At 64.1% G+C, this 56,891-nt stretch carries 49 protein-coding genes and 1 pseudogene (2 of these 50 only partly in view); 18 read left to right on the top strand and 32 right to left on the bottom strand.

What is annotated here, in order from left to right; translation table 11 throughout:
* Positions 1-591: the end of a thiamine pyrophosphate-binding protein gene (locus ACX3P0_RS11210; protein ID WP_459088473.1), read on the top strand. The gene continues 1,134 nt to the left of window position 1, outside the view; only the last 591 of its 1,725 coding nucleotides appear in the window; its start codon lies off the left edge, out of view; it ends in the stop codon at positions 589-591.
* A 147-nt stretch (positions 592-738) separates the two neighbouring features.
* On the opposite strand, the gene ACX3P0_RS11205 is transcribed toward ACX3P0_RS11210, so the two are convergent.
* Positions 739-1,473, bottom strand: coding sequence for an aspartate/glutamate racemase family protein (locus tag ACX3P0_RS11205; protein WP_459079240.1), 735 nt, complete (start codon positions 1,471-1,473; stop codon positions 739-741).
* Between the two features lie 11 nt (positions 1,474-1,484).
* Entirely contained in the window at positions 1,485-2,123 is a 639-nt protein-coding gene (locus ACX3P0_RS11200; RefSeq protein ID WP_459079145.1) for a flavin reductase family protein, read from the bottom strand.
* A gap of 137 nt (positions 2,124-2,260) precedes the next feature.
* Between ACX3P0_RS11200 and ACX3P0_RS11195 the strand changes: the two genes are divergently transcribed.
* Positions 2,261-2,938 carry a GntR family transcriptional regulator gene (locus ACX3P0_RS11195; protein ID WP_459079239.1) on the top strand — a complete coding sequence of 226 codons (678 nt, stop codon included), beginning with the start codon at positions 2,261-2,263 and terminating at the stop codon, positions 2,936-2,938.
* Positions 2,939-3,072: 134 nt separating this feature from the next.
* Here the strand turns inward: ACX3P0_RS11195 and ACX3P0_RS11190 are convergent, their stop codons facing one another.
* From ACX3P0_RS11190 to ACX3P0_RS11150, 9 genes are all read right to left on the bottom strand, one after another.
* Positions 3,073-4,083 carry an ABC transporter ATP-binding protein gene (locus ACX3P0_RS11190; protein ID WP_459088471.1) on the bottom strand — a complete coding sequence of 337 codons (1,011 nt, stop codon included), beginning with the start codon at positions 4,081-4,083 and terminating at the stop codon, positions 3,073-3,075.
* Complete coding sequence (locus ACX3P0_RS11185; RefSeq protein ID WP_459088469.1) at positions 4,083-5,069, bottom strand: ABC transporter ATP-binding protein; 987 nt, start codon at positions 5,067-5,069, stop codon at positions 4,083-4,085. Before ACX3P0_RS11185 ends, ACX3P0_RS11190 begins: the two co-directional genes overlap by 1 nt.
* Complete coding sequence (locus ACX3P0_RS11180; RefSeq protein ID WP_459088745.1) at positions 5,062-6,555, bottom strand: amidohydrolase family protein; 1,494 nt, start codon at positions 6,553-6,555, stop codon at positions 5,062-5,064. Before ACX3P0_RS11180 ends, ACX3P0_RS11185 begins: the two co-directional genes overlap by 8 nt.
* Entirely contained in the window at positions 6,555-7,748 is a 1,194-nt protein-coding gene (locus ACX3P0_RS11175) for an amidohydrolase family protein (RefSeq protein WP_459088467.1), read from the bottom strand. The genes ACX3P0_RS11180 and ACX3P0_RS11175 overlap by 1 nt, the downstream gene beginning before the upstream one ends.
* A 6-nt stretch (positions 7,749-7,754) precedes the next feature.
* Complete coding sequence (locus ACX3P0_RS11170) at positions 7,755-8,711, bottom strand: ABC transporter permease (RefSeq protein WP_459079141.1); 957 nt, start codon at positions 8,709-8,711, stop codon at positions 7,755-7,757.
* 22 nt (positions 8,712-8,733) lie between these two features.
* Complete coding sequence (locus tag ACX3P0_RS11165; protein ID WP_459079140.1) at positions 8,734-9,702, bottom strand: ABC transporter permease; 969 nt, start codon at positions 9,700-9,702, stop codon at positions 8,734-8,736.
* Between the two features lie 57 nt (positions 9,703-9,759).
* On the bottom strand, positions 9,760-11,319 hold the full coding sequence (locus tag ACX3P0_RS11160; RefSeq protein WP_459088465.1) for an ABC transporter substrate-binding protein: 1,560 nt from the start codon (positions 11,317-11,319) through the stop codon (positions 9,760-9,762).
* An 83-nt stretch (positions 11,320-11,402) separates the two neighbouring features.
* Positions 11,403-11,639, bottom strand: coding sequence for a hypothetical protein (locus ACX3P0_RS11155; protein ID WP_459088463.1), 237 nt, complete (start codon positions 11,637-11,639; stop codon positions 11,403-11,405).
* A gap of 414 nt (positions 11,640-12,053) precedes the next feature.
* On the bottom strand, positions 12,054-12,815 hold the full coding sequence (locus tag ACX3P0_RS11150) for a DeoR/GlpR family DNA-binding transcription regulator (protein WP_459079137.1): 762 nt from the start codon (positions 12,813-12,815) through the stop codon (positions 12,054-12,056).
* A gap of 227 nt (positions 12,816-13,042) precedes the next feature.
* Between ACX3P0_RS11150 and ACX3P0_RS11145 the strand changes: the two genes are divergently transcribed.
* The 8 genes and pseudogenes from ACX3P0_RS11145 (at position 13,043) to ACX3P0_RS11110 (ending at position 23,947) form a co-directional block, all read left to right on the top strand.
* Entirely contained in the window at positions 13,043-14,008 is a 966-nt protein-coding gene (locus ACX3P0_RS11145; protein ID WP_459088461.1) for an ABC transporter substrate-binding protein, read from the top strand.
* Positions 14,009-14,184: 176 nt separating this feature from the next.
* Positions 14,185-15,216, top strand: coding sequence for a quaternary amine ABC transporter ATP-binding protein (locus tag ACX3P0_RS11140; protein ID WP_459079135.1), 1,032 nt, complete (start codon positions 14,185-14,187; stop codon positions 15,214-15,216).
* Position 15,217: 1 nt separating this feature from the next.
* Positions 15,218-17,251 (top strand): ABC transporter permease, encoded by a 2,034-nt coding sequence (locus tag ACX3P0_RS11135; RefSeq protein ID WP_459088459.1) that lies wholly within the window; start codon positions 15,218-15,220, stop codon positions 17,249-17,251.
* Positions 17,251-18,147 (top strand): phosphotransferase, encoded by an 897-nt coding sequence (locus ACX3P0_RS11130; RefSeq protein ID WP_459088457.1) that lies wholly within the window; start codon positions 17,251-17,253, stop codon positions 18,145-18,147. Before ACX3P0_RS11135 ends, ACX3P0_RS11130 begins: the two co-directional genes overlap by 1 nt.
* Positions 18,144-20,597, top strand: coding sequence for a GcvT family protein (locus ACX3P0_RS11125; RefSeq protein WP_459088455.1), 2,454 nt, complete (start codon positions 18,144-18,146; stop codon positions 20,595-20,597). Before ACX3P0_RS11130 ends, ACX3P0_RS11125 begins: the two co-directional genes overlap by 4 nt.
* A pseudogene (locus tag ACX3P0_RS11120) lies at positions 20,594-21,620 on the top strand (NAD(P)/FAD-dependent oxidoreductase); the annotation flags it as partial. The gene ACX3P0_RS11125 and the pseudogene ACX3P0_RS11120, both read left to right, overlap by 4 nt.
* Before the next feature lie 63 nt (positions 21,621-21,683).
* Positions 21,684-23,009 carry a glycine cleavage T C-terminal barrel domain-containing protein gene (locus ACX3P0_RS11115; protein ID WP_459088743.1) on the top strand — a complete coding sequence of 442 codons (1,326 nt, stop codon included), beginning with the start codon at positions 21,684-21,686 and terminating at the stop codon, positions 23,007-23,009.
* A complete protein-coding gene (locus tag ACX3P0_RS11110; protein WP_459088453.1) occupies positions 23,006-23,947 on the top strand; it encodes a phosphotransferase in 942 nt (313 codons plus the stop codon). Before ACX3P0_RS11115 ends, ACX3P0_RS11110 begins: the two co-directional genes overlap by 4 nt.
* Here ACX3P0_RS11110 and ACX3P0_RS11105 read toward each other — a convergent pair.
* The 4 genes from ACX3P0_RS11105 to ACX3P0_RS11090 all read right to left on the bottom strand — a co-directional run bounded on the left by ACX3P0_RS11105 (position 23,944) and on the right by ACX3P0_RS11090 (position 27,828).
* Complete coding sequence (locus tag ACX3P0_RS11105) at positions 23,944-24,756, bottom strand: ABC transporter permease (protein ID WP_459079129.1); 813 nt, start codon at positions 24,754-24,756, stop codon at positions 23,944-23,946. The genes ACX3P0_RS11110 and ACX3P0_RS11105 overlap by 4 nt on opposite strands.
* A complete protein-coding gene (locus ACX3P0_RS11100; protein WP_459088451.1) occupies positions 24,753-25,637 on the bottom strand; it encodes an ABC transporter permease in 885 nt (294 codons plus the stop codon). Before ACX3P0_RS11100 ends, ACX3P0_RS11105 begins: the two co-directional genes overlap by 4 nt.
* Positions 25,634-26,731, bottom strand: a complete 1,098-nt coding sequence (locus tag ACX3P0_RS11095) for an ABC transporter ATP-binding protein (RefSeq protein WP_459088449.1) — start codon at positions 26,729-26,731, stop codon at positions 25,634-25,636. Before ACX3P0_RS11095 ends, ACX3P0_RS11100 begins: the two co-directional genes overlap by 4 nt.
* A 62-nt stretch (positions 26,732-26,793) precedes the next feature.
* Positions 26,794-27,828 (bottom strand): ABC transporter substrate-binding protein, encoded by a 1,035-nt coding sequence (locus ACX3P0_RS11090; protein ID WP_459088447.1) that lies wholly within the window; start codon positions 27,826-27,828, stop codon positions 26,794-26,796.
* A gap of 165 nt (positions 27,829-27,993) precedes the next feature.
* On the opposite strand from ACX3P0_RS11090, the gene ACX3P0_RS11085 reads away from it, so the two are divergent.
* Together ACX3P0_RS11085 and ACX3P0_RS11080 are read left to right on the top strand one after the other, a co-directional pair.
* A complete protein-coding gene (locus ACX3P0_RS11085) occupies positions 27,994-28,755 on the top strand; it encodes a FadR/GntR family transcriptional regulator (RefSeq protein ID WP_459079125.1) in 762 nt (253 codons plus the stop codon).
* 1 nt (position 28,756) lies between these two features.
* Positions 28,757-30,451 (top strand): AMP-binding protein, encoded by a 1,695-nt coding sequence (locus tag ACX3P0_RS11080; RefSeq protein ID WP_459088445.1) that lies wholly within the window; start codon positions 28,757-28,759, stop codon positions 30,449-30,451.
* A 12-nt stretch (positions 30,452-30,463) separates the two neighbouring features.
* On the opposite strand, the gene ACX3P0_RS11075 is transcribed toward ACX3P0_RS11080, so the two are convergent.
* The 3 genes from ACX3P0_RS11075 to ACX3P0_RS11065 are packed head-to-tail and all read right to left on the bottom strand — an operon-like array spanning position 30,464 to position 33,070.
* Positions 30,464-31,273 (bottom strand): enoyl-CoA hydratase/isomerase family protein, encoded by an 810-nt coding sequence (locus ACX3P0_RS11075; protein ID WP_459088443.1) that lies wholly within the window; start codon positions 31,271-31,273, stop codon positions 30,464-30,466.
* A gap of 15 nt (positions 31,274-31,288) precedes the next feature.
* On the bottom strand, positions 31,289-32,281 hold the full coding sequence (locus ACX3P0_RS11070) for an MDR family oxidoreductase (RefSeq protein WP_459088441.1): 993 nt from the start codon (positions 32,279-32,281) through the stop codon (positions 31,289-31,291).
* 18 nt (positions 32,282-32,299) lie between these two features.
* Entirely contained in the window at positions 32,300-33,070 is a 771-nt protein-coding gene (locus tag ACX3P0_RS11065; protein WP_459088439.1) for a FadR/GntR family transcriptional regulator, read from the bottom strand.
* Between the two features lie 127 nt (positions 33,071-33,197).
* Between ACX3P0_RS11065 and ACX3P0_RS11060 the strand changes: the two genes are divergently transcribed.
* Both ACX3P0_RS11060 and ACX3P0_RS11055 read left to right on the top strand, forming a co-directional pair.
* Entirely contained in the window at positions 33,198-34,622 is a 1,425-nt protein-coding gene (locus ACX3P0_RS11060; RefSeq protein ID WP_459088437.1) for an FAD-binding oxidoreductase, read from the top strand.
* On the top strand, positions 34,619-38,113 hold the full coding sequence (locus ACX3P0_RS11055) for an indolepyruvate ferredoxin oxidoreductase family protein (protein ID WP_459088435.1): 3,495 nt from the start codon (positions 34,619-34,621) through the stop codon (positions 38,111-38,113). Before ACX3P0_RS11060 ends, ACX3P0_RS11055 begins: the two co-directional genes overlap by 4 nt.
* Before the next feature lie 194 nt (positions 38,114-38,307).
* Here the strand turns inward: ACX3P0_RS11055 and ACX3P0_RS11050 are convergent, their stop codons facing one another.
* Positions 38,308-38,922, bottom strand: coding sequence for a L,D-transpeptidase (locus tag ACX3P0_RS11050; protein WP_459088433.1), 615 nt, complete (start codon positions 38,920-38,922; stop codon positions 38,308-38,310).
* Between the two features lie 318 nt (positions 38,923-39,240).
* On the opposite strand from ACX3P0_RS11050, the gene cueR reads away from it, so the two are divergent.
* Positions 39,241-39,639 (top strand): Cu(I)-responsive transcriptional regulator, encoded by a 399-nt coding sequence (gene cueR / locus ACX3P0_RS11045; protein ID WP_459079237.1) that lies wholly within the window; start codon positions 39,241-39,243, stop codon positions 39,637-39,639.
* A gap of 100 nt (positions 39,640-39,739) precedes the next feature.
* Positions 39,740-40,240 carry an MmcB family DNA repair protein gene (locus ACX3P0_RS11040; RefSeq protein ID WP_459088431.1) on the top strand — a complete coding sequence of 167 codons (501 nt, stop codon included), beginning with the start codon at positions 39,740-39,742 and terminating at the stop codon, positions 40,238-40,240.
* Between the two features lie 40 nt (positions 40,241-40,280).
* On the opposite strand, the gene ACX3P0_RS11035 is transcribed toward ACX3P0_RS11040, so the two are convergent.
* From ACX3P0_RS11035 to ACX3P0_RS11005, 7 genes are all read right to left on the bottom strand, one after another.
* Positions 40,281-40,844 (bottom strand): ActR/PrrA/RegA family redox response regulator transcription factor, encoded by a 564-nt coding sequence (locus ACX3P0_RS11035; protein WP_459088429.1) that lies wholly within the window; start codon positions 40,842-40,844, stop codon positions 40,281-40,283.
* A gap of 82 nt (positions 40,845-40,926) precedes the next feature.
* A complete protein-coding gene (locus ACX3P0_RS11030; protein ID WP_459079115.1) occupies positions 40,927-42,252 on the bottom strand; it encodes an ActS/PrrB/RegB family redox-sensitive histidine kinase in 1,326 nt (441 codons plus the stop codon).
* A 32-nt stretch (positions 42,253-42,284) separates the two neighbouring features.
* A complete protein-coding gene (gene hrpB, locus ACX3P0_RS11025; protein ID WP_459088427.1) occupies positions 42,285-44,768 on the bottom strand; it encodes an ATP-dependent helicase HrpB in 2,484 nt (827 codons plus the stop codon).
* 81 nt (positions 44,769-44,849) lie between these two features.
* On the bottom strand, positions 44,850-45,395 hold the full coding sequence (locus ACX3P0_RS11020; RefSeq protein ID WP_459088741.1) for a DNA-3-methyladenine glycosylase: 546 nt from the start codon (positions 45,393-45,395) through the stop codon (positions 44,850-44,852).
* Between the two features lie 102 nt (positions 45,396-45,497).
* Complete coding sequence (locus ACX3P0_RS11015; protein WP_459088425.1) at positions 45,498-48,242, bottom strand: sodium:solute symporter family transporter; 2,745 nt, start codon at positions 48,240-48,242, stop codon at positions 45,498-45,500.
* Positions 48,239-48,469: a hypothetical protein gene (locus tag ACX3P0_RS11010; RefSeq protein ID WP_459079111.1), complete on the bottom strand. Its 231-nt coding sequence runs from the start codon at positions 48,467-48,469 to the stop codon at positions 48,239-48,241. The genes ACX3P0_RS11015 and ACX3P0_RS11010 overlap by 4 nt, the downstream gene beginning before the upstream one ends.
* A gap of 11 nt (positions 48,470-48,480) precedes the next feature.
* Positions 48,481-48,888: a response regulator gene (locus tag ACX3P0_RS11005; protein WP_459079110.1), complete on the bottom strand. Its 408-nt coding sequence runs from the start codon at positions 48,886-48,888 to the stop codon at positions 48,481-48,483.
* Between the two features lie 102 nt (positions 48,889-48,990).
* On the opposite strand from ACX3P0_RS11005, the gene ACX3P0_RS11000 reads away from it, so the two are divergent.
* Complete coding sequence (locus tag ACX3P0_RS11000; protein WP_459088423.1) at positions 48,991-49,752, top strand: response regulator transcription factor; 762 nt, start codon at positions 48,991-48,993, stop codon at positions 49,750-49,752.
* Positions 49,752-50,108, top strand: a complete 357-nt coding sequence (locus tag ACX3P0_RS10995) for an Hpt domain-containing protein (RefSeq protein ID WP_459088421.1) — start codon at positions 49,752-49,754, stop codon at positions 50,106-50,108. Before ACX3P0_RS11000 ends, ACX3P0_RS10995 begins: the two co-directional genes overlap by 1 nt.
* Positions 50,109-50,263: 155 nt before the next feature.
* Here the strand turns inward: ACX3P0_RS10995 and ACX3P0_RS10990 are convergent, their stop codons facing one another.
* The 6 genes from ACX3P0_RS10990 to ACX3P0_RS10965 form a co-directional block, all read right to left on the bottom strand.
* Positions 50,264-50,962 (bottom strand): ABC transporter ATP-binding protein, encoded by a 699-nt coding sequence (locus ACX3P0_RS10990; RefSeq protein ID WP_459088417.1) that lies wholly within the window; start codon positions 50,960-50,962, stop codon positions 50,264-50,266.
* Complete coding sequence (locus ACX3P0_RS10985) at positions 50,959-52,821, bottom strand: branched-chain amino acid ABC transporter ATP-binding protein/permease (protein ID WP_459088415.1); 1,863 nt, start codon at positions 52,819-52,821, stop codon at positions 50,959-50,961. Before ACX3P0_RS10985 ends, ACX3P0_RS10990 begins: the two co-directional genes overlap by 4 nt.
* A gap of 13 nt (positions 52,822-52,834) precedes the next feature.
* Positions 52,835-53,710 (bottom strand): branched-chain amino acid ABC transporter permease, encoded by an 876-nt coding sequence (locus ACX3P0_RS10980; RefSeq protein WP_459079105.1) that lies wholly within the window; start codon positions 53,708-53,710, stop codon positions 52,835-52,837.
* Between the two features lie 107 nt (positions 53,711-53,817).
* Complete coding sequence (locus tag ACX3P0_RS10975) at positions 53,818-55,164, bottom strand: substrate-binding protein (RefSeq protein WP_459079104.1); 1,347 nt, start codon at positions 55,162-55,164, stop codon at positions 53,818-53,820.
* A gap of 391 nt (positions 55,165-55,555) precedes the next feature.
* A complete protein-coding gene (locus tag ACX3P0_RS10970) occupies positions 55,556-56,548 on the bottom strand; it encodes an adenosine kinase (protein WP_459088413.1) in 993 nt (330 codons plus the stop codon).
* Positions 56,549-56,635: 87 nt separating this feature from the next.
* Positions 56,636-56,891, bottom strand: partial view of a proline racemase family protein gene (locus ACX3P0_RS10965; RefSeq protein ID WP_459088411.1) — the 3' portion only. 740 nt of this gene lie beyond the right edge of the window; only the last 256 of its 996 coding nucleotides appear in the window; the start codon falls outside the window, past its right edge; the stop codon is at positions 56,636-56,638.

Raw genomic sequence — 56,891 nt, 5'->3', positions numbered from 1 at the left:
GCGCGACTGCTCACCGAGCTGAACAAGGCGCTTCCCGAGGACAGTATCCTGATTGCAGACGGCGGCTTCGCGGCACATTGGGGCGGCCTGCTTTTCGACACCAAGAAGCCGGGTCGCGCCTTCGTCCCGGATCGCGGTTTCGCTTCCATCGGTTACGGCCTGCCGGCCGCCATCGGTGCTCGCGCCGCCTCCGCGACACGCCCGATCTTCAGCATCACCGGCGACGGTGGCTTCAACATGATGCTGGGCGAGTTGGAAACCGCGCGGCGTCTGAAGCTCGATTTCACGATCATCGTCGTCAACAACGCGGCCTCGGGTTACATCAAGGCGCTTCAGCACCTGATGTACGGCGCGGATGGATACCACGCCTCCGACCTGGCCGAGACAAACTATGCGCAGATCGCCAAGGCGATGGGTGTGGTCAGCATACGCGTCGAGCACCCCAACCAGCTCGAAGCGGCGATTGCCGAGGCGCTGGCGGCCAAGGGTCCGGTCATCATGGACGTCGTCGTCACCCGCGATCCGGCCAAGATGCTGCCCGGTGTCGACAACCGTGCCGTCAAGATCAAGAAGGGCGACCGCATCGCCTGACGTACTATTATCGGCGAGAGCCGGGCGACCGCCCGGCTCTCGTGTTTTCGGTTTACGCGCCCGATCAGCCGATATGGCGCTGCGCTGACCGCGTACTGACCGCTACAAGGCGCGTTTCAGCCGCACCTCGTGCGTTCCCGCGCTGGCTTAACGGCCTAGCGATAGCGTGTCCCTTGAAGCGGGCGACTTGACCCGGGGGAAGTCGTAGCCGTTGATCTTCGACGTCCGATAGCCGGCTCCCACCAACGCCTCGGCAAATTTCACCGCGGCGGTCACGCCATCGATAACCGGAACGCCCGTCGATGCGCTCAATCGGTCGCACAGCAACGACATTCCGGCACATCCCAGCACAATCGCTTCGGCGCGGTCCTCCAGCTTTGCCCTGCCGATCTCAAGCATGAGCAGGCGTTCGGCCTCCTCGGGGTTCTGATCCACCCCCAGCACCGGAAGATCAATGGCGCGGACATTGCGGCAATGGCGACCCGCGCCATAGGTGCTGACGAGGTCCTCGATGATCGGAATGGAACGCGGTAATGTGGTAATCACCGAAAATCGCCGGCTGATGGTCATGGCAACCTGCACGGCGGCCTGGCAAATGCCGATCACCGGCCCACGGGCAATTTCTCTGGCGGCATGCAGACCCGGATCGTCGAAACAGGCTATGACACAGGCGTTGACGCCCTGCATCTCGCCCTTGCGAATTTCGGCCAGCATGCCCGGAACGGCCATCGCCTCGTCGGCGCCACCTTCGATGCTCACGGGCGTTCCCAACGGATTCACCGCCGTGACCCGTGTGGTCGCCTGCACGACGCGCAACGCGCTCTGAAGCGCCTGCTCTGTCATGGAGGCCGTGGAATTGGGGTTGATGAGAAGAATGTGCACGATCGGGTCCTTCATGACGGCTTGACGGCGGTGGATTTTTTGAACGCGGAGATTGCCGGAGGCTTCAGGACGAACTGACGGTCCGAGGTGATATAATTGTCGGCGTGGAGACGCGCGATCGGTTGGTAGGTGTCGGCGTTGACATAGCGTCCCTCCGCATCGAGGCAGTCACGGCGCACATGCATGTGGAGGACTTCGCCCAGCACCAGGACGCGACGTGGATAGTCGATCAGCCTCTCGACGCGGCATTCCATCGAACACGGGGACGTAGCGATATATTTGGCGTCGATCTTGCTGCAGGCGATGCCCTCAAGGCCGGCCATCTCCAATTCGTCGATCTCGCTGTCGAAACCCAGGCCGCAAACCAGCATTTGTTGCGACAGCGCCATATCCACCATGTTGACCACGAACTCGCCCGTGCGCCGGATATTGATGGTGGTGTCCTTCTCCTCGCCGTTCAGGCGCGGCTGGATACCCAGGATTACAATCGGCGGTTCATGGGAAAACACGTTGAAGAAGCTCATCGGCGCCGCGTTGCTGTGCCCGGCGGCGGAACGGGTCGTCACCAGCGCGATGGGCCGCGGTCCGATGAAGTTCGTCAGCAGGCGGTACCGGCCATCCGGCGCAAGTTCCGTGAAATCGAACTCCATCGTGTGACTCCCAAGCCGATTTCGTTTGATGTACAATAATTCCATTGATTGTCTACAATTATGTAATCAAAAGCAATGGGGCTCTAGTTGACATTTTTCGCTCTATACCGATTGTCTGCCGCCAGGGGAGACGGAATATGACCGAACGTACAGAGCCATCAACGCAGCAAATTGTTGAGCGCGTTTGGCTTTCCATTGCAGAGCGGCGGCTTCGGCCGGGCGTCCAGCTCAAGGAAGGGCAACTGGCTTCGATCTTCGATGTCAGCCGGGCCCGTATCCGGCAGGCATTGACCGCGCTCGAACGCGATGGGCTGGTTACCATCATCCCGAATCGCGGCGCCTTCGTCTGCGAACCTTCGGTCGATGAAGCGAGGGACGTGTTCTTTATTCGTCGTGCCGTCGAGCGTCGCGTCGTCGAGCGGCTTTGTACCTCGATATCCAAGGCGGACCTCAAACGACTGCACAATCATGTCGCCAGGGAGCGGGTGGCCAACCAGGAAAACGCGACGACCGATATCATCAAGCTGTCGGGCGGCTTTCATCTGCTGCTCTCCGAGATCGTCGGTTCGGATTTTCTCTTTGGAACGATGCGCGATCTCATTTCCCGGACCTCCCTGATCACCGCCGTGTACCGCAACAATAACCGTTTCAACTGCGGGCCCGACGAACACGCCGATATCGTCGAGGCCATTGCCAAGGGCGATGCTGAAAAGGCTATCCGGCTGATGGGGCATCATCTGGAGCATGTGGAATCCGAACTCGACTTGAGTGAGATACGCAACCTGTCTCAGGATTTGCGGGCGGCGCTGGGATAAGCCAGGCTGGATGAACTTCCTTCAATAGCTCCAAAGCACGTCGCGATCTTTCAGATTCGCTTGTCGAGCTTTAGGTCTCTGTTTTCTCGCATGTCTTTACCCCGAAACCGGTTCCCACTTTCGGGAGACATGTTCTAGGCCGGCTGGGTATCGGCCGCCTCGACGGACGGCCTGTCTTCGACCAGATGGCAGGCGATGCGTGTCTTGTTGGCGAGCGTGCGCACCTTTGGGATCTCGGCGGAACAGCGCGCGGTCGCCATCGGGCAACGCGGGTGGAAGGTGCAACCGGACGGCGGATTCAAGGGACTCGGAACCTCGCCCCGTACGATGGCACGATCCCGGTTCGGCTCTTCGATATTCGGGATCGTCTGTAGCAGGAGCTGCGTATAGGGGTGGCGCGGATCGGCGAAGATCTGCTCCGTATCGCCTTCCTCCACTATGCGCCCGAGATACATGACCGCGATGCGGTCGGACATGTGCCGAACGACGCTCATGTCGTGGCTGATGAACAGATAGGTGAGGCCGAGTTCATCCTGAAGGCTGCGCATCAGGTTGAGGACCTGGGCCTGCACTGAAACGTCGAGCGCCGAAGTCGGCTCGTCGCAGACGAGGAATTCGGGTTCGCTGGCGAGCGCCCGCGCGATGGAAATGCGCTGACGCTGGCCGCCGGAAAATTCATGCGGAAACTTTTCGCCGTCGGAAGGCGAAAGCCCGACCGTCCGCAACAGGTCGTCGACCCGCTCGGCGATTTCGGCGGCGGATTTGCGCAGTTTCAATTCACGCAGCGGCTCCGCGACGATGTTCTTCACGCGCCAGCGGGGATTGAGGGACGCATAGGGGTCCTGGAAAATCATCTGTGCCGAGAGGGCCGCGCCGCTTTTGCCGGGCGCGAAGCGAAGCTCGCCGCCTGTGGGCTTGTGAAGCTCGGTCACCAGGCGCGCCACCGTGGACTTGCCGCAGCCGCTTTCGCCGACGAGGCTCAGGCAGCCGCCCATCGGAACGGAAAAGCTGATGTCGTTGACGGCCTGGAGAAACTGGCGCGGCTTGCGTTCCAGGACACGGTTGAGCCATGGCGCCGAAACGTCGAACGTCTTGACGAGGTGTTTGACGGTCAGGGCGGGTTTCTCTTCGGTGTTGGTCGCCATCACAGGGTACCTCCGGCATGGAGCCAGCAGGCGCTCATACCGACGCCTGCTGGTGTGAGTTCGGGCCGTTCGCGCAGGCAGCGCGGGCCTGCCGACTTGCAGCGCGGATTGAATGCGCAGCCCGGCGGGATCGCATCCAGCCTCGGCATCGACCCGTCGATCTGGTTGAGGCGCTTGACGCGGGCGCCAAGTGCCGGGATCGAGGCCATGAGGCCGCGCGTATAGGGATGCGAAGGCGCGCGAAGCACCTGCTCGACCGGGCCGATCTCGATCAGCCGGCCGGCATACATGACCGCCACCCGGTCGGCAGCCTCCGCGATGACACCCATATCGTGCGTAACCAGCATGACGGCGGTATGCTTCTCCTTGCACAGCTTCCTCAGCAGCGAAATGATCTGCGCCTGGATCGACACATCCAGCGCCGTCGTCGGCTCATCGGCGATGACGAGCTTGGGCGAAGCGGCGAGCGCCAGCGCAATGACGACGCGTTGCCGCATTCCGCCTGAGAACTGGTGCGGGTAGTGGTCCACGCGCTCTTGCGGAGAAGGGATGCCGACATCCTCAAGCAGGGCGACCGCCCGCTGCCTGGCCTGCGCCTTGCCGACCTTGAGATGCTGACGGATCGTTTCGCTCAATTGCGCGCCGATCGTGAAAAGGGGGTTCAGTGAGGTCAGCGGGTCCTGGAAGATCGCGCCGATCTCGCTGCCGCGGATCTTTTCCATGTCGCGGTCGGCGAGATTGTCGATGCGCCGCCCCTCGAGCCTGATCTCGCCGCCCGCTATATGCCCCGGATACTCGAGCAAGCCCTGGATCGCCAATCCAGTCATGGATTTTCCGGCGCCCGATTCACCGACTACGCCGAGGATTTCGCCCGAACGAATATCCAGATCGACATCCGAAAGCGCGGTTACCACGCCATGGCGGCCCGGAAATTCCACCCGGAGATTGCGAACCTGGAGGACAGGGTTTCCGGCTGCTTCAAACATTTTCATCGACCTCGATCGGATAGCTCGGGGGGAAGATTTCGGAAACGGGCGGATGGTTCCAGCTGCGCTCGGGATATTTCGCGACGAGGCTGTCGAACTGGTCCTGCGCCATTTGGCGCGCCGCCTTCATGTCGATGCCGGCCACTTCACCGAACAGCATGGAAGCGTGGCCGTCGACGAAGGTGGCGCGCGTGACCTTGCCGGAGCCACCGACGACAAGCGTAGTGATTGGATCTATGGACGGCGCCATCACGGCGTCATCGAGGCCGAATACGGCGATGTCGGCACGTGCCCCCGCCGAGAGATGGCCGAGATCGGTCCGGCCCAGCGCCTTCGCACCCCCAAGCGTCGCGGCATCGAACAGGTCGGCGCAGCGCACCGTGTCCGGCGCACGGTCGTTGATGCGGCAGGCGACCAGGCCGACGAGCAGGTTCATCAGCATGTCGGCGGGCGCGGTATCCGTGCCCATGGCGATGTTGATGCCGCGGGCACGGCAGGCCGAGAACGAGTTGAGCGTGTTTCCGCCGCGCGCCGACACCAGCGGGCAATGCACGATCGAGACGCCGTGCGCCGCATAGAGCGCCAGGTCTTCTTGCGTCGCACTGGTTGCATGGGGTGCAATCAAGCGCTCGGTAAGAAGCCCTGCCTTCGCCAGCCACATCGGGGCGGTGGCGCCGTGCAAGGCGTGCACGGTGTCGACCTCCATCGTTCCCTGCGCCATGTGCAGGCGAATCTTGCAGCCAAGCTCGCGCGCTGCTTCGTCCGTGCGCCGAAGCAGGTCGATGGTGCAGGTTTCCACCCGGTCGGGTGCAAGCATGCCTCTGATCAGGTCGCCATGGCGGCCGTTTTGCCTTTCGATGAAGTCGACAGCCGCCGCCAGGCCCTGCAAACCGCGCTGCTCATCGAATATCGGAACCACCTTCCCCGGCGCTTCCAGCACCATGCCGCCGGCACGATAAGCGGGGCTGAGATAGACCCGCAGGCCGAGTTCGCCGGCGGCGTCCGCCGCCGCCTCGAATTCGGCCGCCGTCTCGCCCCACTCGCGGTAGAACAGCGATGCGATGGGCGCGGCCGTGGTGATGCCGTTGAGAAGAAGCTGGCCGAAGGCGAAGCGCTTCTGGAAGGCAAGCTCCTCCAGTGTGTACATTTCGTAGGGACCGGCCTCGACATAGGAACGCGGCCAGACCCGGCCTTTGGCCCAGCCGGGATGGCTGTCGATGCCCAGGATGGTCGTGTCGAGGTCCGAAAGAGCGTCGAGATCGATGAAGCCGGGACTGATCAGCGACGGCCCGAAATCGACCCGGCGCGCCACTTCGCCCGCAAAGCGGTGCCCAACGAAAAGGATTTCGCCGTTTTCGAACACGACTTCGCCCTTGCGGACGAGGCGGTGCCGGCCGTCGTGGTGACCGAGCACCCAGTCGGCGGTCAATAGCGTACGCCCTGCCTGCCTGGAGCCAAGCGTCAGTTGCTCGATCCCGGTCATCATCATGGCATGTCCACCGTGGCCCGGCCCTGCCGGGCGGTGATACGCCCGCCCTTGACGACCAGCGGGCGCGGGGCGACCTCCACCACCGCATGCGCCAGCGTCTCGCCGGCAAGCAGCGTCAGGTCGGCGTGGCAGCCTTCCTGCAACCCGTAACCCTCGAGCCGCATGACGTCGGCGCCGCCCTGCGAGACGATATGCAGGACATGTTCGAGGTCGCTATCCTTGCGCAGGCCGTTCTTCATGCCGACCACCCTGGCGCGGTCGAGCATATCGGGCTGTCCCCAGGGACCCCAGGTATCGCGGATGCCATCGCAGCCGGCACCGACGCGGATGCCGGCTTGCTTGAGCCGCATGACCGAGGGAACCTCGACGGAAGGCGCGCCGGTCGTGAGGATGGCGACATCGAGTTCGGCAAGCCCGTCGATCAGCCTGCCTACCCGCAGATAGTCGTTCATGCCGAGCGTGAAGGCATGGCTGATGGCGACCATGCCTTGCATGCCATTGGCCCGGATGCGCTCGAATATCAGTTCCATGGTGAACGCGCCAAGATCGCCAAGTTCATGCAGGTGAATGTCGATGGGACGCCGATGCTTCACGGCCAGCCCGAAGAGCGCATCCAGTTGCCCCTTGGGATCGCGATCGATGCCGCATGGGTCGATCCCGCCCAGCACTTCGCAGCCTTGCCGCAGCGCCTCGTCGAGCAACTCCAGCGTACCGGGCATCACCATGACGCCCGATTGCGGAAAGGCGACGATTTCGATGTCGATGATGCCGCGGAGTTTCTCGCGGGTTTCCCACACGCCTTCGACGATCGACAGGCCGTGCGCGGTGTCGATGTCGACATGGCTGCGGATATGCGTCGCGCCATGCGCCGCCAGCCCGATCGCGTGGCGCATGGACTGCCGGTGCGGATCGATGCCGATGGCGCCGCGGTTCTCGCGCTCGAAATCGATGCGCTCGCGCAGCACTGCGGCACGGTTGTTGACGTGCCAGGGCATGCCCCATGTGGTCTTGTCGAGGTGGGTGTGCGCGTCGATGAGGCCCGGTATGGCGATGGCGTTACCGCCATCCTCGACCGGCATGCCCGGTTGCGGCTCGAAGTGGCCGAGGCCGGCGATCCGCCCGTCCCGTATCAGGATATCGCAGGTTTCGCCCGCCATGGGGCGCACGTTGCGCAGGAGAAGATCGGTCATGCCGGGCTACCTCAGTTTCGGGTTGAGTGCGTCACGCAGCCAGTCGCCCAAGACGTTGACGGTCACGACGAGCATGCAAAGCTGGAGCACGGGAAACAGCACGATCCACCATGAGCCTGAAAACAGGAACTGGTTGCCGATGCGGATCAGCGTTCCCAGCGACGGCTGGCTCGGTGGCATCCCGATACCGAGGAACGACAGCGTCGCTTCGGTGAGGATGGCCATGCCGAAATTCAGCGTCGCGGCGACCAGGATGGGGGTCAGCGTGTTCGGCAGTATGTGCCGGGCCATGATCCGGCGGGCGGGCACGCCGATCAGCCTGGCTGCCTGCACATAGTCCTTGCCGCTCTCCACCACGGTCTGGGCGCGCACCGTACGGGCGTACTGAACCCAGGCCGACAGGGCGATCGCCAGCACGAGCACGCCGGAGGCGCCGACGTTGCGCAAGCCGGGCGGAAGCATCTGCCGCACCACGGTCGATACCAGTATGGCGATGAGGATGGTGGGGATCGAGAGCGTTATGTCCCCGAAGCGCATCAGCAGGTTGTCGACAAAGCCGCCAAAATAGCCCGACACAAGACCGGCGCTGATGCCGGCCAGGAGCGACAGGGCGACGGAGGCGACGCCGATGACGATCGAGATGCGCGTGCCATAGAGGATGGCGGAGAGCATGTCGCGGCCTTGCGTGTCGGTGCCGAGCAGGTAGGGCCATTCGCCGCCCTCCTGCCATAGTGGCGGCAATTCCGCCTTCCACATGTCCAACTGCGCGCCGTCATAGGGGTTCTGGGGGGTGATCAGCGGCGCGAACAGCGCCGTCAGGATCAGCAGCGCCAGAAGGGCGGCGCTGAGCATCGCCGACTTGTTGTGCGTGAACGACCACCACAGGTCGCTGTCGCGGACGCGCCTGAAAAACGGGGGCCGTGCCGGCTTCGCGATTGCCGGCTGCGATATCTCGACAGTCATCGGACGTCCATCCTTCGTGAAACTAGCGCGCGGTGCGCAGGCGAGGATCGATGACCGCATAGGCGATATCGACCATCGTGTTCAGCACGACGAAAATGAATGAGATGATGCACAGATATGCCGCCATCACCGGGATATCGATGAAGGTCACCGCCTGAATGAACAGCATGCCCATGCCGGGCCATTGAAAGACGGTTTCCGTGATGAGCGCGAAGGCGATCAGCGAGCCGACGTTCATGGCCGTCATCGTGACCATGGGCATCAGGCAGTTTCGCAGCGCATGGCGAAAATAGATGCGCCAGCGCGGGATGCCTCTCGCCCGGGCGAATTTCACATAGTCGGAACGAAGCACCTCCAGCATTTCCGCGCGGATGAGGCGCATCACCAGCGTGATCTGGTAGAGCGACAGCGAGATCGAAGGCAAGATGAGCGCCGCGCGGCCCGACGGCGTCAGCAGCCCGGTCGACCACCAGCCGAACTTGACGACGTCGCCGCGCCCGAAGGCTGGCAGCCAACCCAGGATCACCGAAAATATCAGGATCAGCAGGATGCCGACGATGAAGCTCGGCAGGGAAACGCCGATTACGGAGACGAATTGAAGGCCCTCCGTGTACCAGTGCCCGCGTTTTATGGCCGTCAGCACGCCGAGCGGAATGCCCAGCACTAGCGAGATCAGCGTGGCGATCAGCACCAGTTCCAGTGTCGCGGGAAAGCGCGCCGCGATCAGCTTCAGCACATCCTGCCCGTTGCGGTAGGAGATGCCGAAATCGCCCTGCGCGGCATTTACGACAAAGCGCGTATACTGGACGGGCAGGCTGTCGTTGAGGCCCAGCCGCTCCCGCAGATTGTCGCGGTCGGCCTGCGTCATCTGCTCGTTGGCCATGAGTTCGACGGGGTCTCCGGCCAGGCGAAAGATCAGGAAGGCCAAAAGCGCGACCGCCAGCATCACGAATATCGCGTTTATCAGCCGCCTGACGATGAAGACCAGCATGGGATACCCCCAATTTCAGCCCGGCCCGGGCGCTGCTGCCCGGACCGAACGTTCTTCCTATTTGGAAATGTGGGTCAACCAATGACGGACCTTGTTGTCCGGCAATTGCGCAATGTGATCGATCCTGTCGGTCATCACCCACGCCATGGGTTGCTGGTGCAGCGGCAGCATGATGATCTCATCCTTGACCATGCCCAGCGCCTTGGTTTCGAGCGCCAGCCGCTTCTCCCGATCCATTTCGGTCGAGGCCTGGACGATCAGCTTGTCGATCTCGGGATAGCTCCAGCCGCCCCAGTTGAAGACGCCGGCATTGTCCGACTTCGTCTCGATCATCTGCAGCAGGATGGAGTAGGTGTCGAGCATCGGCTCGGTCGCCCAGCCGATCATATAGACATCGGCCTTGCCGCTGGTGCGCTTCGGTGCCTGTACTGCCATCGGCGCGATATCGAGTTGAGGCTTGAAGCCGACGCGGCTCAAAAGGTTGACGATCCCCTGACAAAGTTCTTCCTCGTTCACGTAGCCGTCATTCGTACACACCATGGTGAAGGCGAAGTCGGTGGCGCCCGCTTCCGCCAGAAGCTTCTTCGACAGTTCCGGATCGTAGGACAGGGGTTCGTCCAGCGCTGCGGAATAGCCCGGAATCTCGGGGGCGACGATCGTTCCCGCCGTCCGCGACTTGCCGCGCATGATGCGCTGCTGGATCAGTTTGTGGTCCAGCGCATGCGCAAATGCCTGGCGCACGCGCAGGTCGTTGAATTTGTTGTCGTCGCCGTTGACAAGCTTCGGCCTGCGGTTGAAGCCGACCATGACGGTGCGCAGGTCGGTGCGCTCCATGACCTTGAGCCCGGGCTGCGCGGTCAGCCGCGGCAGGTCCTGGGAAGGTGCGTTGTCGGTGAAGTCGATTTCGCCGGACAACAGCGCCGAGACGCGCGTCGCGGGCGAGGTGATCGGCGTGAACTCGATGCGATCGATATTGGTTTGGGACTTGTCCCACCAATTCGGGTTCCTGACGAGCACGGTCTTGCTGTCGGGCACCCGGCTCTCGACGATGAAGGGGCCGGTTCCGTTGGTGTGATAGGTCGCGTAACCCTCGATCTGGGCGCCGACATCCGTCGGCTTGAGCGAGTCGTGTTCGGTCAGCCAGCCCATGTCGAAAATGTGGATGTTCGTCAGGTCGTTGAGCAATAGCGGGTAAGGCCCGGTCAGTTCGATGTCGACCGTGTAGTCGTCGACCTTGGTGGACGATTTGTACGCGGGCAGATTGCCCCTCAGCGGCGAAACCGGATCGCTCACGCGCTTCAGCGAGGCGATGACGTCGTCGGCGTTGAAATCGGCGCCATCGTGGAATTTCACGCCCTTGCGCAGGTGGAAGCGCCACACGCTGTCCGAAACCGTCTCCCACGACGTCGCCAGCGCAGGCTCGATCTGCAGCTTGTCGTCGTAGCGGACGAGACCTTCATAGACATGGTTCAGGAAGGCAAGCGTATAGCTGTCCCCGTAGGAATAAGGGTCGAGCGAGAAAATATCCTTCGACGCGCCCCATTTGAGCGTTTCAGCATGAGAGGGAAAAATGAGGCCCAATGCCACCGCGGCCGCGAGGCCAAGTTGCTTCAACATTTTTAATTGCTCCGCTTCTGGAAGTGTCCGCCTCCTTCAGGAGGTCTCTTCTGATTATCGGTTTACTCGAAAGGTCCCTGGGCCTATTCGGCCATGCGCGTCAGCCAATGGCTCGGCTGGTTGTCGGCGCGGATCACGACAGCCTCGACCTTGAAGCCTTCGTGGTTGAGGAATGCCAGATCCGATGTCGAGCCATAGAAATATGGATCAAGGGAAAAGACGTCGCGCTGCCCGGCCCAGCGCAGTGTCGCGGCATAGGCCGCCGTTGCGAAGATGAGCAGGGAGGCCGCCGTCAAAAGGGCCCTACGCAAGCGTGTCATCAGATCCATCCTCCATGGAACTATCACAACGCCGGTTCACGACGTCCCATCCCTATTCATTGCGAGCCTTTCCCGTTTTGTCAATATGATTGTCGACAAAATAAGCTTGGATTGACGGCATTCGTGGTTGATAATGTCGAAGCTACTCGGGCGTTCCCGGCGCGAGGGGCAACGACTGCGGACGGGCGGAACCGCGAATTCAATGATGTCTGCGAGACGCGACCGTCGAGCGATGGAGCGCATGCCTGTCGCGCACTCCCGGTTCCATTTCACGATGGAAGAAGCCCTGGTTTCAGGCAGCAGGATCATGCCTGGGCTGGATCACGCGCGTGTGCGCTTGCCGTCCTTATGAAGCACAATCGAAAAGCGGTGGGCGTTTTGGGGATACGGTTACTTGGCGCGGATTGGCGCCGATCAGCCAGCGACGACCAGTCGCGTCCCGGCCGCGGCAAGCGCCTCGGCGACATCGGCTGCGGGCGGCAAGTCGGTCGCCAGTTCCGAGAGCCCGCTAAAGCCGCACACGCGCACCAGGCCCTGACGGCCGAATTTGGTGTGATCGGTGACGACCACCGAGCGCTGGCCGCGCGACAGTACCATGCGGGCGAATTCGGCTTCCGCCAGGTCGTGATCCATGACGCCGTTGGCGGCTTCGATCGCGCCGGCTGAAATGATGGCGTGCGTGACGCTGAACCGGCTGACGAAATCGATGGCGGAAACGCCGAAGGCAGCGCCTGAATCGCTGCGCAGTTCGCCACCCGCCATATAGACCTTGTTGCCGTTGACGGTCGCCAGCGTGCGGGCAATGTCGGACGAGTTGGTGACCACGGTGAGCCGCCGGTGGCCAAGCAGCTCGCGGGCGAGGAAACTGGTGGTCGTGCCGGTATCGAGCATGACGGATTCGCCGTCGCGGATGGTCGCGGCGACCATGCGGGCAATCGTCTTCTTCGCCTCGGCATTGTCGCGCATGCGCCGCTCGAAAGGGGCTTCGCCGGTCATCGACGGCAAGCCGATGGCGCCATGCATCTTCACCACGACGCCGTCGTCGGTAAGCGGCTTGACGTCGCGGCGCACCGTTTCCAGCGAAACGCCCAGCCTCTCGGCCAGATCGGCAATGGTAACGGTGCCGTGCTCGCCCAGAAGCCGCAGGATTTCGCCATGCCTCTTCGAGTGGATCATCGGATCGCCGCCGTCGGTAAAGTGTTCGACATGACCGCTTCTATGGCAATTTTACCCATCATTGCAACGTGGGCCACGCCATATGGTCAAATTCCCAAAAAAAACCACAGGACTCCGTTGACAGGCACTAAAACGAGCGTGACACTATCGCACGATGGTATGGCCGGAATGCCGCGAAAGACGGCACGGCTTCAATAGACATCAACGAATGAGCAGGGAGGCTCTCGATGGTTCCGCGCAATCGCATCACCAAGGCCGCACTGGGCGCGCTTGCCCTTTGTACGGCCCTTTCGCTGTCGCCGGCCTGGGCGCAGGACTCTTCCGACCCGATCAAGCTTACCTTGCACGACTGGACCGGACAGCTCATCACCACCCGCATCATGGGCGAGGTACTGAAGAAGGCCGGCAACAACATCGACTATGTGCAGGCCGACTATCTGGCGCAGTTCGCGGGCCTCGAAACCGGCGACCTCGATGTGGCGATGGAAATGTGGGAGACGACGGGCCGCGACGCCATGGATGCCGCGACCGCGACCGGCAAGGTCGAGAATTTCGGCGCGACCGGCATGAAGGCCAAGGAAGAGTGGTGGTTCCCCGAATACATGAAGGAGGTGTGCCCCGGCCTGCCCGACTGGAAAGCCCTCAAGGATCCGAAATGCGCCGAAGCCTTCTCGACCGCCGAAACCGCGCCCAAGGGCCGTTATCTCGGCGGCCCGGTGACATGGGGCGGCTTTGACGACGAGCGCGTGGAAGCACTCGACCTGCCGTTCGAGGTTATCCATGCCGGCACCGACGCGGCGCTTTTTGCCGAACTGGAAAGCGCCTACCAGCGCAAGGCGCCGATTCTTTTGTGGATCTACGCGCCGCATTGGTCGACCGCCAAATACAAGGGCGAATGGGTCGAGTTCCCCGAATACACCAAGGAATGCTACGAAGACCCGAAATGGGGCAGCAACCCCGACATGGCCTATGATTGCGGCAAGCCGCACGGCGAAATCTGGAAAGTCGGCTGGGTCGGCGTGAAGGACAAGTGGCCGGACGCCTACAAGGCCATCAAGGCCTTCACCATCGACAATGACGAAATGGGCCAGATGATCACCAAGGTCGATCTCGACGGCCAGAAGGTCGACGACGTGGTGGCCGAATGGATGGGCGCCAATGAAGCGCGCTGGTCCGGCTGGATCAAGAAGTAGCAGCCATCCAGAACCTGCGGCGCCAGGTGCCGCGGGTTCGTCCTACTTCGACCTTTGCCGACGGCCGGTTTTCCGGGCGGCCAGCTTTCCGGGCGGCCAGCTTTCCGGGCGAGCGACTTTCCGGGCGGGCGGGGTCCGGCGGTTTGCATGCAAACGACCCCATATGTGATTAATCCATGGCTGAACCACAACCAAAACTCGTCTGCCGCAATGTCTGGAAAGTGTTCGGCTCGGGAGCGCGGGAGTTCCTCGACAAGGCCGGGGCGGCGGTAAGCACCGAAGAGCTTTCCCGAAACGGATTGGTCGGCGCGGTTCGCGCCGTGGATTTGGAAGTTCACACGGGCGAGATTTTCGTCATCATGGGGCTTTCCGGCTCCGGAAAGTCGACGCTGGTGCGCTGCCTGTCGCGGCTGGTCGAGCCGACCAGCGGCGAAATCCTGTTCAACGGCGAAAACCTGCTCGAAGCCAACGACGCGCGCATGATCGAACTGCGCCGACATCGGATGGGCATGGTGTTCCAGCACTTCGCGCTGTTGCCGCATCTCAGCGCGCTGGCCAATGTGGCCTTCCCGCTCGAAGTGCAGGGCATCGACAAGCCCACGCGCGAGGCAAGGGCTCGCAAGATGCTCGAACTGGTCGGGCTTTCCGACAAGGCGAATTTTTTCCCGCGCGAATTGTCCGGAGGCCAGCAGCAGCGCGTCGGCATCGCGCGGTCGCTCGCCGGCGAGCCCGAACTGTGGTTCCTGGACGAGCCGTTTTCGGCGCTCGATCCGCTGATCCGGCGCGAGATGCAGGACGAGTTCATGCGCCTGCAATCGGTTCTCCAGAAGACGATCGTCTTCATCACGCATGATTTCGACGAGGCGATCCGCCTGGCCGACCGGATCGCCATCATGAAGGACGGCGAGATCGTCCAGGCGGGAACGCCCGAAGACATCGTGCTTAATCCGGCGACCGCCTATGTGACCGAATTTACTCGCAACGTCTCGAAGGCGAAGGTGATGCGGGTGGCGTCGGTCATGCGGCCGGTGGATGGCGGCGCGTCGCCCGTCGAGGGCGGCGTTGCCGTGATGGCGCGCACAACGGTTGCGGGTTCGGCGGCCCTGTTCGCGGACGGTATCGAGAGGCTGCGCGTCGTCGATGAGCACGGCGAGACGGTCGGCACGCTTGAGCGCGCCGACGTGGTCGAACTGATGATGCGGGGCTGACATGAGCAGCCCCGCGCAACCGGTCGAGACGCAAGCCCCGGCGCGGCGCACCGAGCGCCGGAGGGCGGGCGGCAGCGGCGGCGCAGCGCTCTGGCTCGCGGCGATCGGTGCGTTCATCCTGTTGTGGCAGTTCGGCGCGCATGCCAAATGGGCTTTCGACTATCCGAAAGCATGGCAGATTCCAGCCCAGCGCTGGATCGGAAGCGCCATGAAATGGCTGGTCGACAGCGCCAATTTCGGGCTGTTCAGCTTCACCGACATGACGCGGTTCATCGCCTGGCTCATCAGCCAGCCATACGAACTGGCGCTGTCGCTGCTGTCGACCGGCTTCCTGTCCGGGCAGGGTTCGAGCGCGGTGGAAATCCTGCCGCCGCTGTCGTGGATAGCGGTGGTCGTCATCGTGGCCCTGATGGGCTACCACGCCGGCGGCCGCAAGCTTGCCGTCATCGTTACCGTCTGCTTCGGCTTCCTCGCCGTCTTCGGCCAATGGAGCAGTTCCATGGTGACGCTGGCTTCCATTCTCGTCGCCGCCCCGCTCGGCGTCGCCGGCGGCGTGCTGCTGGGCATCGCGGCCTACCGGTCGCGGCGTTTCGAGCAGATGCTGACGCCGCTGCTCGACCTGATGCAGACCATTCCGGTGTTCGCCTATCTGGTGCCAATCCTGTTCCTGTTCGGGTTCGGGCCGACGGCGGCGGTGGTGGCGACGCTGATCTACGCCATGCCGCCGATGACGCGCATCACCGCGCTGGCGCTGCGCTCGGTGCCGTCGGAAGTGCTCGATCTCGGCAAGATGATCGGCTGCACGCGCCGCCAGATGACCTGGCGGGTGCTGGTGCCATCGGCCAAGGACAGCCTGATGGTGGGCGTCAACCAGGTCATCATGCTGTCGCTCAACATGGTCATCATCGCCTCGATGATCGGCGCGGGCGGCCTCGGCTTCGACGTGCTGGCGGCGCTGCGCCGTCTCGACATCGGCGCCGGGCTGGAATCGGGCATCGCCATTGTGGCGCTCGCGGTAGCCCTCGACCGGCTTTCCCAGGCTTATGCGATCAAGGCGGGCTCCGCGACCACGGCGCGCCATGCCGGCGGTTTTGCGCGGCGGCATCCCTATACGCTGGCAGCGCTTGCGGTCGTGCTGGTCACCGGCGTCGCGGGGCTCGCCCTGCCCGCTCTGCAGCGCTACCCGGAGGCGCTGCAGGTCTCGACCGGCGGCTTCTTTTCCGATGTCGTCAAGTGGATCAACGTCAATTTCTTCGACGTGCTCGAAGGTTCCAAGGACGCGGTCCTTCTCAACGTGCTGATCCCGTTCAAGCGGCTTTTGGGCGGCTTTCCATGGCTGGGCGTCACCGCCCTTCTGGCGTTTGCCGGATGGCGGCTGGGCGGTATGAGGCTCGCCGCCACCGTCGCCGCTCTCGCCTTCCTGATCGCCGCCACCGGGCAATGGGAAAAGGCCACCATCACCGTTTACCTGTGCGGCATTTCGGTCGTCATCGCCTCGCTGATCGGCATCCCGATCGGCATCATAGCGTCGGAGCGCGAAAAACTGTGGCGCTGGGTGCAGGTCGTGATCGACACGCTGCAGACGTTGCCTTCCTTCGTCTACCTGATGCCGGTGGTGATGCTGTTTCGCGTCGGCGACTTCACCGCGCTCATCGCCATCGTCGCCTATGCGGTGGCGCCCGCGATCCGTTATACCGCGCTCGGCCTGCAAAAGGTCGACCCGAAGCTGATCGAGGCCGGCCAGGCCATGGGCTGCACGCGCTGGCAGCTTCTTACCAAGATCAAGCTGAAACTGGCGCTGCCGGAGATCATGCTGGGCCTCAACCAGACCATCATGTTCGCCCTGTCGATGCTGGTCATCACGGCGCTGGTCGGCACCCGCGATCTTGGCCAGGAGGTCTATATCGCGCTGACCAAGGCGGACACCGGGCGCGGGCTCGTCGCAGGCCTCGCCGTTGCCTTCATCGCCATCATCGCCGACCGCTTGATCGCGGCAGGAGCGCAGCGCGCCAAGACGCGGCTGGATATAGCATGATGGCCCAGGTCACAGGCGAGGCCCTTGTTGCCGCCCTGCCCTGCTGGAACGGCAGCATCGAAATCGGACCGCTGGGCGGCGGCCTCAGCAACGCAAACTTTCTGGTGCGCGACGCCAGCGGCAAGCATGTGGTGCGGCTCGGGCGCGATTATGATTTCCACCACGTCTCGCGTCAGCGCGAACTGATGAGCGCGCAGGCTGCCCACGCCTGCGGCTTTGCGCCCGCCGTGGAATATGCAGCGCATGGCGTCATGGTCAGCCGCTACATCGACGGCCGCACGTTTGCCGCGGAAGACGTGCGCGCCAATGCCGACCGCATCGCGGCGCTGGTGCGCGCGTTTCACCGCGAGATGCCGCACCAGGTCTCCGGCGCCGGCTTCATGTTCTGGGTATTTCACGTGATCCGCGATTATGCGCGCTCGCTGGCGGCGGGCGGCAGCCGCATGGTGGCTGAACTGCCGCGCTACCTCGCGCTGGCGGACGAACTGGAGGCCGCGCAGACGCCGCTGCCGATCGTCTTCGGCCACAACGATCTTCTCCCCGCCAATATCCTCGACGACGGCGGCCGGCTGTGGCTGATCGATTTCGAATATGCCGGCTTCAACACCGCCATGTTCGATCTGGCCGGGCTTTCCTCCAATTCGGGCATGGCCGAAGAACAGGCCGCGCACCTGCTTGCCGTCTATTTCGGGAACGAAACGAGCGATGAAATCAGCCAGTCGCATGCGGCCATGCAGTGCGCCTCGCTGCTGCGCGAAGCCATGTGGAGCATGATCTCCGAGCTTCATCTCGACGCGCCGGGCGTCGATTACGTTGCCTACACGCACGACAATCTGGCGCGGCTCGAAGCCGCGCTGGACAGCTACAGAACGCAATATGGGATGCGCCAACCATGAGCTTGCCCACACACGCCGCCATCGTCGTCATCGGCGGCGGCATCATCGGCTGTTCCACCGCCTATCATCTGGCGCGCGACCACAAGGCCGATGTCGTGCTGCTGGAGCAGGGCAGCCTCACCTCCGGCTCGACCTGGCATGCCGCCGGGCTGGTCGGGCAGTTGCGGTCGTCCGCGTCGATCACCCGCGTGCTCAAATATTCGGTCGATCTTTACAAGGGTTTGGAGGCCGAGACCGGCCTTGCCACCGGCTGGAAAATGACCGGCTGCCTGCGTCTTGCCACCAATGAAGACCGTTGGACCGAGTTCAAGCGGCTGGCAACGACCGCCAAAAGCTTCGGCATGGACATGGCGCTGCTGTCGCCGGCCGAGGTGAAGAAGATGTGGCCGCTGATGGACACCAGCGACCTCGTCGGCGCGTCATGGTTGCCGACCGACGGCCAGGCAAGCCCCTCCGACATCACGCAGTCGCTGGCCAAGGGCGCGCGCATGCATGGCGCGAAACTGTTCGAGAAAGTGCGCGTCACCGGCTTCGACATGAAAGAAGGTCGCATCGTTGCGGTGCGCACCAACCAGGGCACCATCGCCTGCGAGAAGGTCGTGAACTGCGCCGGGCAATGGGCGCGGCAGGTCGGCGCGATGGCCGGCATCGACGTGCCGCTGCAGCCGGTCAAGCATCAATACATCGTCACCGAAAAGATCGACGGGCTCGCCACCGACGCGCCGACCATCCGCGACCCCGACCGGCGCACCTATTTCAAGGAAGAGGTCGGCGGGCTGGTGATGGGCGGCTACGAACCCAACCCGCAGGCCTGGGAAACGGGACTGCCGGGCGGCGATGTGCCCGACGAATGGGAGTTCCGCCTGTTCGACGACGATTACGATCATTTCGAGCAGCACATGACGCAGGCGATCGCGCGAGTTCCCGCATTGGAAACCGTCGGCGTCAAGCAGATGATCAACGGGCCGGAAAGCTTTACGCCGGACGGCAATTTCATCCTCGGCGTCGCACCCGAATGCGCCAACATGTTCGTCGGCGCGGGCTTCAACGCCTTCGGCATCGCGTCCGGCGGCGGCGCCGGCTGGGTGCTGGCCAAATGGGTGGTCGACGGCGAAGCCCCGCTAGATCTCTGGGTGGTCGACATCCGCCGCTTTTCCCAGATGCACCGCGACCGGACATGGGTGCGCGAGCGCACTCTGGAAGCCTATGGCAAGCATTATACGGTCAGCTTCCCGCACGAAGAATATGTCTCGGGCCGGCCGCGCATCGTCTCGCCTTTGTATGAGCGGCTGAAAAAGCATCGCGGCGTATTCGGCTCGAAGCTGGGCTGGGAACGGCCGAACTGGTTCGCGCCCGAAGGCATGGAGCCGCAGGACGTCTATTCGATGGGCCGGCAGAACTGGTTCGGGCCGGTCGGCGACGAACACCGGCATGTGCGCGAGGCGGTCGGCATTTTCGACCAGTCGTCTTTCGCCAAATACGAACTGACCGGGCCGGACGCGCTGAAAGCGCTTGACTGGATCTGCGCCAACGATGTCAGCAAGCCGGTTGGCCGCCTGACCTATACGCAATTTCTCAACACGCGCGGCGGCATCGAATCCGATCTCACCGTGGCGCGGCTGGCGGAGGAAAAATTCTACATCGTCACCGGCACCGGTTTTCGCACGCACGACCAGTCGTGGATCGCCGATCACATTCCAGCCGGGCTTGACGCGCAGCTGACCGATGTGACGGAAGAATTCGGCACGCTGTCGCTGATGGGCCCGCGCGCCCGCGACGTGCTGGCGGCCGCGACCGACGCCGATGTTTCCAACGCCGGCTTCCCGTTCGGCCATGTCCGCGAAATCGCAATCGCCGGGCATACGGTGCGGGCGCTGCGCATCACCTATGTCGGCGAACTCGGCTGGGAACTGCATGTGCCGATCGCGGCAACCGGCGAAATTTTTGATGTTCTGATGGCGGCGGGCAGGCCGCACGGCATCCGTCCCATCGGTTACCGCGCGCTGGAATCGCTGCGGTTGGAAAAAGGGTATCGCGCCTGGGGCTCCGACATCACCCCCAACGACACGCCGATGGAGGCCGGCCTCGGCTGGGCGGTGAAACTGCGCAAGAACACCGATTTCCTTGGCCGCCTTGCGCTTGAGAAGGTCAATGGCGCAGCCCTCACCAAGCGCTTTGCCGGCTTTACCGTCGATGATCCCGACATCGTGCTTTTGGGCCGCGAGACGATCCTGCGCAATGGCGAGACGGTCGGCTATCTGACCAGTGGCGGCTATGGCTACACGGTCGGCCAGAATTTCGGCTACGGCTATGTGCGCGACGCCGATGGCGTCTCCGACGATTTTCTCTCCTCCGGCGACTACGAACTCGTCGTGGCCATGAAGGCGACGCCCGCGAAAATCCATCTCCAGCCGCTTTATGACCCGTCCGGGAGCAAGGTGAAATCATGAGCTTTCGCGCGGATCGCCACGTTCATATTCTCATCATCGGCGGCGGCGCCATCGGCACCTCGGTCGCATATCACCTGGGGCGCGACGGCGCGAAAGACGTGCTGCTGGTCGAGAAATCGCAGCTCACCCATGGCTGTACCTGGCATGCGGCGGGACTGGTCGGCCAGTTGCGCGGCAAGCGGAACCTGACGCGGCTGATGCAAAATTCGGTCGCGGTCTTCGACCGGCTGGAAAAGGAAACCGGCCAGGCGATTTCGTGGAAGAAGGTCGGCTCGCTGCGGCTTGCCGGCAGCCGCGAACGCTGGAGCGAAATCCGCCGCTCGATGGGACAGGCGAAAAGCTTTGGCGTCGAATGCCACTCGCTTTCCGCCGAGGAAGCCGCCCAGCGCTTTCCCTTCATCGTCAAGGATGGCATCGAGGGCGCGGCTTTCATTCCCGGCGACGGCTATATCGACCCCTATTCGCTGACCATGGCCTATGCCAAGGGCGCGCCAGAACGGCGTGCGCATCGAGGAAGGCGTCTGCGTCGAGGAGATCGTGGTGGACAAGCGCCGCGCGGTCGGCGTCGTCACCAATGGCGGCTCCATCTCCTGCGATATCCTCGTCAACTGCGCCGGGCTGTGGGCCAAGCGCGTCGGCAACATGGCCGGCGTGCCGCTGGCGACGGGCGTGGTCGAGCACCAGTATTTTCTGACCGAAAAGACGCTGAAGCTCGACCCTGACCTGACCACGCTGCGCGATCCGGATCACAATTTCTACCTGAAGCCCGACACCGGCAGCTTTGCCATCGGCGGCTGGGAAGATGGTTCGAAAAGCTGCTGGCGCGGCCAACCGCCGCTCGATTTCGGCCGCGAATTGTTTGCGCCCAACATGGACCGGCTGGAACTGTTCGCGCTGCCGGCGGCCGAACGCCTGCCGGTGCTCAATGAAATCGGCATCCAGACCGTCATCAACGGGCCGATCCCCGTCTCGCTGGACGGCGAACCGATCCTCGGCCTGGCTCCCGAACTCGACAATTTCTACGTCGCCTGCGGCTTCACCGCCGGCATTGCCGGATCGGGCGGCGGCGGGCTGGCGCTCTCCAACATGATCCTGCATGGCGATGCCGGCATGGATCTGTGGCCTTTCGACGTACGCCGTTTCGGTGCCGTGCAGGCGCAAGGCCGCTATCTGGAAGAGCGCACCATCGAGGCTTACGGCGCCTACTACAAGGTGCATCTGCCCGGCGAGGAAACACATGCCGGGCGTGGCCTGCGCCGCTCGCCGCTCTATGCCGCGCTGCTGGCCAAGGGTGCTGTGTTCGGCTCGAAATCCGGATGGGAACGCCCGAACTGGTTTGCGCTCGAAGGCGGCACATCGGTGGATCGCGGCAGCTTCGAGGACAGGCCGGGCTGGTTCGAGGCGGTCGGCGAGGAAGTGCGCGCCATCCGCGAGCGCGCCGTGCTCATCGACCAGACGTCGTTCTCAAAATTCGAGATTTCCGACGCGGGCGCTTTCGACGCCTTGCAGGCGATCACCGCCAACGACCTGTCAGGGCCGCCCGGCAAGGCCGTCTATACCCAATTGTGCAACGAAAAGGGCGGCATCGAGGCGGACGTCACCATCGTCCATGTCGGCGAGGACCGTTTCCTGCTCGTCACCGGTTCGGGCTTCGGCATCCATGACAGCCACTGGATTTCGAGACACCTGCCCGCCGGCGTCGCGATGCGCGACGTCACCAACCAGTATGCGACGCTGAACCTGTGCGGGCCGCTTTCTCGCACCATCTTGCAATCGGTTAGCGACGACGATGTTTCCAACACGGCCTTTCCATTCCTGGCGGCCAGGACCATCGAGATCGGCAACGCAACGGCGCTGGCCGTGCGCGTCGGCTATGTCGGCGAACTTGGCTTTGAACTCTACATCCCGCAGGAATTCGCCGGCCATGTTTACGAAAAGCTGCGTGAAGCGGGCGCACCGCATGGCATCGCGGATGCCGGCTACCGCGCCGTCGACGCCTGCCGCATGGAGAAGGGTTATCTGTATTGGTCGGGCGACATTTCGCCGGACTACAACCCCTACGAGGCCGGCCTCGGCTTTGCCGTGGCGCTCGACAAGGGGGATTTTCTCGGCCGTGCCGCACTTGCCAAGATCAATGCTGACGGCGTGAAGCGCAAGCTGTGCTCCTTCACCGTCGACGGGTTTGCGCCATTCCATGGCGGCGAGGCGATCTTGCATGAGGGCAAGCTGGTCGGGTCGACCACCTCGACCGGCTATAGCTATACGCTCGGCAAGACGATTGCCTTCGGCTATCTGCCGGTGGAGTTTGCCGGCGAACAGGACTTCGAGATCGAAGCCTTCGGCAAAGCCTATGACGCGACCCGCGGCCCGCGCACGCTGTACGACGCGAAGATGGAAAGGCTGAAGGCATGAGCGACGCCGATCCCGTTTCCCCCGATCCTATTTCGCTTGCCCGCGATGCGCTGAAAACCATTCCCGCGCTCAAGGATTATCACGGAGGCATCGAGCGGCTTGGCGGGCTCACCAACCTGGTCTTTGCCGTGGGCAACTTTTGCCTTCGCATTCCGGGCAAGGGCACCGAGGAATATATCAACCGCGCCCATGAAGCGGTTGCGGCGCGCGAAGCAGCAACCGCCGGCGTCAGTCCAGAAGTGCTGCATTTCGACGACCAGAGCGGCGTGATGGTGACACGCTTCATCGCCGGCACCCAGACCATGTCGCCGGAAGAATTCAGGCGGCGACCCGGCAGTCCGGCGCGAGCAGGGCAAGCCTTTCGGCGGTTGCACGACAGCGGCGCGAAATTTCCGTTCCGCTTCGAACTGTTCGCGATGATCGACGACTATCTGAAAATCCTGTCCACCAAGGACGTCGCGCTGCCCGCCGGCTATCACGAGGTGGTGCGCGAGGCGGAAATCGTGCGGGCGGCGCTTGCCGCGCATCCCTTGCCGCTGACCGCCTGCCATTGCGACCCGCTCTGCGAGAACTTTCTCGATACCGGCGAACGCATGTGGATCGTTGACTGGGAATATGCCGGCATGAACGACCCGATGTGGGATCTCGGCGATCTCAGCGTCGAAGGCAAGTTCGACGCCGCGCAAGACGAGGAGATGATCCGCGCCTATTTCGGTGGCGAGCCGACACTGGGCGAGCGCGGCCGCATCGTCATCTACAAGGCGATGTGCGACCTTTTGTGGACCCTGTGGGGGCTGATCCAACTCGCCAACAACAACCCCGTCGACGATTTCCGCGCCTATGCCGATGGGCGTTTCGCGCGCTGCAAGGCGCTGATGGAAACGGCCGACTTCGAGCGGCATGTGACCGCGGTGGCAACGGCTAAGGTCAGGAACTAGAAGCGCAGCGACCGCAATCCCACCGTGCGATCGATGACGAGGATCGCCGCGAAGGTGAGGAAGATGCTCAACGAAGCGATGGCGGCTGCGGTCGGGTCGAAATTAAAGCGCAGATAATCGAACAGTTCCAGCGGCAGCGTGTTATTCCCGAGCGATTTCAGCAGCAGCGAGATGTTGAATATATCGAAGGAAATGACGAAGGCGAACAGGCAGCCGGTAATGATACCCGGCTTGATGGCCGGCAGCGTTACCCGCCGGAACCGCATCCAACTGCCGGCGCCGAGGCTGCGGGCGGCCTCTTCTTGCGAACTGTCGAAATTGAAAAGGGCCGACGACACGTTGAGGAACACATAGGGAAAGGTCACGACGATGTGGCCGACCTGAATGCCGATCGAGTAGTCCGTGCCGATCCCGGTTTCGTAGAAATAGAACAGGAGCGCGATTGCCGTCAGGATTTCGGGAACCAGCAGGGGGCTGGTCATGACGAGCCGTATGCGGTCGCGGTACCCACCCGCGTAGCGCGCCACGTAAATGGCGGCAAGCGTGCCGATGACGCCGTTGACGATCATGGCGACCGCCGCCAGCACCACCGAATAGAGCGTTGCGTCGAGGAACCGCTTGTTGGAAAACAGCGCCTCGAACCAGCGCAGCGAAAACCCTTCCAGCGGGAAGGCAAGGAACTCGCCGGAATTGAACGAGAGCAGAACGACCAGCACGATCGGGAACATCAAGAAGATATAGATCGCGGCAACGAGCCCGAGGAACAACCAGTCCCAGACGGTCTTTTCCACCCCGCCGGCGCTTCTCATGGCAGCCTCCGCATGGCGCGCGCCGTCAGCCGGAGATACAGGCCAACGATGATGACCGCGACGCTGGCGAGAATGATGGCGAGCGCCGCCCCCGCCGGCCAGCGGAAATTATCGACAAGATACTGGACCACCAACACCGACATAGTGCGCCCGCCGCTGCCGCCCAGCATCGCGGGCGTGACATAGGCGCTGATCGACAGGACGAAGACGAGGATGGTGCCTGCCTGGATGCCAGGCAGGCTGAGCGGCAGCGTCACCTTCCAGAAAGTGCGCATGCGCGATGCGCCGAGCGAGCGTGACGCCATCGCCAGATCGGGGCTGATCGCCTGCAGATTGCCGAGCAGCGGCAAGATGATGAAGGGCAAGAACACATGCGTCAGCGCGATCGTCACGCCGAGCGAATTGTTCATGAGTTGGAGCGGGAAGTCGATGAGGCTAACCGCCATAAACGCCTTGTTGGCGACGCCGTTGTTGGACAGGATGATCATCCAGGCGAAGGTGCGCACGACAAGCCCGACCAGCAGCGGCGACAACACGAAAATATAGAGCAGGCTGGACCAGCGCGAGCGTGTATTGGCCAGATGATAGGCGACGGGATAGCCGAGCAGCAGCGAAAGCACGGTCACGATCGCGCCGATCGCCACCGTCCGGCCCATGATGCGCCAGATAAAGGGATCGCCAAGCGCGCCGGTATAGTGAGCAAGCGTGAAACCGTCGCCATAGACGGCCCTGGTCGAGGCTTCGCGCAAGCTCATGGTGATGATGCTCAGATAGGGAAGCGCGAAGAACACGACGAGGAGCACAAGGGCGGGTGCGATCATCCATATCGCGCCTCGGCCGGGCGAGGTCTGGATGCGGGGCGCGGCGGCGGCGGCGCTCATGCGGGAAGCAGCCAGGCGTCGGAGGCGGCGAAACGCAGCATGACCTTTTCACCGGCTGCGAACGGGGTGCGTCCGCTGACGTCGACGATCATCGCTTCGCCGTCGGCGAGGCTGACGCTGAGCTGGTTGGCATTTCCCTGGTAGATCGATTTTACGACGGTTGCGTCGAGCGCGTTGCCATTGGCCAGCGTATCGGGGGCCGGCACTTCGCGCGCGCCGGCTTCCACCCTGCCGATCGCGATGTTTTCCGGCCGGATCATGATACGCACGCCCGAACCAACGGCAAGGTGCGACGGGCCGTCCGCGCCGATCACGCCGCAAGGCGCCTCGACCTTGTAGCCGCCTGCGCCCGACGCTTCGACAATCTTGCCGCCGATCGTGTTCGAGCGGCCGATGAAGCCGGCCACCGAATGCGACACCGGCCGCTCGTAGATGTCGCGCGGTGCGCCCAGCTGGGAAATCTCGCCCTCTTTCATCACCACGATCTTGTCGGACATGACCATGGCCTCGGCCTGGTCGTGCGTGACGTAGATTGCCGTGATGCCGACGCGCTTTTGCAGATCGCGGATGAAGAAGCGCATCTCGTCGCGCAGGGTCGCGTCCAGATTGGCCAGAGGTTCGTCAAGCAGCAGGACGGAAGGCTCGATAACCAGGGCGCGGGCCAGCGCCACCCGTTGTTGCTGGCCGCCGGAAAGTTCGCGCGGAAAACGCTTGTCGTAGCCTTCCAGCCGCACCAGGGCGAGCACTTCGGCGATGCGCCGCCGCCGCTCCGGTTCGGAAACCTTGCGCACTTCCAGGCCGAAGCTCAGATTCTCGGCCACCGTCATATGCGGAAACAGCGCGTAGGACTGGAACACCATGCCGATGTCGCGCCGTTCAGGCAGGGTATGCGTCATGTCCCGCTCGCCAAACAGGATACGGCCGCTGTCGGGGCGCTCAAAACCGGCGATGCAGCGCAGCGTCGTGGTCTTGCCGCAGCCGCTAGGTCCGAGCAGGGAGACGAACTCCCCCTGCTCGATGGGGATCGAGATATCCTTGAGGATGTGCAGGGCACCATACCGCTTGTTGATACGATCGATGGTCAGTGCCGTCATCCGATATCCTCACGAAAAACCAATCGGGATGAACCGCCCCGCTTGCGGCAGAACTCCGGCCCTCAGGCCATCTCCCGGTTCCAGCGGTCGGCGATGTCGGCTGCCTTGTCGACATAGCTGTCCCAGTCGTAGCTCCTGATTTCAGCCATGCGCGCGCCGACGATGGGCGTGCGCTTCTGCATCTCGGCATCGACGACGGAATTCTTGTTGGACGGCGAGGTGTAGAAGGCCTTTGCCATGTCGTGCTGAACCTGCGCGTCGAGCACGTAGTTCAGATAGGCATGGGCGGCATCCTTTTCCGCGCCGGTCTTGACGAGGTTGAACGACTGTTCGAAGGAAAGCAGCCCCTCTTTCGGAGCGACGATGGCGATGGGCGCGCCCTTGTCCTGCAGCGTCATCGCCTCGGTCCAGTCGACCGGCGCGACGATGACATCGCCGCGGATCAGCGACGTCGACAACTCGCCGCTCCACGAAGCTTGGACGAAGGGCAGAAGCTCCTTGATCTTGGCGAAGGCCGTATCGAAATCGTCCGGCCCTTTGCCAAACAGTTCGCCGACCAGGCGCAGGAACACGACAGCGCCGGTATTGCCGATCTGGTAGAGGCCGGTCTTGCCCTTGAATTCGGGATTTTCCCACAAATCATGCCAGGATGCCGGCGGCGTCTTGACCATGTCGGTGCGGTAGGCAAGGCCAATCGGCGAAACGATGGCGCGGATGCCGTTGGCGTTCTTGTTGACGAACTGCGGAAAGGTGTCCTTGGCGTTCGGTAGCTTGGCAAGGTCGAAAGGCTCGAAGAAGCCCTCGGCGCGGAGCATCGCGGCGATATTCTCGTTGCCCATGAAGATGCTGTAAGGCGATTGGCCGCCACCGGCCCTGATCTTCGCGATGAAGTCCTTGCCCAGGCCAACGTCGAGCTGCGGGGTGATCCCGGTCGCCGAGCTGAAGCCCGGCATGAGCTTGTCTTCCCAGAACTTCGCCCACAACCCGCCATAGGTTGGAACGACCAGTGTCGACTGCGCCGACGCGAGCCTTGGCAGGGCCATCGAAGCAATCGCAGCCGCTGCGCCAACGGCAAATTCACGCCTAGTCAGTTTCATCGGACTGTCTCCCATTGCCTGCTTTTGAGTCCTTATGGTGGCCACGCCGCAGGATCGAATTCGCAGCCCTCTTGAATCGAAAGCTTGCATTCTTTTTTCATGTGGTCAACAATTTCGGCATTGTAATATTGAAATAGCGGTAATTACCGAAAAGGGGCGCACTGCATGGAGGACGCCAAGCCGGCGATCCAGGCGACCAAGAGCCTGGCGCATCAGATCGCAACGACACTCCAGCAGGAAATCGTGCAGGGAACGCTCAGCGTTTCGGAGCGATTGCCTTCCGAAGCGGAGATCGCGCAGCGTTTCGGTGTTTCCCAGCCGACCGTGCGCGAGTCCCTGAAGATCCTTGCCGCCAAGAAGCTGGTCCGCTCCAAGCGCGGCCCCAATGGCGGCGTTTTCGTCAACGCGCCGTCGCTTACCGCGGCGAGCCAGATGCTGCAGGAAATGACGACCTGGTTCGTCGGCCTTGGCGTGTTCGGGCTTGCCGAAATCGTCGAGGCGCGGCTGTTTCTTGGCCGTACCTGCGTGCAGCTTGCCGCCGAGCGCGCCACCAGCGAGGACATCGACTCGATCGCCGCCACGTTCACGGCCTTCGAGCGCGACGACATTTCCGACGAGGAGTTCTGCCGGCTTGACGTCGCGTTCCACCACGCCATCGCCCAGGCGACGGGCAACAACGAGCTTCGCTTCATCATGCTGGTGGTCAACGATTCGCTGATCCCGGCGACCAACATGATCTCCTTCCGTTTTCGCGAGCGCGGCCGGGTCGTTTCCCTGCATGCCGATATTCTCAAAGCATTGCGCATCCGCGATGCCGGGGCCGCGACCGCCGCTTTCGAGGAACTGATCGCCTACCAGTCGAGCGTCTATGAAAAGGCTCTCAGCGCCCGGCAGGTCGCCGCCGGCGCCGAACGGGAAGCGCGATGACATGCTGGTGGCTCAGACGCTGATCGAAGAGCCGGCTTCGGCGGGCCGTCGTGTCTATCGCAGTTCCACCCCCCTTCCTGCCGGCCTGCCCGACATATTCGCACGCTTCGCCCACTGGGCGGCGATCCAGCCGGACGCAACCGTTCTTTCAGAACCCGACGCGGGCGAGCGGCGCTCGGTCGGCTATGGCGAAATGCTTTTGCGCGCTCGCGCGCTGAAGCAGGTGCTTGCCAACCGCTTCGGGCTGCGCAAGGGCGATGGCGTGGCGTCGCTTGCGCCGGCCGGCATCGATGCGCTGACGCTCAAACTTGCCTGCTTGTGCGGGGGCTTAGTCCACACGAGCCTGCCTCCCTTTTCCTTCGGCAGCGGCGTCAGAAACGCCGACACAAAACCATTCCTCGACGCCGCCCGGCCGAAGCTGATCGTCGCGCCGCCCGGGCATCGCGCCATCGAGGGCATGGGCGCGCTGTCGCTTGGCGAGCTGGTGCGCCAAAGCATCGATGAACCGCCCGGTGGGGTCGACGCTGAAGCGACGCCCGACGACTGGGCCGCGATCTTCTTCACCTCCGGCAGTACCGGTGCGCCGAAGGGCGTGCCGATCACGCGCGGTATGATTTCCTCCAACCAGGGCGCGGTTGCCGCCATGTGGCCGTTTCTGGCCGAGACGCCGCCGGTGCTGGTCGACTGGCTGCCCTGGCACCATGTCTTCGGCGGGCTGGACAATATCTTCAAGGTCATCTGGAATGGCGGCTGCATGCATGTCGATGCAGCACCTGGCCCGACAACCATCGACGCCAGCATCCGCACCCTGACGCGGGTTGGCCCGACGCTACACGTCGCCGTTCCGCTGGGCCTGCGGCTTTTGCTCGACCGGCTGGAAACCGACATGCCGGCAGCCCTCGCCTTCACCCGCAACCTGAAGGCGATCTTCTTTGCGGGAGCCGGCATCGATGCCGGACTGTGGCGCAGGCTTGCCGCCTTTCGCGACGGCCATGGCGATTTTCAGATACTGTCCGGCTATGGCGCCACCGAGGCGGCCTCGACCATCACGCTGTCGCCGGCGCCGCTGGAAAAGCCCGGCGAACTCGGCCAGCCGCTGCCCGGCCACCGGATCGCGCTGGTCGATGTCGAGGGGCGCAGCGAGTTGCGCGTCGCCGGCCCCAACATCGCGCCGTGTTACCTCATCGGCGACCGCCGGATAGATCTTCCGATGGACGAAGCCGGCTTTTACCGGACGGGCGACGCGGCCGTGCTGGAGAAGCGCTCGGACGGAATTGCGGTGTTTCGCTTCGACGGAAGGCTTGCCGAAGACTTCAAGTTGTCGAGCGGGGTCAAGGTGCGGACGGGTGCCTTGCGCGCCGGGCTGATGGCGCAATGCGCGCCGCTGGCCGCCGACATCGTCATCGCCGGCGAGGGCTGCGATACGCTGGTGGCGCTGGTGTTTCCCGACCCCTCGCACAAGGCCGATCCCGATCTCGCGGAAAAGCTCGCCGCGCGCATCCATGGGTGGAACCTTGCCAATCCCGGAAGCTCGACGGCGATCGTCCGCTTCTGCCTGGCAACGACGCAGGCCCAGCGCGACAAGGGTGAACTGTCGGACAAGGGACAGATCGTGCAGGCGCGCTATTTGCGCAATCATGCGGAACTGTTCGCCGCGCTGCGGGCGGGCGCGGGCCAGGCACCCTCGGGCGCCTGACCCGTTTGCCGGTCAGTCGAGTTCGCGAAACGGTTTTTCGCGGATGTCGAGAAATTCCTTCAGCGAATGGTCCTTGAGCAGCCGCATCCATTGCCGCCCTTCTTCCGAGCCATGCAGGATCGCCGTCGTTTCGCGGTTGTAGGCCCAGGAACTGGAAAGCCCGGAGGTTTCCTGCTGGTGGTTCAGCGCAGCCTTGGCAAACTTGATCGCCGCACCCGGCATACGGGCGCATTTGCGCGCCAGCTTCTCGCTCTCGGCCTTGAGCTGGTCACGCGGCACGGCCTTGTTGACGAGGTGGATGCGCTCCGCTTCGCGCCCGTCGATCAGATCGCCGGTGTACATCAGATGGCGCGCATGGATCATCGGCACGGTCCATGGCAGCATCAGGGTCGGCGGCGCGGAGACGTGGCGAACCTCCGGCTCGCCCAGCATCGCATCCTCGGCCGCAATCGTCATGTCGCAGCACATCATCAATTCCAGCCCGCCCGCCAGCGCATAGCCGTTGACGGCGGCGATGATCGGGATCGGTGCTTCGCGGATGAACTGCATGCGCCGCATGTTCGCGCCGATGTCCTCGCGCCAGGCCTCCGTGCCCATTTCGAAATCTTCGCCGCCGAGATCGAAGCCGGCGGTGAACGCCCTGCCCGCGCCGGTGACGATCAATGCGCGCACGTCCGGGTCCTTGATCGCGCGGGCAATCGCCGCCTCCAGCGCATCGCCGAGTTCCTGGTTCATGGCGTTCATCTTGTCGGGACGATTGAGGGTGAGGGTGACAAATGCGTCCTCGGGGTCCTTTTCCCAAATTACGACATCGCTGCTCATGGCGCTCTCCTGGCGTTATGCAATTTCGATGACGACACGGCCGCGCACCGATCCGGCCAGGATCTGGTTGGCGAGTTCGGGCAGTTCGGCCATCTTCCGCGTCTGCGTCATCGCGGCAAGCTTGTCGCGGTCGAGATGGTCGGCCAGCGTCTGCCATGCCTGCTCGCGACGGGCCATCGGCGCATAGACGGAATCGACGCCGATCAGCGCCACGCTGCGCAGGATGTGCGGCATGACCGTGCCGGGCAAATCGTGGCCGCCGGCAAGGCCGCAGGCGGCAACCGCGCCGCCATAGACGGTCTGCGCCAAAACGTTGGCAAGCGTCGTGGAGCCGACCGAATCCACCGCGCCGCTCCAGCGCTCCTTTTGCAGGGGCTTCGGCGCGACCGACAGTTCCGCGCGGTCGATGAAGGACGAAGCGCCAAGCGAGCGCAGATAGTCGTGCGCGGCCGCGCGGCCGGTCGAGGCAACGACGCTATAGCCTTTCGACGACAACAGGCTGACGGCGGTCGAGCCGACGCCGCCGGCAGCCCCCGTTACCAGCACTTCGCCGCTGCCCTTCTGGATAACGCCCCATCTTTCGAGCGCGTCCACGCACAGCGCCGCCGTATAGCCGGCAGTCCCGATCGCCATCGCCTCCTGCATGGTGAAGGCTTGCGGCAGGGGCATCAGCCATTCCGGCTTCATCCGCTGGAAGCGCGTATAAGCACCCGATTCCGTTTCCGACATGCCCCAGCCATTGGCGATCACCTTGTCGCCCGCCTTCCATTGCGGCGAGCGCGATTCGACCACCGTGCCGGCCATGTCGATGCCGGCGATCATCGGCAGGCGGCGCGCGATGCGCCCTTTGCCCGAAACGGCAAGACCGTCCTTGTAGTTGAGGCTCGAATAGCTGACCTCGACCAGAACGTCGTTATCCGGCAGATCGGCCCTGGTGATTTCACGGAAGGCGGCGCGCGGCTTGCCGTCGACATCCTCGATCATCAATGCGGTAAACGTCTCGCTCATAAAATTCTCCGGTATAGGTTATGCAGAATGCGTTGGTGCGCCCGCGCGGGCCGGCTGCCGTTCGGCGCGCCGGGCCAGGCTGGTGGCATAGCTTTGGCGAAGATAGGCGAGAAGTTCGCCGAGCACGGCGCCCGCCGCCTTCGGGTCGCGCGCCTCGATGGTATCGGCCAGCCTTTCGTGAAAGGCGGCAACGGCGCTGCGCTCGCGCACATGCGAAACGATCATGTTGGTGATCGGCATGAAGGCCTCGACGACGGTGTACATCATCAGGCTGAGCGGGCCGTTGCCGGCGGCCTCGACCACCGAACGGTGGAAGCGCACGTCGGAAGCGCAGAATTCCTCGTCGCTCAGCGAAGGACGGCGCTGCATTTCGATTTCCGCGCGCATCGCCTCGAGATCCGCCGCGCTGCGCCGCTCGCAGGCGAGCCGGCTGCAGATTGCTTCCGTTTCCAGCCGCGCGCCGATAATCTCGTCGATATCGAAGGCCCCGACCCCGACCAGAAGCGTCGCGGCCCCGGTGATGGCGGCCGACAGTCCTTTGGGATCTGGACGGCTGACAAACGTGCCGCCCGACGGGCCGCGTTGCGAACGGATGAGGTTTTGGGCGGCCAACCGCTTCAACGCCTCGCGCACGGTCGGGCGGGATACGCCGAAGCTTTTCGCCAGATCTTCTTCGGTGGGAAGCCGCTCGTCGATCTGGAGCCGGCCGGAGAGGATCGCCTCGCGAATCTTTTCGGAGACCTGCCGGGCCACGCCGATGCGCACCACTTCCTGATATTCGATCGGCATTCGACCTCCATAGCCCGGTCTTCCGCAGGCCAAAAAACTAAACAATATAGGTTTGACAAATATTGCAAGCAAAATAAGCTGCTTCCGACGGTCGCTCGATATGGCTACCCCGGACTTTCCAGGCATCATGACGCAACCCACAGAACAGGTTCTCTCCCTCCTTGAAGCGCGGCTTGACCGGGCCGCGATCCTCGTCGGCGACGCCATCGAGCCACGCTATAGCGACGATCTTTCCGGCGAGCCGGGCGCGCGGCCCGAACTGGTCATGCGGCCGCGCGGCACTGGCGACGTGGCCGCGATGCTCACGGCATGCAACGCGGCGCGCCTGCCTCTCGTCGTCCAGGGTGGCCGCACCGGGCTTTCGGGCGGCGCTCGTGTCCTGCCCGGCGAGGCGGTCTTGTCGCTGGAACGCATGACCGCGATCGAAGCGGTCGAGCCGATGGCCGGCACCGTCGTCGCCGCTGCGGGTGCAGCCCTTCAGGCGGTGCAGGAAAAGGCGGACGCGGCGGGCATGCTGTTCGGCGTCGATATCGGCGCGCGCGGCACCGCCACCATCGGCGGCAATATCGCCACCAATGCCGGCGGCATCCGCGTCCTTGCCTACGGGAATTTCCGCGCGCAGGTCCTGGGGCTGGAGGCCGTGCTGGCCGTGCTGGCCGACGGCAGCATCCTTTCCTCGCTCAAGGGGCTGGCCAAGGACAATTCCGGCTACGATCTCAGCCAGCTTTTCATCGGCAGCGAAGGCACGCTCGGCGTCGTTACGCGCGCCTGCCTGAGATTGCAGCCCAAGCCGCTCGAACAAGCCGCCGCGTTCTGCTCGCTGCCTTCGCTCGATACAGCACTTGGCCTGCTGAAATTCCTGCGCGGACGCCTCGGCGGCGCGCTTGGCGCTTTCGAAGTGATCCTCGCGCCGCTGATGGCGGATATGGTGTCGGCGCTGGGCGTGACCGCACCAGTGGCGCTTTCCTCGCCGGTTTATGTCCTGACCGACGTTCAATCCATGGCACCCGGCATGGGTCGGGAAGCCCTGGCCGACGCGCTGGCGCAGGCGATCGAGGACGGTCTGGTCGACGATGTCGTGCTGTCGCAGTCGGAGCGCGAGTTTCATGCCTTGTGGGCGCTGCGCGACGATTGCAACCGCTTCCTGTTCGCCGAAGGGGCGATGCTGAGCCTCGACGTCAGCCTGCCGCTGCCCCGCATGGCTGAATTCCTCGATCTGGCCGCTGTCGCCCAAAGCCGGGTCGATCCGGCGGCGCGGGTCTATATTTTCGGCCATCTCGGCGACGGCAATTTGCACTATGTCGCGCGCACCGAACGCGCAAACGATCTCGCGGCCGCCGTTTTCGACTGCGTCGCGCAGGCAGGCGGGTCGATTTCCGCCGAACATGGCATCGGCCTCGACAAGAAGGCTTTTTTGCACCTGACGCGCAGTCCAGCCGAAATCGCGGCGATGCGCCGCCTGAAATCGACGTTCGATTCCAACAACATCCTCAATCCGGGCCGCATCTTCGACATGCCACATGCCCGAACCGACACGCGAGAGCAGCCATGAACGCGGCCAGGACTTCCAACAACGGCGCGCAACCGGCCGGCATGCCGTCCCCGCTCGACGAGCGCTACACGCTCGAACGCGGCCGTATCCTGGTTTCGGGCACGCAGGCGCTGATCCGTCTTCCCATGATCCAGCGTCAGCGCGATCTCGCCGCCGGATTGAATACGGCAGGCTACGTGTCCGGCTATCGCGGCTCGCCGCTGGCCGGGTTCGATCGCGAAATGGGCAACGCCGCAAAATACCTGAAAGAATGCCATATCGTCTTCCAGCCCGGCCTGAACGAGGACATGGCGGCGACCGCCGTCTGGGGCACCCAGCAGACCGGCATGTTTTCGGGCGCCCGCTACGACGGCGTGTTTTCGATGTGGTACGGCAAAGGCCCCGGCGTCGACCGCAGCATGGACGTCATCCGCCACGCCAACGCCGCCGGCACCAGCAGGCATGGTGGCGTCCTGCTTCTCGTCGGCGACGATCATGGCGCGGTGTCTTCCACGCTTCCGCACCAAAGCGAGCACAATCTGATTTCGGCCATGGTGCCGCTGCTGTCGCCAGCAGGCGTGAGCGAGTATATCGAATACGGCCTGCTCGGCTTTGCGATGAGCCGCTATTGCGGCGCCTGGGTCGGCTTCAAGTGCCAAACCGAGATCGTCGAATGCTCCGCGACGGTCGACCTGGACCCAGCACGCCCCGCCATCATCCTTCCCGATATGCCGCTGCCGGCAGATGGGCTGTCCATACGCTGGCCCGACGGGCAGCAGGCCATGGAAGTGCGGCAGGAAGCCAAGCTCGCCGCCATTTTGGCTTTCGCCCGCGCCAACCGGCTCGACAGGCAGATATGGCCAGCGCCCAGGGCGCGGCTTGGCATCGTATCGACCGGCAAGTCATGGCTCGACCTCAAGGGCGCGCTGGCCCTGCTTGGCATCGACGAGGCACGCGCGGCCGAACTCGGCATCCGTCTCTACAAGGTCGGCATGGTCTGGCCGCTGGAGCCGCAAGGCCTGCGCGAATTCACCGAGGGGCTGGAACAGATCCTCGTCGTCGAGGAAAAGCGCCCCGTCATCGAAGAACAGATCAAGGCGCAATTGTTCAACCTGCCGGCCGAAAGCCGCCCCCTTGTGTTCGGCAAGAGCGGCCCGGACAAGGGCCGCCTGTTGCCTTTCACCGGCGAAATCGGCACGCTTTCCGTTGCAAGGGCGATCGTCGCCTGGCTCGGCCTCACCGATGGGACCGAGCGGTTGGCCAGCATCGGCAACCCTGTTCCGGCCGAGCCCGGCCTGCTTAGCCGCGATCCCTATTTCTGCTCGGGCTGCCCGCACTCGACCTCGACCGTCGTGCCTCAGGGCAGCCGCGCCTCCACCGGCATCGGCTGCCATATGATGGTGATCGGCATGGAGCGCGACACCTCGACTTTCACCCAGATGGGCGGCGAAGGCGGCGCGTGGATCGGCTTGTCGCCCTTCACCGACGAGAAGCACATCTTCGTCAATATGGGCGACGGCACCTATTTCCATTCGGGCCTGCTTGCCATCCGCGCGGGCATCGCCGCCAAGGTCAACGCAACCTACAAGATCCTCTACAACGATGCGGTCGCCATGACCGGCGGCCAGCGCCATGACGGCGAATTGTCGGTGCCGCTGATTGTCGGGCAGGTTCTCGCCGAAGGCGCCAAGCGGGTCGTCGTCGTTTCCGAACGGCCACAGCTTCTGGCCGGCCAGTTGCCGCGCGCGGTCACTGTCCACCACCGCGACGAACTTGACGGCGTGCAGCGCGAACTGCGCGAGATCGAGGGCGTCACCGTGCTGGTCTACGACCAGGTTTGCGCGGCGGAAAAGCGCCGGCGGCGCAAGCGCGGCACCTATCCCGTCTCGCCCAAGCGCGCCTTCATCAACGAACTGGTCTGCGAGGGCTGCGGTGATTGCTCGGCGGTATCCAACTGCATTTCGGTCGAGCCGCGCGAAACCGAATTCGGCCGCAAGCGCGCCATCAACCAGTCGAGTTGCAACACCGATCTCACCTGCGTCAAAGGGTTCTGCCCAAGCTTCGTCAGCGTCGAAAACGCGCGCATCCGCAAGCCGCGCGCCAAGGCGGCCGGCGAGGCGGATGCAAACCTGCCCGAGCCAAGCCTGCCCGTTCTCCACAGCCAGCCCTACAGCATGCTGCTGGCCGGCATCGGCGGCACCGGCGTCGTTACCGTCAGTGCGATCCTGTCGCAGGCCGCCCATCTCGATGGGCTATCTCTGGTGACGCTCGATCAAACCGGCCTGGCGCAGAAAAACGGCACGGTCGTTTCGCATATCCGGCTGGCCAGAGAGCCGCACTTCCTCAACGCCGCGCGCATCGGCCAGACCGAGGCCGATCTCGTGCTTGGCTTCGACCTCGTCGCAACCGCTTCGCAAAATGTCATCGCCACCTTCGGCAAGGGCAGGACCCAAGCGGTTGTCGATGACCATTTCGCGCCGACCGCCGCCTTCGTGAAGGACACCACCATCGACTTCCGGGAGGCCGCGACGCTACGCCGCCTGCGCAATGCCGCCGGCGAGGACGCCCTTGTCACCTTGCCCGCCATGAAGCTCGCGACAGCCCTGTTTGGCGATGCGATCGCCGCCAACATGTTCCTGCTCGGCCATGCCTGGCAAAAAGGCTTCGTGCCGATCAGCCGGGCAGCAATCGAGAACGCCATCGACCTCAACGGCGCGGGCGTGGCGATGAACCGCGCCGCCTTTGCCTGGGGTCGCCGTTCGGCGCAGGATATCGCCTTCGTCACCGCACAGGCCGGGCTGGCGGCCGCCCCCACACCACCGGCGCAGACGCTGGATGAATTGGTCGCGCGCCGTGTCACCTTCCTCACCGGCTACCAGAACGCCGCCTATGCGGAGCGCTATCGCAGCCTGGTCGACAAGGCCCGGCAGGCGGAAGAACGCCTCGGGGCCGGTGCTGCGCCCTTCGCGACGGCAGTCGCCAAAGCGGCGTTCAAGCTGATGGCTTACAAGGACGAATACGAGGTGGCGCGGCTGCATCGCGACCCGGCATTCCGGCGCAAGCTCACCGAGCAGTTCGAGGGCAGCTATAAAATCCGCTACAATCTCGCGCCACCGATGCTGACACGTATCGATCCGCGCACCGGCCATCCAGCAAAGATCGAGGTCGGCCGCTGGATCGAGCCCCTATTCTGGCTTCTGGATCGCGCCAAGGGACTGCGCGGCACGCGTTTCGACCCGTTCGGCCGAACCACTGAGCGCCGGATGGAGCGCCGGCTGATCGAGGAATATTTCGCGCTCGTCGAGGATCTGACGGCGCGGCTGGACCGGGAAAACCTGGCGGCTGCAACCGAGCTTGCCGGCCTGCCGGAAGAAATTCGCGGCTACGGTCATATCAAACAGGCCGCCGCCCAGCGCTTCGAGCAACGCAAGGCGGAATTGCTGGCAAGACTGGAGCAACCGGGGCCCCAGGACCAATCGACATTCATCGCGCGTGGCGCCAGCTTGGCATAGAGCCTGACTTTGCCGGCGTCCAGAAAACAAAAAACCGGGCCAGAACAGCCCGGTTTTCATTGGAGCGCCGGGCGTCCGGCTGGACGCTTCGACGGTTTAAGTGAGCATCGGATTTTCCGAAAACGGGTAACCGCTTTTCGGTCCGATGCCCTGGGACGTCCGTTGTTGCCTGGACGGTCCGCCTATTTTCTTCGTTACATCACGATGACCTTGGCGCCGACATCGGCGCGGCTGTAGAGGTCGATGATGTCCTGGTTCATCAGCCGGATGCAGCCCGACGACATGGCGTGTCCGATCGAGTTCCATTCCGGGCTGCCGTGCAGGCGATAGCCCGAATCGCCGCCCTTGTTGAACAGATAAAGAGCGCGCGCGCCGAGCGGGTTGGTCAGGCCGGGCGGCATGCCACCCGCCCATTTCCTCAGTTCCGGCTGGCGCCCGATCATGGCGGCGGGCGGCGTCCAGGTCGGCCATTCGCGCTTCAGCGCGACGCGGGCGGTGCCGTGCCACTCCATGCCCTCGCGGCCGACGCCGATGCCGTAGCGCATCGCCTTGCCGTCACCCATGACGAAATAGAGAAACTTGTTGCCGGTATCGACGATGATGGTGCCGGGCTTTTCGGCCGTATCGTAGCGCACGATCTGGCGCCGATATTTCATCGGCACCTTTTCGATGGGGATGCGCGGCAGGCGGTAGCCCGCGTCGGTGACGGCGCCGTAATCGTTGGTGAACACCTGCATCGGGCCAACCGTGCTGCAACCCGATAGGGCGACAGCCAGCGATGCAGCGATGAAAAGAGATTTGATGCGCATGAAAACGATGCCCCGCCCAACCAAGCATGACCCGATTCGCGCCATGGTTCCGCCTTCATTCATGCGGGCATTTGCTTTGCCTGCCAAGCAGGCGGTGCCTATATGCGCTATGGGGCGCGGCCATAAAGCGCTGCGCTGTGGTATTTTAACAACAGTTGTCACGGGAATGTGAAGCAGATTCAACGGCGTGACTGCGACTGGAGCATCGGACCGAAAAGTGGCTACCGGCTTTCGGATTATTCCGATGCTCAATCGAAGTGGCAGAGCGGCCTTTGTGCGCCCCGCACGGCGCTCTAAATCTAGACGAGGACAAGATTCATGAATGTCGGTGAAGCCGCCCGGCGTGCCGGGCTTCCAGCCAAGACCATCCGCTATTACGAGGAGATCGGCCTCATCTTGCCCGAGCGCGCCGACAACGGCTATCGCGCCTATTCGGGCAGCGACGTCCATCGGCTCGCCTTCCTGAAGCGCGCCCGCACGCTCGGCTTTTCGATAGAGGATTGCCGGCAGTTGATGGCGCTCTACCACGATCGCGAGCGCGCCAGTGCCGACGTCCGCCGGATCGCTTCCGCCCATGTCGCGGCGATCGAGGAAAAGGTGCGCGAGCTTCAGTCGATGCGCGCCACGCTGCAGACGCTCATCCACGCCTGCCATGGCGACGCCCGCCCCGACTGCCCGATTTTGGAAGAAATGGCTGGCGCGGCTTCTACGACGTGAAGGCCAATGCCACGCCGAGATCGGCGAGCGGAATCGGAAAAGCGTCAGCACCCGCGTTGCACGGGTTCAAACCGTGAACAGAATCAGGCATGATCGGCCCATGCCCATCGTATCCCCGATTCTATCCAATCCCCTCATCGACGGCCGCCAGTCGGAGCGCGCCATGCTGGTGCGGCGCGGGGTGCAGCGCCTGCTTGTGCAGATGGGCGCGCATGTGCTGCCCGAACTGTCGCTGGCCACGGGGCGGCGCGCCGACCTCGTCGCGCTGACGCGGTCGGGCGAGATCTGGATCATCGAGATAAAGTCCTCGGTCGAGGATTTTCGGGTCGACCGCAAATGGCCGGATTACCGGCTGCATTCGGATCGGTTCTTCTTTGCCACCCATCCGGGCGTGCCGGCGGAAATCTTCCCGCCCGAATGCGGATTTATTCTCTCGGACGGCTATGGCGCGGAAATCATGCGCGACGCGCCGGAACATCGGATGGCTGCAGCGACGCGCAAGGCGCTGATGCTACGGATCGCCCGCGCCGGCGCGGCCCGCCTGCTGGCGGCCGAACTGGCCGGCGTCTCGATCCCGGCAGTGGAGGGAGAGAGTGAATAGTAGGGAGTAGAAAATACCCTATTCCCTATTCCCTCTTTTCCTACCTCGGCGCGCGCTTGGCCAGGATGCGCTGCAGCGTGCGGCGGTGCATGTTGAGGCGGCGGGCGGTTTCGGAGACGTTGCGCTCGCACATTTCATAGACGCGCTGGATGTGCTCCCAGCGCACCCGGTCGGCCGACATCGGGTTTTCCGGCGGTGCCGCGCGCTCGCCGGCCGTGCGTGTAAGGGCTGCAAACACGTCGTCGGCGTCGGCTGGCTTCGACAGATAGTCGACCGCGCCGAGCTTCACCGCTGTCACCGCGGTGGCGATATTGCCATAGCCGGTGAGGATAACGGTGCGCGCGTCCGCGCGCTTCTCGCGGATGGCTTCCACCACGTCCAGTCCGTTGCCGTCGCCGAGCCGCATGTCGACCACGGCGTAGGCGGGCGGATTGGCGCGCGCCTTGCCGACCGCTTCCTCGACGCTTTCGGCGGTGTCGACCACGAAACCCCTTGTTTCCATGGCGCGCGCCAGCCGGGTCAGGAAAGGCTTGTCGTCCTCGACGATCAGAAGGGAGGTATCGTCGCCCGTTACCATGCCGTCAGCGGCATCTTCGCCGTTCATTGTCGTTCGTCCTTTTTACTCGCTCTTCAGCAAATACCGTTGTTGCATGCGCTTGTCCAATTCCAGTGTCCTGCCGCCGCCGTCACGCGGTGTCGAACATGCCGGTTTCGGCGGATGGCGAATGCAGGAAACTGGCGCGCGGCCAGCCGACGGAGACGACCGCGCCTTCGCCCGGCCCGTTCGAATTGTTGAATGTCAAGGTCGCGCCCGAGCGTTCTAGCAGGGTCTTGGCGATGAACAGGCCAAGGCCGAGGCCGCCGCCGGGCTCCGCGCCCTGCCGCGTCGACATATAGGGCTCGCCGATGCGGTCGATGATTTCGGCGGGAATGCCCGGTCCGTCGTCGGTGATGGAGAAGTTGACGCTTGTGTCGTTCCAGTTCCAGCGGATGGTGACCTTCGTGCTGGCGAAATCCACCGCGTTCTCGACCAGATTGCCGAGGCCGTAGAGCACGCCGGGGTTGCGTCGCCCGACCGGCTCCGGCCCGATCCGTTCGCCCGGCAGCAGGGTGATCGAGATGCCGAAGTCGCGATGCGGCGCGATCACCTCCTCGACCAGAGAGGTCAGCGGCAGTTTCGAAAGCTGCGGCTCGCCTTCTGACGACAGGCTGGTCAACCGCTTGAGGATCTCGCGGCAGCGCTCGCTTTGCGAACGCAGCAAGGTGACGTCCTCGCGGTATTTCGAGTCCGTGCCGAGCGCCTTTTCCATCTCCTTGGCGACGAGCGCGATGGTGGCGAGCGGCGTGCCCAGTTCATGCGCCGCCGCCGCCGCCAGCCCGTCGAGCGCCGACAGATGCTGTTCGCGCTGCAGCACCAGTTCGGTGGCCGCCAGCGCATTGGCGAGCAGGCGGGCTTCCTCGGCAACGCGAAAAGCGTAGATGGCAGTGAACGAGATCGACGAGAACAGCGCCATCCACATGCCCGCGACATAGACGAACGGCAGGGCAAGCTGCGCGCCCGAGGTCCAGGGCAGCGGCTGATGAAAGAACACCAGCAGCGTCGCCGTCCCCATCGCCAGCACGCAAAGCAGCGCGGTGAGGCGCAGCGGCAGGGAGGCCGCCGAAATGACCACAGGTACCGTCATCAGCAGCGAGAACGGGTTGGTGAGGCCGCCGGTCATGTATAGCAGGCCGGCGAGCTGCAGACTGTCGAAAACCAGGATCGCCAGGGCGGCCAGCGGCTTCAGCCGGTGGGCGGCCGGAAAGCGCAGCGCGAGGATGACGTTGAGCCAGGCCGACGAGGCGATGAAGGCGAAGCACAGGCCGACCGGCAGCGGAAACTGCAAGCCATAGGCGACGATGATGACGGTGACGCTCTGGCCGACAATGGCAAGCCAGCGCAGCCGGATCAGCGTGTTTAGGCGCAGCCGCTGGCTCTGCCGGAAATCGGGCGCGTGCTGGAAAGCGTTCATTTGCTGCCTTTACAGCCGCGCGGCGAAAAATTCTAGCTACCACGCGGCTTGGCGCGGCTGGTCGGCGGTGCAAGCAGCGGGTTTTCCGGCCAGACATGCCTGGGATAACGGCCGCGCATGTCGGCGCGCACATCCGCCCACGAGCCGCGCCAGAAGCCGGGCAGGTCGCGCGTCGTCTGGATCGGCCGATGCGCCGGGGACAAGAGTTCCACCGTCAGCGGCACGGTGCCGCCGGCAATCGAAGGGTGGCGGTCCAGCCCGAACAGTTCCTGCACCCGGATCGCCAGCACCGGGCCTTCCTCGTCGTAGCGGATGGGGACGCGGCTACCCGAGGGAGCGTCGAAATGGGTCGGCGCGAGCGCCTCGATCTTGCGTTGCAGATCGTGCGGTACCAGCGAGACAAGCCCTGCGGAAATCGTGCTCGCGTCGATGGTGGCAAAGGCGGCGGCACCGGTCAGGAACGGTTCGAGCCATTCTTCGAGGTTTTCGAGCAGCGCTGCGTCCGAAACCTCGGGCCACGGCGTGCCAAGCCCGCGATGGAGCCAGGAAAGCCGCCGCCGCAAAATCTCCGCTTGCCTACTCCACGGCAGCAGGGCAAGCCCGTGTTCGCGCAGCGCATCGATGATGGCGCGGTCCGCATCCGCGCCGGAAGGGGCCGGCAGCATGCGTTCGGAAAGCGTGATCGCACCCAGCCGGACGGTTTCGCGCACGCGCACGGCGCGACGGTCGGGATCGAATAGCGTTTCGCGGCGCGTTTCGATCCTGTCGCCCACGGCGGCACGGATATCGGCTTCGTCGATGGCGGCCGCCGCCGTGATACGGGCGTTCTGCGCCTTGCCGGTCAGGTCCGCCACCACCAGAAACGCCTCGCCCGCCAGCGGATCGGCCGGGTCGAGCGCCGCACCCGAGCCGTTGGCCAGCACGAAGCGCCCGCGCGTCCCCCGCGCCTTGGCGATGCGGTCCGGCCACGCATGCAGAAGCAGCGCGCCGCTGTTTTTCTCTCCCGTGCGGTGAGGATCGACGCGGGGCGAAATGCTGCGCGCCAGCTTTTCGGCCAACTGCCTTGCCGCATTGGCGCGGGGCGACTTCTCGTTGCGAAACCGCATCAGCCGCCGTTCGAGATCGACGCCGTCGCCACCAAGACCGCGCTCGGTCAAAAGCACGGCAAGTTGAGCGGCATCCCGTGCGTGTCCGGTCTTGGCTGCTTCGGCCACCATATGCGCCAGCCGCACCGGCAGCGCCAGGCGGCGCATGCTCCTGCCCTGTTCGGTCAGCCGTCCGGCATCGTCGATAGCATGCAGCGCCCGCAGCAGCGTTCTTGCCTCGGCAAGTGCCGGCGCGGGCGGCGGATCGAGGAAGGAAAGCGTGGCCGGATCGGCTACGCCGAAGGCGGCACAGTCCAGCACCAGCCCGGAAAGGTCGGCTTCCAGGATTTCGGGCGGCGTGAAAGCCGGCAGTGCCGCCGTCTGCTCGGCCCGCCACAGGCGGATCGCCACGCCCGCCTGCGTGCGCCCCGCGCGGCCGGCGCGCTGGTCGGCGGAAGCCCGGCTTGCGCGCACCGTTTCCAGCCGGGTCAAGCCGCTTGCCGGCTCGAAGCGCGGCAGCCGCGACAGGCCGCTGTCGATGACGACGCGCACGCCGTCGATGGTGATGGAGGTTTCGGCAATCGAGGTCGCCAGCACCACCTTGCGCTGGCCGGCCGGCGACGGCTTGATGGCGGCGTCCTGCGCCTTGCCGTCGAGCAGGCCGTAGAGCGGCACAATGACGGTATCGGCTGCGAGCCTTCCTTCCAGCCGCTCGGCCGTGCGCAAAATTTCGCGCTGGCCGGGCAGGAAAGCGAGAATGCTGCCGGTTTCATCGGCCAGAGCGGCCCGGATCGCCCTCGCCATGGCGTCCTCGACCGGCATGCCCGCCGGGCGCTCCTGGTAGCGGATGTCGACCGGAAAGGCGCGGCCCTGGCTTTTGATCACCGGCGCATCCGAAAGCAGCCTCGCCACGCGCGCGCCGTCTAGCGTCGCCGACATTACCAGCAGGCGCAAATCCGGCCGCAGCGCGCCCTGCACGTCGAGCGCCAGCGCCAGCCCGAAATCGCCGTCCAGCGAGCGTTCGTGGAATTCGTCGAACAGCACGGCGGCGATGCCCGGCAATTCGGGATCGTCGAGGATCATGCGCGAAAACACGCCTTCCGTGACGACGAGGATTTTCGTGCGCGCCGAAGTGCGGTTTTCCATGCGCATGGCGTAGCCGACCGTTTCGCCGGGCTCCTCGCCGAGCAGCGACGCCATGCGCCGCGCGGCTGCACGCGCGGCAAGGCGGCGGGGTTCGAGCAGGATTATCTTGCCGTCGCCACGCCACGGGGCGTCGAGCAGCGCCAGCGGCACCAGCGTGGTCTTGCCTGCACCGGGCGGCGCGACCAGCACGGCGGCGTTGCCGGCCGCAAGCGCCTCGCCCAGCGCCGGCAGCGCGGCCGATACCGGCAGGACGGGCAAATTCCGGGACGTCACCTTGCCTCGCATGGTTGAGCAGCGCTTAAAATCATACGCTTGCGCATATCAGGGGCGACGGGCGATGCACAACCGGGCTGCAAGCATGGCTGCTCAAAACCGCCGGCTGACGAAGGGCGAGCCGGCCAGCCCGAAGCGCCATGGCATTTCAGCGGCGCGGGTGATGCCGATGCGCGGGCCGACAGCGACGCTTGCCGGCTCCGTCGCTAGTTTCAGCATGAAGGGCGGCTGGTCCAACGGAAGCCCGTCCATCGAGGCGTCGACATCGAGCGCCTGGCACAACCGCCCCGGCCCTGAGCATAACAGGCGCGGCCTATCGGTGTTGCGGCGCGAGGCCATGGCGTCGAGGTCGGCGGTCGGCTCAACCGCGCGAATGAGAACGGCATGGCCGGGCAGGCAGACGAAGTTCAGGCACCAATGGATGCCGTAAGAGCGGTAGACATAGGCGTGAGCCGGCGGCCCGAACATCGCCCGGTTTCGCTTCGTCGGCCCGCGAAAGGCATGCGAGGCCGGATCGTCGGGCTCATAGGCCTCCGTTTCGACGATAGCGCCGCCGACGCCGTCGATGAGCAGCATCGCGCCGATCAGTTCCTTTGCAACGGCCAGCGCCGGTCTGGAGAAGAATGCCGTCAACGCCATCGCTTGCCCTTCGATCTCTGAAACGGAAACGCGACGGTTCTCGTTCATGCGGCCCTGTCCTGCAAGCCGGCTGGCGCATTTGCGCCGAAGCGGCTGCCAGGTTCAGGAGGCGCTTTCCAGCTTTTCCTCGGCTGTGGCGGCTGCCGGCGCCGCCGGCAGCCGCACGCGGAAGGCAGCACCGCCGCCCTTGGCGTCCTCGACCCAGATGCGCCCGCCATGCTGGGTAATGATGCGTTGCGAGATGGCCAGCCCGAGGCCGGCGCCATGCGGCTTTTCGCTCATCGTGTCGCCGAGCTGGCGGAAGCGTTCGAAAACGATCTCGCGATCGGCGGCGCGGATGCCGGGGCCGTTGTCGCTGACCGAGATTTCGAATTCCCGGCCGGCGCGGTGAAGCCGCAGCGTCGCCAGCCCGCCGTCGGCCGGCGAAAACTTCGCCGCATTGCCGAGCAGGTTGATGACCACCTGAACGAGCCGGTCGCGGTCACCCATAACCAGCGCCGGATCGGCCTCGATGCGCAGCGCCAGTTCGACATTGCTCGTCGCGAATACCTGATACATGGCGGCCGTCGATTCGCGGATGACGCCGGCTAGGTCGACGACCGTTCTTTGCGCTGGAATGGCCCCCGTCGCTTCGATCTTGGACAGGTCGAGCAACTGGTTGATGAGCCGGGACAGGCGCTCGGATTCGGTGACGACGATGCGCAGGAATTCGTTCCGCTCCTCGTCCGGCAGGCCGGGATGGTCGCGCAAGATTTCGGAAAAGGCGCGGATCGAGGCGAGCGGCGTGCGCAGTTCATGGTTCACGGTGGCGACGAAATCGTCCTTCAGCCGATCCAGAACCTGAAGCTGGGCATTGGCCTCCGTCAGTTCGTCGGTGGCTGCCTCCAGCGCGCGGGACTTGTCCTCCAACTGCCTGTTGGCCTCGATGATGCGCGACGTCTCGTCCAGGATGCGCATCATCTCGTCGACGCCGAGTTGCTCTTCCTCGACGATGGCGCTGACCAGGACGCGCGCCGAAGCCGCGCCGATGACGCCGGCCAGCAGTCTTTCGTAAAACAGCACGGTTTCGGCGTCGGCCAGCACGGCGGTGGCCGGATCGAGGCCACGCGCATGCGCCCAGCTGGCAAAGGCCGCCGCCGCCTTCTCGCGGCCGAGGAAGCGCGATACCAGCGACATCAGGTCGGGAACGCGCGCCGTGCGCCGCCAGATTTGCGCCACCCCTTCGACATGCTCCGTATCCACGAACAGGGCGGCGCGCGCCTGCTCCATCGGGCTCTGGCGGCCCATCACGGAAACGACTAGGAAGGCGCCGATATTGGCCAGCAGCGACCAGAACGCGCTGTGCGTGACGGGATCCAGCCCGGCGAGGCCGAACAACGCATAGGGCTTCAGCAACACCGCGCCGAACGGACCGTCGGCGATGAAATTGATTTCGAGCGCGCCGGAGCGGGCAAAGGACGGCAACAGCAGCGTATAGAACCAGACCAGCACACCGGCCGAAATGCCGGCGAACGCGCCGGCCTTGCTGGCCCCTCGCCAGAACAGGCCGCCGACGATGGCGGGCGCGAACTGCGCCACCGCCACGAACGACATCAGGCCGATGGAAACCAGCGCGAACTGGGCGCTGTCGTGGCGCATGTAGAAATAGCCGAGCGCCATCACCGCGATCATGACGATGCGGCGCACCCATAACAGCAGGCGCGTCAGATCGGCTTTCTGCGCCAGGCCGAGCGCCTTGACGCGCAGCAGCGCCGGCATCACCACGTCGTTGCACACCATCAGGCTGAGCGCCGTGGTTTCAACCACCACCATGCTGGCCGAGGCTGAAAGCCCGCCGAGAAACGCAATCAGCGCCAGGAAAGGCTGGCCCGTCGCCAGCGGCAGCGCCAGCACCAGATTGTCCGGATCGGTATCGATGGGCAAAAGCATGCGCCCGGCAATGGCGATGGGCAGCACGAACAGGTTGATGGCCAGCAGATAGAGCGGGAATAGCCAGAGTGCGCGGTTGAGGTGGCGCTCATCCACATTCTCGACCACCATCACCTGAAACTGGCGCGGCAGGCAGAACACCGCCAGCATCGCCAGCAGCGTCATGGCGATCCAGTTGTAGCCATAGCGGTCGGGCGTGTATTCGAAGATGGCGCTGATCTCCGGCCGCGCCAGCGCCTGATCAAAGAGATCGCCGAAACCGTTGAACAGGCCATAGCCGACGAACAGGCCGATGGCGGTCAGGCAGACGAACTTCAGGATGGATTCGAGCGCGATGGCGACCATCATGCCGGGATGGTGTTCGCCCGGATGGATGCTGCGGCTGCCGAACAGCATGGCGAAGACAGTCAGCACGATGGCCGCCCACAGTGCGCCGTCGGCCAAAAGCGGCTGCATCATCGGGTGCGCCGCCTCGCCGCTCTGGCTGAGTGCCGCAAAGCCGCTCGATATGGATTTGAGCTGCAGCGCGATATAGGGCACCAGCCCGATCACGGCGATGATGGTGACAAGGGCCGCCAGCCCACCGCTGTTGAAGCGCGCGCCGATGAGATCGGCGATCGAGGTGATGCGGTTGGCCTGGCTGACCCGCAGGATCTTCCGGATCAGCACCGGGCCTAGCAGGAAGGCCAGCGTCGGCCCGAGATAGATCGGCAGGAAGTCGAGGCCCGACTGCGAGGCGCGGCCGACGCCGCCGTTGAAGGTCCAGGAGCTGCAATAGACCGCCAGCGAAAGCGTGTAGACGAGGCTGGAACCGGTCAGCCGCGACACGCGGCCGGTGCTGTGCTCGACCAGATAGGCGACCGCGAACAGCAGCATCAGATAGACGACGGCGGCCGCGATGATGAATTGCTGGCTCATGGCCGGCCGCCGTCCCTGTCGCGTCCCGGCGGCGATCCGCCGCCGCGCTCGACGACCAGGGCGGTCAACGCGATCAGCGCGGCCCAGACGCCGAAGAGATAGAGATAGAGCGCAGGCCAGCCGAACAGCGTTCCGCCGACCAGATTGAGGATGGGCGGGTTGAACAGCACGAAGGCGACGATGAACAGGCCGACCAGCCGGTCGCGCTTTGCTGTCCGGCGAAGCATTTTCGCGCGCCCTATGCTTCGGAAGGAGTGGCGGCGGCTACCCGCCGCGGACTGGCGCAAAGCACGTCCGCCACGCAGGCAACCACGTCGCCGATCGCGAAAGGCTTGCTGATATAGGCGTCCGCCCCCAGCGCCAGACCGGCGATCTGGTCGGCTTCGCGCCCCTTGGCCGTCAGCATGATGATGCGCACGCCGTCATAGGCGCGGCTTGCCCGCAGCGTGCGGCAGACATCGTAGCCATTGGCCTTGGGCATCATCAGGTCGAGCAACAAGAGATCGGGGACCGCCAGCGCGATGGCGTCCAGCGTCTCCTGGCCATCGGTTGCCGTGCGTACGTCATGGCCTTCCCGCCGCATGAGATAACTCAAGGCAAGCAGGATGTTGGGGTCGTCGTCGGCGATCAGGACCGAGGCCGACATGCGTTGCTGTCCTCCCGAATAGACTGCAAAGTTAGTAGCCCTCTTGTGTTTGGCCGGCAAGACTAGCACAAATGTCGACCACTGCATCCGGGGCGCAGCGACATGATGAATGGGGCCGGCAAGCTGACCAACGGCGCGACGCCTGACGAGAACAATGATCTGTCCGGCCTGTCGCAGGCGCGGATACTCGTTGTCGACGACGATCGCGACCTGACCGGCCTTGTGCGGCGCGAATTGGTCGCGCTCGGCTTTACGGTCGATGTGGTGGAACTTGCGGGCGACGCGCTGCTTGCCGCCCGCAACACCGCCTATGCGCTGATGATCGTGGACCTGGGCCTGCCGGACCGCGACGGGCTGGAACTGGTGCGCGATCTGCGCAGCCGCCTGATCGAGACGCCGATCCTGGTGCTGACCGCCCGCAACCGCGTCGAGGACCGGGTCAGCGGCCTGTCGCGCGGCGCCGACGACTATCTGGTCAAACCCTTCGCCGTGCCGGAGTTGCGGGCCAGGGTCACGGCCCTTTTGCGCCGCCCCTCGCGGATGAAGGGAAACCATTTGTCGGTCGCCAATATCGTCGTGGACCGCGATTCGCTGGAAGCCGTCATCGACGGCGACAGCCTGCCGCTGGCGCTCAAGCAATTCCAGTTGCTGGAGCTTCTGGTGCGCCGCAAGAACCATGTCACCCCGAAGCGGATGATCGAGGAAACGCTGTACGGCTTCAACGACGAGGTTTCGACCAACACGATCGAGGCGCAGGTCTACAAGCTGCGGCAGGCGCTTCGCGCGGCAGGTGCTGAAGCGACCATCGAGACGCGCCGGGGGATCGGCTACCGGCTGGTGGAAACGAAGCCGGACACGGCCTGATGGCGCACCCGGCGGATGCCGCGCGCATCGACCTCGCGGCGCTGGACCCGGACGGAACCTTCCCCGCCCGGCTGGAAGGCGACCGGGCGACGCTTTTCAACCATGCGCGCGACCTGTGGGATCTGGAGGCTGAAGCGCTAGAAACGCGGCTGAAGCAGATCGCCACGCTTGCCCACCGGCTCGGCGGCGCGGCGGGCACCTTCGGTTTTGGCGCGATCGGCGGTGCGGCGCTCGCGCTAGAAGACACGATCGTCGACCCGCCACCCGGCAGGAAGCCGGCGCACCGGCGCGCCGCCATCGCCCGCGCAATCGGATCGCTCCTGCGCGAACTGGACGCGGGTTTGGCCAATCCCTAAAGCGCGTCGCGATCTTTCAGATTCGCTGTGCTTTAGATCGTTGTTTTCTCGCATGTCTTTGCCCCGAAACCGGTTCCCACTTTCGGGAGACATGCTTTAGGCGCTCGCGGTTCGGTTGCCGAAGCGGTGGCTGCGACCGGGCGGAGCCGGGGCGCTCACACGCCGAGATAGCGGCTGAGGATGGCCGGCGTCGCTTTGAGGTCCTGCGGGGTGCCGTCGAAGACGATGTGGCCGTTGTTGAGGATGTAGGCGCGGTTGGCGATGGAGAGTGCTGCCGCGATGTTCTGCTCGACGATGACGATCGTCTGCCCCTCCTCCGCCAGCTTCTTGCAAACGGCCAGAAGGTCGCGAACGATGATCGGCGCCAGCCCTTCGAACGGCTCGTCGAGGAGAATTACCTTCGGGTCGCGGATCAAGGCGCGGGCGATGGCCAGCATCTGCTGCTCGCCGCCGGAAAGGTCGGTGCCGCGGCTGGTGCGGCGCTCCTTGAGGCGCGGGAGCATTTCGTAGATGCGCTCCAGCGGCCATCTGGTCTTGGCGGTCAACCCGGCCAGCGTCAGGTTGTCCTCGACATTGAGGCTGCCGAAGATGCGGCGGTCCTCATGCACAAGCTGCATGCCCGCCAGCGCGATGACATGGCTTTTCTTGCCGGCAATCTCCGCGCCGTCGAATTTCACCGAGCCGGATTTCGGCGTCAGCACGCCCATCAGGCTTTTCAGCGTGGTGCTTTTGCCGGCGCCGTTGCGCCCCAGCAGCGCCACCACCTCATTGCGCTCGACATGCATCGACACGTCGAACAGGATATGGCTGTCGCCGTAATAGCTGTTGAGCCCTGCGACCTCTAGAAGACTCATTCGAACACCCCGCGCATGCCGCCGAGATAGGCTTCCTGCACCTTTTCATTGCTCTTGATTTCGTCCGGCGTGCCTTCCACCAGCACCTCGCCTTCCTGAAGCACGGTGACCTTGTCGACCAGTTCGAACAGCGAATCCATGTCATGGTCGATGACGACCATGGTACGTCCCGCGCTGATCGCCTTCAACAGCGCCACCGTCTCGACGCGCTCGCGCGGGCTCATGCCGGCAAGCGGCTCGTCCAGCAAAAGCAGGCTCGGCGAGGACGCCAGCGCCAGGCCGATTTCCAGCCGACGCTTTTCGCCATAGGCCAGGTCCGACACCGGCGTATCGACGCGGCCGGTCAGGTTGATCAGTTCCAGCGTGTGTTCGACCTGCTCGTCAAGCTCCGGCATGTTGTTCATGTTGCGGAACAGATCGAGCTTGAAGGGGCCGCGCAATTCGGCCAGCGCCGCAACGGTGACGTTTTCGCGCACCGTCAGCCGGTTGAACAACTGGTTGACCTGATAGCTCTTGGTCAGGCCGAGCTGGCACACGTCTGTGACCGACATGCCGGTAATGTCGCGGCCCTCGAAGACGATCTTGCCGGAAGAAGGCGCAAGCTCGCAGGTCAGCATCTTGAAGAAGGTCGACTTGCCGGCGCCGTTGGGGCCGATGATGCCTTGCAGCGCACCGTGATCGACGGTGAAGTCGATATTGTTGTTGGCGACGAGGCCGCCGAAGCGCCGGGTCAGGCCGGTTGCCTGCAGGATCGGCCCCGAGGAAACCGCGCCGGCACGATGACGGGTCGGTGCCGCCGCGGTTGCCGGTACGCGCGCCGCCTTCGCTTCCGCCGCCGGGCCGGCGACCAGTTCAGGCATTTCCGCCTGCGGCTCCGCTTTCGTCCGCTGGCCGGTAGCATAGGCGTAGAGGTCGGCGATACCGCCGATCAGCCCACGGCGCAGGAAGCACACCAGAAGCACGAAGACGAGGCCGAGCACGAGCTTCCACGCAGCGCCGAGGCCAAGGGCAGACTGCAAGAAGTCCTGCAGGAACAGCCAGACGGCGGCGCCGAGAAGCGGACCGAACAGCGTGCCGATGCCACCGATGGCGGACTGCATGATGAGCTGGCCCGACGTTTCGAACATGAAGGCGTCCGGCGGCATGAACGCCTGCATCACGCCAAGGCAGCCGCCGGCGAAACCGGCATAGGCGGCGGCGATGACGAAAGCCGTCAGCTTGTAGCTGTGGATGTTGTGGCCGATGGCGGTGGCGCGCAGCGGGTTTTCGCGGATGGCGCGGAAGATGGCGCCGACCGGCGAACGCACGATGCGCAAGGCCAGAACGATGCCGATGAAGTAGCACACCGCCAGGAACTGGTAGAGCGACCAGCCGGTGGTGAAATGCAGCGTCGTGAAGCCGAGATAGAGGCTTGGCGTCGGCACGCCGGGCAGGCCGTTTTCGCCGCCGGTCCAATGGGCCAGCGGATTGAACTCAACGAAGTAGAACACCTCCGCGATCGCCACGGTGATCATGGCGAAATAGATGCCGGTGCGCCTGAGCGCAATCAGGCCGACGAGGTAGCCTACCGCCGCCGCCACGATCATGCCGAGGACCAGCGCCGGTATCACATAGGGGAAGCCGGCGCGGGTCAGGAGATAGGCGGCAAAGAAACCGCCGGTGCCGTAGAAGGCCGACTGGCCGAACGACAACAGGCCGGTGAAGCCGAACAATATGTCGAAGCCGATGCCGAACAGACCCCATACGACGATGCGGTTGACCGTATTCGGCGCAAAGCCGAGATAAGGCAGGATGAACGGCGCGGCGATCAGGCCGATCGCGGTGAGCGCCTCGATAAGATAGGGACGTGCTTTCAACATTGGGCTACCGCGCTCACTCTCTGCCTTGGGCGCCAAGCAACCCGTGAGGGCGCAGCACAAGCACCAGCGTCATCACCGCGAACAGCATGACATAGGCGTAACCCGGGTTGAACATGGAGGTGATGCTGATGATTTCGCCGGCGATCAACCCGCCCAGCACGGCACCGGGGAACGACCCGACACCGCCGATCACCACCACCACGAAAGTTTCGACCAATATATCGTCGCCGATGCCCGGCGTCAGCGAGACGATCGGTGCATTGACGATGCCGGCAAACCCCGCCGCCATGGCGCCGATGCCGAACACGATCATGAACACGCGATGGACGTTGATGCCGAGCGAGGAAACCATCACCGAATCCTCGATGCCGGCGCGCACGATCATGCCGAGGCGGCTGCGATACAGCACGAAGAACAGCGCGAGCAGCGCCACTGCGACGATGCCGACAACCGCCAGCCGATAGGTCGGATAGAACATGAAGCCAAGCGGGGTGATGCCCTGCAGCGCCGGCGGCGGCGGCACCAGCTTGGAGTCGCTCGAAAAGAACAAGCGCACGAGCTCAACAAAAACAATGCCGATGCCGAACGTGACCAGAAGCTGGTCCTCGTGCGGGCGGTCGTAGAAATGACGGATGACGATGCGTTCCATCAGGATGCCGACGATCATCACGAACAGCGATCCGGCAATCACCGCGACGACAAAGGAATCGGTATAGGTGAAAGCGACATAGCCGGCATAGCCGCCGAGCATGAACATGGCGCCATGCGCCAGGTTGAGCACGCCCAGCGTGCCGTAAATGATCGTCAGGCCCGACGAGATCAGCGCCAGAAGCGCGCCGAGCGCCAGCCCGTTGAACAGTTGCGAGACAAAATTAGCCCAATTGACCATGGCGGATTACCGCATCCCCTTCCTCTGAGAAACCCGCCGCCATATCGATGCGGCGGGTGTGTGGCGCGGGCGGCTTGTGCCGTCCGCGCCACGTCGAACCCGTCGTGTCAGGTGTAGTCGCCGAGCTTGCAGCCGAAGGCGTCGGTCGCCTGCATGATCCCTTCACCGGGCACCGTTTCGATGATGTCGTAATAGTCTTCCTTGTTCTTCATGTCGGCTTCCATCTTGCCCTTCACGATGGTGACGGAGCGGACGCACTGATGGTCTTCGGGACGATAGTGCACGTCGCCGGTAAGCGAGGGGATGGTCTCGCCCTTTTCGTACGACTTGATGACGTCCGGCGGATAGAAGCTGCCGGCTTCCTCTACCATCCGCGCCCAGTGGGCGAAGCTGATATAGGCGTTTTCAGCGCCCCATTCCGGCTTGTAGCCGTACTTCGCCTCGAACGTGTCGTTGAACATCTTGGCGAGCGGATACTCGTTCTCCATCGTCCACCAGTATTCGGTGGCCGCATAGACGCCCTGCATGAGACCACCGGTTTCGCGCGCCAGGAACGGTATCTGGTAAGGCACGACGAGCTTCATCTTGTCGAGCACGCCGAACTGCTTGGCCTGCTGGATCGACAGCACCGCGTCGTGACCCCAATTGACGTTGACGAGGACGTCGGCGCCGGAGTTGACGATGTTGAGCAGATAGGACGAGAAGTCCGGCGCGCCGAGCGGCGACACCTGGTTGGTAACGGTCGTCCAGCCGGCTTCCGCCGTCATGTCCTGCATCGATTTGGTGACGGTATGGCCATAGGTATAGTCCGGCGTCATGTAGGCGACCTTGAGGTCCTTGCCGAACTCCTTGGTGATAACCGGCGCGATCGCGGCGGCGGCCGTCTGGCCAAAGAAGTTCTGGCGGAAGCCGTAGCGCACGCAGTCCTTGCCGGTGGTGTCGTTCGAACCGGAGATGCCGCACACGAAAAGAACCTTTTCGCGCTGCGCCAGCTTGTTCAGCGCGACCGCGACGGCGCTCGACGTGCCGCCAGTGATCATCACCGCCTTGTTCTCACTGATGAAACGCTGCTGCGCCTGCACGGCCTCGTTGGGCTTCGCGCCAGAATCGGCGACGCCGAGTTTCACTTCCTTGCCGAGCACGCCCTTGGTGGTCTTGGGCGAGATCGCCTTCATCAGCTCGTGGCCGGAATTCATGTGCTCGACGGCGAGCTGGTAGCCCTTGAGTTCGTCTTCACCCTGCACGGCATAGGTGCCGGTGCGCGGCACGGAAGCGCCGACGAAAACCGAATCCCCTTCCGAGCCGGCAGGCCAGGTCCCGATGGCGGGCTTGTCCTGGCCGAAAGCGGCGCGCGTCAAGCCCATGGGCAGCATGGCACCGCCGGCAAGACCCATGCCGGTCAGCAGCGTCTGGCGGCGTGTCCAGACAGCGGGGCGTTTAATATTATCAGACATTTGGTTTCCTCCCTAGAATTTTCGCCCTGCACGTCGTGCAGGCGCCAGTTCCTTCGCGGGGAGGAATATCCTGATGACCGCAGGCCGGCACGCACAGCGCACCACCTACAGTCAAACCATCCGGATCAGCTCCTCCCACCCGGTCCAGATGACGGAGTAAACGGCACAAAGCTGATCGCTTCCTGAATTCAACCTGACCTGAACCTGACTTGATGCGAATTCACGCCAGCGGCATCGACCCGAAAAGCCGAAACCGGTTTTCGGATCAACCGATGTGCTTCAAGGAGGGACAGGCAGGCGAAAACGCGATGAAGCCGGGGCGGCGCTCCAACTCTTTGGTTTTTAGAAATCCGGGGTTTTGGCAATTCCGGGCGGAAACCGGGCCGCTTTCCTAAACCAGCCCCGCTTTGCGGGCTTCGTCGCGAAGGTTCTGGCGCGGGCGCGGGCCGATCTGCTGGATCACCAGGCCGGCGGCCAGCGAGCCGAGATCGCCGCAGGCCTTCAGGTCGCGGCCTTGGGTGTAGCCGTGCAGGAAGCCGGCGGCGTAGAGATCGCCGGCCCCGGTGGTGTCGACCAGTTCGCCGATGCGGGCCGCCTCGACCATTACCGTCTCGTTGCCGCGCACGATGACCGAGCCGTGCTCGGAGCGGGTGACGGCGGCGAGCTTGCAGTCTTTTCTGATCAGCGCCACGGCGGCGTCGAAGGACTCCGTCTGGTAGAGCGATTTTATCTCATTGCTGTTAGCGAAGACGATGTCGACGGTGCCCGAGCGCATGAGGTCCAGGAACTCGTCGCGGTAGCGGTCGACGCAAAACGAGTCCGACAGCGTCATCGCCACTTCGCGGCTCGAGGCATGTGCGAGTTTGGCCGTCTGGCGGATCGCCTCCTTGGCCAGCGGCGGGTCCCACAGATAGCCCTCGAAATAGGTGACCTTGGCGTTGCTCGCCTTGTCGCCCTCGACGTCGTTGGGGCCAAGCTCGACGCAGGCGCCGAGATAGGTGTTCATCGAACGCTCGCCATCCGGCGTCACGAAGATCATCGAGCGCGCGGTGGGCGGGTCGTTTTCGAGCGGCTTCGTGTCGAAGGCAACGCCATGGGCGCGGATGTCGTGGGTGAAGATACCGCCCAGGTGATCCCTGGCGACCTTGCCGAAATAGGCTGCGCGGCCGCCGAAGGAGGCGATGCCGGCGGCGGTGTTGCCCGCGCTTCCGCCCGACGCCTCGATCGCCGGCCCCATGCGGCTGTAGAGAAGTTCGGCGCGGCGCGCATCGATCAGGTTCATCGCGCCCTTGACGATGCCGTTGGTTTCGAGGAAGGCGTCGTCGCACTGTGCGATGATGTCCACGATGGCATTGCCGATGCAAAGCACGTCATAGTCGGGCATTCATGTCTCCGCCAAAACCCTGAAATCCGCAGGCGGCTTGCCATGCGAGGGGCACGCCTGTCCAGCCGATTGTTTTCTGCAAGACCCTCAGCGCAGCAGAAAGCCGCGCCCCAGCTCATCGTCCGGTTCCAGCGCGAACTCCGCCTTGCCGCTGTAGAAGGCGCGGCCGCCGACGCACGCAACGATGGCTTCGTGCGGACCGGCCACGGTCGTCCTCGCGACAGAGCCGGAAAAGCGCGAACCGACGATGCTCTCGAACTCCCGCGTCTGGCCGATGCCGATCTGGCCTTTGGCGTGCATGGCGGCAAGGCGCGCGGTGACGCCCGAGCCGGTCGGCGAGCGG

The sequence above is a fragment of the Mesorhizobium sp. A556 genome (genome assembly GCF_054489545.1).
Note: the sequence above shows the minus strand (reverse complement) of the source record. Positions and strands in the feature narration are given on the sequence as shown.

What these genes read in the sequence shown, in the direction of transcription:
- ACX3P0_RS11200 (WP_459079145.1), bottom strand. Translation starts at nt 2,123, where the DNA reads ATGGAGTTCGATTTCACGGAACTTGCGCCGGATGGCCGGTACCGCCTG.
- ACX3P0_RS11195 (WP_459079239.1), top strand. Translation starts at nt 2,261, where the DNA reads ATGACCGAACGTACAGAGCCATCAACGCAGCAAATTGTTGAGCGCGTT.
- ACX3P0_RS11190 (WP_459088471.1), bottom strand. Translation starts at nt 4,083, where the DNA reads ATGGCGACCAACACCGAAGAGAAACCCGCCCTGACCGTCAAACACCTC.
- ACX3P0_RS11185 (WP_459088469.1), bottom strand. Translation starts at nt 5,069, where the DNA reads ATGTTTGAAGCAGCCGGAAACCCTGTCCTCCAGGTTCGCAATCTCCGG.
- ACX3P0_RS11180 (WP_459088745.1), bottom strand. Translation starts at nt 6,555, where the DNA reads ATGATGACCGGGATCGAGCAACTGACGCTTGGCTCCAGGCAGGCAGGG.
- ACX3P0_RS11175 (WP_459088467.1), bottom strand. Translation starts at nt 7,748, where the DNA reads ATGACCGATCTTCTCCTGCGCAACGTGCGCCCCATGGCGGGCGAAACC.
- ACX3P0_RS11170 (WP_459079141.1), bottom strand. Translation starts at nt 8,711, where the DNA reads ATGACTGTCGAGATATCGCAGCCGGCAATCGCGAAGCCGGCACGGCCC.
- ACX3P0_RS11165 (WP_459079140.1), bottom strand. Translation starts at nt 9,702, where the DNA reads ATGCTGGTCTTCATCGTCAGGCGGCTGATAAACGCGATATTCGTGATG.
- ACX3P0_RS11160 (WP_459088465.1), bottom strand. Translation starts at nt 11,319, where the DNA reads ATGTTGAAGCAACTTGGCCTCGCGGCCGCGGTGGCATTGGGCCTCATT.
- ACX3P0_RS11155 (WP_459088463.1), bottom strand. Translation starts at nt 11,639, where the DNA reads ATGACACGCTTGCGTAGGGCCCTTTTGACGGCGGCCTCCCTGCTCATC.
- ACX3P0_RS11150 (WP_459079137.1), bottom strand. Translation starts at nt 12,815, where the DNA reads ATGATCCACTCGAAGAGGCATGGCGAAATCCTGCGGCTTCTGGGCGAG.
- ACX3P0_RS11145 (WP_459088461.1), top strand. Translation starts at nt 13,043, where the DNA reads ATGGTTCCGCGCAATCGCATCACCAAGGCCGCACTGGGCGCGCTTGCC.
- ACX3P0_RS11140 (WP_459079135.1), top strand. Translation starts at nt 14,185, where the DNA reads ATGGCTGAACCACAACCAAAACTCGTCTGCCGCAATGTCTGGAAAGTG.
- ACX3P0_RS11135 (WP_459088459.1), top strand. Translation starts at nt 15,218, where the DNA reads ATGAGCAGCCCCGCGCAACCGGTCGAGACGCAAGCCCCGGCGCGGCGC.
- ACX3P0_RS11130 (WP_459088457.1), top strand. Translation starts at nt 17,251, where the DNA reads ATGGCCCAGGTCACAGGCGAGGCCCTTGTTGCCGCCCTGCCCTGCTGG.
- ACX3P0_RS11125 (WP_459088455.1), top strand. Translation starts at nt 18,144, where the DNA reads ATGAGCTTGCCCACACACGCCGCCATCGTCGTCATCGGCGGCGGCATC.
- ACX3P0_RS11115 (WP_459088743.1), top strand. Translation starts at nt 21,684, where the DNA reads ATGATCCTGCATGGCGATGCCGGCATGGATCTGTGGCCTTTCGACGTA.
- ACX3P0_RS11110 (WP_459088453.1), top strand. Translation starts at nt 23,006, where the DNA reads ATGAGCGACGCCGATCCCGTTTCCCCCGATCCTATTTCGCTTGCCCGC.
- ACX3P0_RS11105 (WP_459079129.1), bottom strand. Translation starts at nt 24,756, where the DNA reads ATGAGAAGCGCCGGCGGGGTGGAAAAGACCGTCTGGGACTGGTTGTTC.
- ACX3P0_RS11100 (WP_459088451.1), bottom strand. Translation starts at nt 25,637, where the DNA reads ATGAGCGCCGCCGCCGCCGCGCCCCGCATCCAGACCTCGCCCGGCCGA.
- ACX3P0_RS11095 (WP_459088449.1), bottom strand. Translation starts at nt 26,731, where the DNA reads ATGACGGCACTGACCATCGATCGTATCAACAAGCGGTATGGTGCCCTG.
- ACX3P0_RS11090 (WP_459088447.1), bottom strand. Translation starts at nt 27,828, where the DNA reads ATGAAACTGACTAGGCGTGAATTTGCCGTTGGCGCAGCGGCTGCGATT.
- ACX3P0_RS11085 (WP_459079125.1), top strand. Translation starts at nt 27,994, where the DNA reads ATGGAGGACGCCAAGCCGGCGATCCAGGCGACCAAGAGCCTGGCGCAT.
- ACX3P0_RS11080 (WP_459088445.1), top strand. Translation starts at nt 28,757, where the DNA reads ATGCTGGTGGCTCAGACGCTGATCGAAGAGCCGGCTTCGGCGGGCCGT.
- ACX3P0_RS11075 (WP_459088443.1), bottom strand. Translation starts at nt 31,273, where the DNA reads ATGAGCAGCGATGTCGTAATTTGGGAAAAGGACCCCGAGGACGCATTT.
- ACX3P0_RS11070 (WP_459088441.1), bottom strand. Translation starts at nt 32,281, where the DNA reads ATGAGCGAGACGTTTACCGCATTGATGATCGAGGATGTCGACGGCAAG.
- ACX3P0_RS11065 (WP_459088439.1), bottom strand. Translation starts at nt 33,070, where the DNA reads ATGCCGATCGAATATCAGGAAGTGGTGCGCATCGGCGTGGCCCGGCAG.
- ACX3P0_RS11060 (WP_459088437.1), top strand. Translation starts at nt 33,198, where the DNA reads ATGACGCAACCCACAGAACAGGTTCTCTCCCTCCTTGAAGCGCGGCTT.
- ACX3P0_RS11055 (WP_459088435.1), top strand. Translation starts at nt 34,619, where the DNA reads ATGAACGCGGCCAGGACTTCCAACAACGGCGCGCAACCGGCCGGCATG.
- ACX3P0_RS11050 (WP_459088433.1), bottom strand. Translation starts at nt 38,922, where the DNA reads ATGCGCATCAAATCTCTTTTCATCGCTGCATCGCTGGCTGTCGCCCTA.
- cueR (WP_459079237.1), top strand. Translation starts at nt 39,241, where the DNA reads ATGAATGTCGGTGAAGCCGCCCGGCGTGCCGGGCTTCCAGCCAAGACC.
- ACX3P0_RS11040 (WP_459088431.1), top strand. Translation starts at nt 39,740, where the DNA reads ATGCCCATCGTATCCCCGATTCTATCCAATCCCCTCATCGACGGCCGC.
- ACX3P0_RS11035 (WP_459088429.1), bottom strand. Translation starts at nt 40,844, where the DNA reads ATGAACGGCGAAGATGCCGCTGACGGCATGGTAACGGGCGACGATACC.
- ACX3P0_RS11030 (WP_459079115.1), bottom strand. Translation starts at nt 42,252, where the DNA reads ATGAACGCTTTCCAGCACGCGCCCGATTTCCGGCAGAGCCAGCGGCTG.
- hrpB (WP_459088427.1), bottom strand. Translation starts at nt 44,768, where the DNA reads ATGCGAGGCAAGGTGACGTCCCGGAATTTGCCCGTCCTGCCGGTATCG.
- ACX3P0_RS11020 (WP_459088741.1), bottom strand. Translation starts at nt 45,395, where the DNA reads ATGGCGTTGACGGCATTCTTCTCCAGACCGGCGCTGGCCGTTGCAAAG.
- ACX3P0_RS11015 (WP_459088425.1), bottom strand. Translation starts at nt 48,242, where the DNA reads ATGAGCCAGCAATTCATCATCGCGGCCGCCGTCGTCTATCTGATGCTG.
- ACX3P0_RS11010 (WP_459079111.1), bottom strand. Translation starts at nt 48,469, where the DNA reads ATGCTTCGCCGGACAGCAAAGCGCGACCGGCTGGTCGGCCTGTTCATC.
- ACX3P0_RS11005 (WP_459079110.1), bottom strand. Translation starts at nt 48,888, where the DNA reads ATGTCGGCCTCGGTCCTGATCGCCGACGACGACCCCAACATCCTGCTT.
- ACX3P0_RS11000 (WP_459088423.1), top strand. Translation starts at nt 48,991, where the DNA reads ATGATGAATGGGGCCGGCAAGCTGACCAACGGCGCGACGCCTGACGAG.
- ACX3P0_RS10995 (WP_459088421.1), top strand. Translation starts at nt 49,752, where the DNA reads ATGGCGCACCCGGCGGATGCCGCGCGCATCGACCTCGCGGCGCTGGAC.
- ACX3P0_RS10990 (WP_459088417.1), bottom strand. Translation starts at nt 50,962, where the DNA reads ATGAGTCTTCTAGAGGTCGCAGGGCTCAACAGCTATTACGGCGACAGC.
- ACX3P0_RS10985 (WP_459088415.1), bottom strand. Translation starts at nt 52,821, where the DNA reads ATGTTGAAAGCACGTCCCTATCTTATCGAGGCGCTCACCGCGATCGGC.
- ACX3P0_RS10980 (WP_459079105.1), bottom strand. Translation starts at nt 53,710, where the DNA reads ATGGTCAATTGGGCTAATTTTGTCTCGCAACTGTTCAACGGGCTGGCG.
- ACX3P0_RS10975 (WP_459079104.1), bottom strand. Translation starts at nt 55,164, where the DNA reads ATGTCTGATAATATTAAACGCCCCGCTGTCTGGACACGCCGCCAGACG.
- ACX3P0_RS10970 (WP_459088413.1), bottom strand. Translation starts at nt 56,548, where the DNA reads ATGCCCGACTATGACGTGCTTTGCATCGGCAATGCCATCGTGGACATC.